The organism is Blautia sp. Marseille-P3087, from assembly GCF_900120195.1.
In the GTDB taxonomy this organism is placed as follows: domain Bacteria; phylum Bacillota; class Clostridia; order Lachnospirales; family Lachnospiraceae; genus Blautia_A.
Map to the genome: position 1 here is coordinate 1,546,289 of NZ_LT635539.1, position 57,671 is coordinate 1,603,959.

The 57,671-nt window shown below is 45.0% G+C and carries 54 protein-coding genes and 1 riboswitch (2 of these 55 running past the window's edge); of the genes, 2 read left to right on the forward strand and 52 right to left on the reverse strand.

Annotation, left to right across the window (positions count from 1 at the left end; translation table 11 throughout):
* From BQ7344_RS07370 to BQ7344_RS07480, 23 genes are all read right to left on the reverse strand, one after another.
* A protein-coding gene (locus BQ7344_RS07370; protein WP_072522063.1) for an ABC transporter permease subunit crosses the window boundary here: on the reverse strand, window positions 1–186 show its beginning. It extends 972 nt beyond the left edge of the window; the window shows 186 of its 1,158 coding nt (coding positions 1–186); the start codon lies at window positions 184–186; its stop codon lies off the left edge, out of view.
* 40 nt (window positions 187–226) lie between these two features.
* Window positions 227–1,768 (reverse strand): sugar ABC transporter ATP-binding protein, encoded by a 1,542-nt coding sequence (locus tag BQ7344_RS07375; protein WP_072522064.1) that lies wholly within the window; start codon window positions 1,766–1,768, stop codon window positions 227–229.
* 97 nt (window positions 1,769–1,865) lie between these two features.
* Window positions 1,866–2,996 carry a substrate-binding domain-containing protein gene (locus tag BQ7344_RS07380; RefSeq protein ID WP_072522065.1) on the reverse strand — a complete coding sequence of 377 codons (1,131 nt, stop codon included), beginning with the start codon at window positions 2,994–2,996 and terminating at the stop codon, window positions 1,866–1,868.
* Window positions 2,997–3,250: 254 nt separating this feature from the next.
* A complete protein-coding gene (locus tag BQ7344_RS07385) occupies window positions 3,251–4,039 on the reverse strand; it encodes a shikimate kinase (protein WP_072522066.1) in 789 nt (262 codons plus the stop codon).
* A gap of 101 nt (window positions 4,040–4,140) precedes the next feature.
* Window positions 4,141–6,456, reverse strand: coding sequence for an ABC transporter permease (locus tag BQ7344_RS07390; RefSeq protein WP_072522067.1), 2,316 nt, complete (start codon window positions 6,454–6,456; stop codon window positions 4,141–4,143).
* Window positions 6,457–6,468: 12 nt separating this feature from the next.
* A complete protein-coding gene (locus tag BQ7344_RS07395) occupies window positions 6,469–7,167 on the reverse strand; it encodes an ABC transporter ATP-binding protein (protein WP_072522068.1) in 699 nt (232 codons plus the stop codon).
* A gap of 221 nt (window positions 7,168–7,388) precedes the next feature.
* On the reverse strand, window positions 7,389–7,709 hold the full coding sequence (locus BQ7344_RS07400) for an AzlD domain-containing protein (protein WP_072522069.1): 321 nt from the start codon (window positions 7,707–7,709) through the stop codon (window positions 7,389–7,391).
* A gap of 1 nt (window position 7,710) precedes the next feature.
* Entirely contained in the window at window positions 7,711–8,421 is a 711-nt protein-coding gene (locus tag BQ7344_RS07405; protein WP_072522070.1) for an AzlC family ABC transporter permease, read from the reverse strand.
* A 7-nt stretch (window positions 8,422–8,428) separates the two neighbouring features.
* Entirely contained in the window at window positions 8,429–8,848 is a 420-nt protein-coding gene (locus BQ7344_RS07410; RefSeq protein ID WP_015541915.1) for an ACT domain-containing protein, read from the reverse strand.
* 219 nt (window positions 8,849–9,067) lie between these two features.
* The gene (locus BQ7344_RS07415) at window positions 9,068–11,443 is read right to left on the reverse strand and encodes a ribonucleoside triphosphate reductase (protein ID WP_072522071.1); all 2,376 of its coding nucleotides are present in this window, start codon (window positions 11,441–11,443) and stop codon (window positions 9,068–9,070) included.
* Between the two features lie 196 nt (window positions 11,444–11,639).
* The gene (hflX, locus tag BQ7344_RS07420) at window positions 11,640–12,893 is read right to left on the reverse strand and encodes a GTPase HflX (protein WP_072522072.1); all 1,254 of its coding nucleotides are present in this window, start codon (window positions 12,891–12,893) and stop codon (window positions 11,640–11,642) included.
* Window positions 12,894–12,895: 2 nt separating this feature from the next.
* Window positions 12,896–13,951, reverse strand: coding sequence for a tetratricopeptide repeat protein (locus BQ7344_RS07425; protein WP_072522073.1), 1,056 nt, complete (start codon window positions 13,949–13,951; stop codon window positions 12,896–12,898).
* Window positions 13,952–13,960: 9 nt separating this feature from the next.
* Entirely contained in the window at window positions 13,961–15,307 is a 1,347-nt protein-coding gene (gene glmM, locus BQ7344_RS07430) for a phosphoglucosamine mutase (protein ID WP_072522074.1), read from the reverse strand.
* 42 nt (window positions 15,308–15,349) lie between these two features.
* Entirely contained in the window at window positions 15,350–16,267 is a 918-nt protein-coding gene (locus BQ7344_RS07435) for a nucleotidyltransferase family protein (protein ID WP_072522075.1), read from the reverse strand.
* 68 nt (window positions 16,268–16,335) lie between these two features.
* Window positions 16,336–17,412 (reverse strand): peptide chain release factor 1, encoded by a 1,077-nt coding sequence (gene prfA / locus BQ7344_RS07440; RefSeq protein WP_072522076.1) that lies wholly within the window; start codon window positions 17,410–17,412, stop codon window positions 16,336–16,338.
* A 16-nt stretch (window positions 17,413–17,428) separates the two neighbouring features.
* The gene (prmC, locus tag BQ7344_RS07445) at window positions 17,429–18,301 is read right to left on the reverse strand and encodes a peptide chain release factor N(5)-glutamine methyltransferase (RefSeq protein ID WP_072522077.1); all 873 of its coding nucleotides are present in this window, start codon (window positions 18,299–18,301) and stop codon (window positions 17,429–17,431) included.
* Window positions 18,288–19,286 carry a DUF1385 domain-containing protein gene (locus BQ7344_RS07450; protein WP_072522078.1) on the reverse strand — a complete coding sequence of 333 codons (999 nt, stop codon included), beginning with the start codon at window positions 19,284–19,286 and terminating at the stop codon, window positions 18,288–18,290. The genes prmC and BQ7344_RS07450 overlap by 14 nt, the downstream gene beginning before the upstream one ends.
* A 138-nt stretch (window positions 19,287–19,424) precedes the next feature.
* Complete coding sequence (gene rpmE, locus BQ7344_RS07455) at window positions 19,425–19,628, reverse strand: 50S ribosomal protein L31 (protein ID WP_015541906.1); 204 nt, start codon at window positions 19,626–19,628, stop codon at window positions 19,425–19,427.
* A 109-nt stretch (window positions 19,629–19,737) separates the two neighbouring features.
* Window positions 19,738–21,171 (reverse strand): transcription termination factor Rho, encoded by a 1,434-nt coding sequence (gene rho / locus BQ7344_RS07460; protein WP_072522079.1) that lies wholly within the window; start codon window positions 21,169–21,171, stop codon window positions 19,738–19,740.
* 259 nt (window positions 21,172–21,430) lie between these two features.
* Entirely contained in the window at window positions 21,431–21,931 is a 501-nt protein-coding gene (locus BQ7344_RS07465; protein ID WP_072522080.1) for a COG2426 family protein, read from the reverse strand.
* Window positions 21,919–22,995, reverse strand: a complete 1,077-nt coding sequence (gene hisC, locus BQ7344_RS07470; RefSeq protein ID WP_072522081.1) for a histidinol-phosphate transaminase — start codon at window positions 22,993–22,995, stop codon at window positions 21,919–21,921. The genes BQ7344_RS07465 and hisC overlap by 13 nt, the downstream gene beginning before the upstream one ends.
* 27 nt (window positions 22,996–23,022) lie before the next feature.
* Window positions 23,023–24,195 (reverse strand): NAD(P)-dependent malic enzyme, encoded by a 1,173-nt coding sequence (locus BQ7344_RS07475; RefSeq protein ID WP_072522082.1) that lies wholly within the window; start codon window positions 24,193–24,195, stop codon window positions 23,023–23,025.
* A 29-nt stretch (window positions 24,196–24,224) separates the two neighbouring features.
* Window positions 24,225–24,929, reverse strand: coding sequence for a FadR/GntR family transcriptional regulator (locus BQ7344_RS07480; RefSeq protein WP_072522083.1), 705 nt, complete (start codon window positions 24,927–24,929; stop codon window positions 24,225–24,227).
* 346 nt (window positions 24,930–25,275) lie between these two features.
* Between BQ7344_RS07480 and BQ7344_RS07485 the strand changes: the two genes are divergently transcribed.
* Window positions 25,276–25,833 carry a hypothetical protein gene (locus BQ7344_RS07485; protein ID WP_072522084.1) on the forward strand — a complete coding sequence of 186 codons (558 nt, stop codon included), beginning with the start codon at window positions 25,276–25,278 and terminating at the stop codon, window positions 25,831–25,833.
* Between the two features lie 27 nt (window positions 25,834–25,860).
* Here the strand turns inward: BQ7344_RS07485 and BQ7344_RS07490 are convergent, their stop codons facing one another.
* Window positions 25,861–27,264 (reverse strand): alanine/glycine:cation symporter family protein, encoded by a 1,404-nt coding sequence (locus BQ7344_RS07490; protein WP_072522085.1) that lies wholly within the window; start codon window positions 27,262–27,264, stop codon window positions 25,861–25,863.
* Between the two features lie 236 nt (window positions 27,265–27,500).
* Window positions 27,501–27,606, forward strand: a riboswitch (TPP riboswitch).
* 83 nt (window positions 27,607–27,689) lie between these two features.
* Between BQ7344_RS07490 and BQ7344_RS07495 the strand changes: the two genes are divergently transcribed.
* Window positions 27,690–28,364, forward strand: a complete 675-nt coding sequence (locus BQ7344_RS07495; RefSeq protein WP_072522086.1) for an energy-coupled thiamine transporter ThiT — start codon at window positions 27,690–27,692, stop codon at window positions 28,362–28,364.
* A 952-nt stretch (window positions 28,365–29,316) separates the two neighbouring features.
* Here BQ7344_RS07495 and BQ7344_RS07505 read toward each other — a convergent pair.
* The 28 genes from BQ7344_RS07505 to BQ7344_RS07640 form a co-directional block, all read right to left on the reverse strand.
* Window positions 29,317–30,144: an energy-coupling factor transporter transmembrane component T family protein gene (locus BQ7344_RS07505; protein WP_072522088.1), complete on the reverse strand. Its 828-nt coding sequence runs from the start codon at window positions 30,142–30,144 to the stop codon at window positions 29,317–29,319.
* Window positions 30,134–31,858, reverse strand: coding sequence for an ABC transporter ATP-binding protein (locus BQ7344_RS07510; protein ID WP_072522089.1), 1,725 nt, complete (start codon window positions 31,856–31,858; stop codon window positions 30,134–30,136). The genes BQ7344_RS07505 and BQ7344_RS07510 overlap by 11 nt, the downstream gene beginning before the upstream one ends.
* Window positions 31,859–31,969: 111 nt before the next feature.
* Entirely contained in the window at window positions 31,970–32,521 is a 552-nt protein-coding gene (locus tag BQ7344_RS07515; protein ID WP_015541895.1) for an ECF-type riboflavin transporter substrate-binding protein, read from the reverse strand.
* 80 nt (window positions 32,522–32,601) lie between these two features.
* Window positions 32,602–33,270 carry a ribonuclease H1 domain-containing protein gene (locus BQ7344_RS07520; RefSeq protein WP_072522090.1) on the reverse strand — a complete coding sequence of 223 codons (669 nt, stop codon included), beginning with the start codon at window positions 33,268–33,270 and terminating at the stop codon, window positions 32,602–32,604.
* 75 nt (window positions 33,271–33,345) lie between these two features.
* Window positions 33,346–33,720, reverse strand: coding sequence for a RidA family protein (locus BQ7344_RS07525; protein WP_072522091.1), 375 nt, complete (start codon window positions 33,718–33,720; stop codon window positions 33,346–33,348).
* Window positions 33,721–33,829: 109 nt separating this feature from the next.
* The gene (locus BQ7344_RS07530; protein ID WP_072522092.1) at window positions 33,830–35,044 is read right to left on the reverse strand and encodes a nitrogenase component 1; all 1,215 of its coding nucleotides are present in this window, start codon (window positions 35,042–35,044) and stop codon (window positions 33,830–33,832) included.
* Window positions 35,041–36,444, reverse strand: a complete 1,404-nt coding sequence (locus BQ7344_RS07535) for a nitrogenase component 1 (RefSeq protein ID WP_072522093.1) — start codon at window positions 36,442–36,444, stop codon at window positions 35,041–35,043. The genes BQ7344_RS07530 and BQ7344_RS07535 overlap by 4 nt, the downstream gene beginning before the upstream one ends.
* A complete protein-coding gene (locus BQ7344_RS07540) occupies window positions 36,438–37,205 on the reverse strand; it encodes a nitrogenase iron protein NifH (RefSeq protein WP_072522094.1) in 768 nt (255 codons plus the stop codon). The genes BQ7344_RS07535 and BQ7344_RS07540 overlap by 7 nt, the downstream gene beginning before the upstream one ends.
* Entirely contained in the window at window positions 37,198–37,470 is a 273-nt protein-coding gene (locus BQ7344_RS07545; protein ID WP_015541887.1) for a TM1266 family iron-only hydrogenase system putative regulator, read from the reverse strand. The genes BQ7344_RS07540 and BQ7344_RS07545 overlap by 8 nt, the downstream gene beginning before the upstream one ends.
* Before the next feature lie 596 nt (window positions 37,471–38,066).
* Window positions 38,067–39,083 (reverse strand): hydrogenase expression/formation protein HypE, encoded by a 1,017-nt coding sequence (gene hypE / locus BQ7344_RS07550; protein WP_072523386.1) that lies wholly within the window; start codon window positions 39,081–39,083, stop codon window positions 38,067–38,069.
* A 97-nt stretch (window positions 39,084–39,180) separates the two neighbouring features.
* Window positions 39,181–40,233 carry a hydrogenase formation protein HypD gene (gene hypD / locus BQ7344_RS07555; RefSeq protein WP_072522095.1) on the reverse strand — a complete coding sequence of 351 codons (1,053 nt, stop codon included), beginning with the start codon at window positions 40,231–40,233 and terminating at the stop codon, window positions 39,181–39,183.
* Window positions 40,233–40,442 (reverse strand): HypC/HybG/HupF family hydrogenase formation chaperone, encoded by a 210-nt coding sequence (locus BQ7344_RS07560; protein WP_072522096.1) that lies wholly within the window; start codon window positions 40,440–40,442, stop codon window positions 40,233–40,235. The genes hypD and BQ7344_RS07560 overlap by 1 nt, the downstream gene beginning before the upstream one ends.
* Window position 40,443: 1 nt before the next feature.
* Entirely contained in the window at window positions 40,444–42,894 is a 2,451-nt protein-coding gene (gene hypF, locus BQ7344_RS07565; RefSeq protein WP_072522097.1) for a carbamoyltransferase HypF, read from the reverse strand.
* A 79-nt stretch (window positions 42,895–42,973) separates the two neighbouring features.
* The gene (locus BQ7344_RS07570; protein WP_072522098.1) at window positions 42,974–44,017 is read right to left on the reverse strand and encodes a nitrogenase component 1; all 1,044 of its coding nucleotides are present in this window, start codon (window positions 44,015–44,017) and stop codon (window positions 42,974–42,976) included.
* Window positions 44,014–45,297 (reverse strand): nitrogenase component 1, encoded by a 1,284-nt coding sequence (locus BQ7344_RS07575; RefSeq protein WP_072522099.1) that lies wholly within the window; start codon window positions 45,295–45,297, stop codon window positions 44,014–44,016. Before BQ7344_RS07575 ends, BQ7344_RS07570 begins: the two co-directional genes overlap by 4 nt.
* Complete coding sequence (locus tag BQ7344_RS07580) at window positions 45,294–46,055, reverse strand: nucleotide-binding protein (protein ID WP_072522100.1); 762 nt, start codon at window positions 46,053–46,055, stop codon at window positions 45,294–45,296. The genes BQ7344_RS07575 and BQ7344_RS07580 overlap by 4 nt, the downstream gene beginning before the upstream one ends.
* Window positions 46,056–46,553: 498 nt before the next feature.
* Window positions 46,554–48,113 (reverse strand): cardiolipin synthase, encoded by a 1,560-nt coding sequence (gene cls / locus BQ7344_RS07585; RefSeq protein ID WP_072522101.1) that lies wholly within the window; start codon window positions 48,111–48,113, stop codon window positions 46,554–46,556.
* A 125-nt stretch (window positions 48,114–48,238) separates the two neighbouring features.
* Window positions 48,239–48,640, reverse strand: coding sequence for an ATP synthase F1 subunit epsilon (gene atpC / locus BQ7344_RS07590; RefSeq protein WP_015541878.1), 402 nt, complete (start codon window positions 48,638–48,640; stop codon window positions 48,239–48,241).
* A 12-nt stretch (window positions 48,641–48,652) separates the two neighbouring features.
* Window positions 48,653–50,047, reverse strand: a complete 1,395-nt coding sequence (gene atpD, locus BQ7344_RS07595; RefSeq protein WP_072522102.1) for a F0F1 ATP synthase subunit beta — start codon at window positions 50,045–50,047, stop codon at window positions 48,653–48,655.
* Between the two features lie 22 nt (window positions 50,048–50,069).
* Entirely contained in the window at window positions 50,070–50,927 is an 858-nt protein-coding gene (atpG, locus tag BQ7344_RS07600; RefSeq protein WP_072522103.1) for an ATP synthase F1 subunit gamma, read from the reverse strand.
* Between the two features lie 23 nt (window positions 50,928–50,950).
* A complete protein-coding gene (gene atpA, locus BQ7344_RS07605) occupies window positions 50,951–52,480 on the reverse strand; it encodes a F0F1 ATP synthase subunit alpha (protein ID WP_072522104.1) in 1,530 nt (509 codons plus the stop codon).
* A 65-nt stretch (window positions 52,481–52,545) separates the two neighbouring features.
* Window positions 52,546–53,085, reverse strand: coding sequence for an ATP synthase F1 subunit delta (gene atpH / locus BQ7344_RS07610; RefSeq protein WP_072522105.1), 540 nt, complete (start codon window positions 53,083–53,085; stop codon window positions 52,546–52,548).
* Window positions 53,082–53,585 (reverse strand): F0F1 ATP synthase subunit B, encoded by a 504-nt coding sequence (gene atpF / locus BQ7344_RS07615; RefSeq protein WP_015541873.1) that lies wholly within the window; start codon window positions 53,583–53,585, stop codon window positions 53,082–53,084. Before atpF ends, atpH begins: the two co-directional genes overlap by 4 nt.
* A 70-nt stretch (window positions 53,586–53,655) precedes the next feature.
* Window positions 53,656–53,934 carry an ATP synthase F0 subunit C gene (gene atpE / locus BQ7344_RS07620; protein WP_005428180.1) on the reverse strand — a complete coding sequence of 93 codons (279 nt, stop codon included), beginning with the start codon at window positions 53,932–53,934 and terminating at the stop codon, window positions 53,656–53,658.
* Between the two features lie 65 nt (window positions 53,935–53,999).
* The gene (locus BQ7344_RS07625; RefSeq protein ID WP_072522106.1) at window positions 54,000–54,761 is read right to left on the reverse strand and encodes a F0F1 ATP synthase subunit A; all 762 of its coding nucleotides are present in this window, start codon (window positions 54,759–54,761) and stop codon (window positions 54,000–54,002) included.
* 39 nt (window positions 54,762–54,800) lie between these two features.
* Window positions 54,801–55,220, reverse strand: a complete 420-nt coding sequence (locus BQ7344_RS07630; protein WP_072523387.1) for a hypothetical protein — start codon at window positions 55,218–55,220, stop codon at window positions 54,801–54,803.
* A 44-nt stretch (window positions 55,221–55,264) separates the two neighbouring features.
* Entirely contained in the window at window positions 55,265–55,528 is a 264-nt protein-coding gene (locus tag BQ7344_RS07635; protein WP_072522107.1) for an AtpZ/AtpI family protein, read from the reverse strand.
* A 274-nt stretch (window positions 55,529–55,802) separates the two neighbouring features.
* Window positions 55,803–57,671 carry the 3' portion of a beta-galactosidase gene (locus BQ7344_RS07640; RefSeq protein WP_072522108.1) on the reverse strand. Its footprint extends 132 nt past the window's final position, so the window shows 1,869 of its 2,001 coding nt (coding positions 133–2,001); its start codon lies beyond the right edge, outside the window; the stop codon is at window positions 55,803–55,805.

A 57,671-nucleotide genomic window follows, 5' to 3' on the forward strand; every position in this document is an offset into this window, starting at 1 on the left:
TGTCAGGATACATAATAACATACCACAGGCAAGAACGAGAACATAACCATTCTGAAGCATTAAGTTTGACATGTTCTGTGCATACAGGAGTCTTCCGTTTGTCAATCCACAGAACAGGATAAATACGATCACCAGTGCAATGACCATTGTATACTTTCTTAAGAAATCTTTTACATTAAATTTCATTTTTTTACCCCTTTCCCAGTAACTGTTCAGTCACTATTTCTTATTTTTTATTCTGTTCCTGCATGATCGAAGCCATAATACGTTCCTGAGTTGCCTCTTCCGCTGTAAATTCACCAGCCAGACGGCCTTCACTCATAACATAGATCCGGTCACACATACCGAGAAGTTCCGGCATTTCAGAAGAAATCATAATGACTGATTTTCCATCTTCTACCATCTTATTGATCAGGCAGTAGATATCATATTTTGCACCTACATCGATACCTCGTGTAGGTTCATCCAGAATCAGGATATCCGGTTCTGTAAACATCCACTTACCAAGCAGAGCTTTCTGCTGGTTACCACCGGAAAGGTTACCGATTTTCTGCTCATTGGAAGGAGTCTTGGTTCCCATTTCCTTTGTCATCTCATCTGCCAGATGAACTTCCATATCTGTATTGATGACACCTTTCTCGCAGACTTTGGAAAGTCGTGCAAGTGTTGTATTAAATCGAATCGATTCTCCGAGGATCAGTCCGTTCGTCTTACGGTCTTCTGTTACATATGCAAGACCATGGTGAATTGCATCATGCGGATTCTTGAGATTGACTTTTTCTCCTTTGATATAGAGATCACCGGAGATATTGCTTCCATAACTCTTACCAAATACGGACATTGCGAATTCAGTACGTCCTGCACCCTGCAGTCCAGAGAAACCAACAACTTCACCTTTATGTACTTTACAGGAGATCTTATCATCTACAATCTTCTCCGGGTAAAGCGGATGATGAACGGTCCAGTCTTTTACCTCCAGCATGACATCTTTGCTGACATTATGTTTTCTGGAAGGATAACGGTCATCCATAGAACGACCAACCATACCTTTGATGATACGGTCTTCACTTAAATCATCTACACCCTTGGTCAGTGTCTCGATCGTTGTACCATCTCGGATGATTGTACAGCGGTCTGCACAATAGATGATCTCATTCAGTTTATGTGTAATGATGATAGAGGTCAGTCCATTCTTCTTGAATTCCATCAGAAGATCCAGAAGCATCTTTGCATCTTCATCATTCAGAGATGAAGTAGGCTCATCCAGGATCAGAAGTTTAACCTTCTTGGAGAATGCCTTTGCGATCTCTACCAGCTGCTGTTTACCTGTTCCGATATCTTTGATCAATGTCTGTGCAGATTCATGGAGTCCAACCTGTGCCATGTGTTTTTCTGCTTCACTGTATGTTCTGTCCCAGTCAATGCTGCCGCTTTTATTCTTAATCTCGTTTCCGAGAAACATATTCTCGCCAATAGAAAGTAACGGAATCAGCGCAAGTTCCTGATGGATGATAACGATTCCTTTCGCTTCACTGTCGTTCAGGTTTTTAAACTTGCATTCCTCACCTTCATAGGTAACTGTACCTGTATAACTTCCATATGGATACTGACCACTTAAAACGTTCATCAGTGTGGATTTTCCCGCACCGTTTTCACCGATCAGCGCGTGAATCTCTCCTCGCTGGACTTCAAGATTTACATTGTCCAGAGCTTTGACACCGGGGAACTCTTTTGTAATGTGATCCATTACTAAAATATTGTCTGCCAAAATGGCGCCCCCTTTCAAAAAACCGGGCGGGGCTCTTCACCCCGCCCTAAAATTTCAAATTACATGTTTTATTGGTTACTTAAGCAATTTTTTCTGCTTACTGTGCCGGATGAAGATATCCGTCATCGTCCTGTGTATAGTATCCTGTGTCAACCAGTTCTTCTTTCATGTTGTCTTTTGTTACAACTGTAGGAACCAGAAGGAATGATGGGCATTTGTGACCTTCGGATGTTTCATAGGATTCTGTATCATATGCACAATCGAAATCCCATTTGGAGTTTGTGATCAGAGAATCATCAATTGTGTCACCTTTCAGCATTGCTTCTGCAAGGTCAAGAGTAACAACTGCTTCGTTTGCAACTGCTTTGTAAACTGTCATGGACTGTTTTCCATCTACGATGTTTGCAAGGTTAGCTTCGTCACCATCCTGTCCTGTGATCAGAACGTCGTTTTTGCCTGCATAGTCAGATTCGATAGCCTGTGTAACACCAAGTGCTGTAGAGTCATTGGAGCAAAGAGCTACATCAAGCTGTGTTCCGTCTGCATAGTAAGAAGCGAGGATGTTCTGCATTCTTTCCAGAGCTGTCTGTGTATCCCATGCTGCTGTTGCTACGGAATCGAAATCGGTCTGTCCGGAAACTACATTCAGTGTGCCTGCATCCAGATACGGTTTCAGAGTGTCATAAGCACCGTTGAAGAAGTATCCTGCATTGTTATCTGCCGGGTCACCTGCTGTGAACTCAATGTTATATGTTTTATCACCTGCATTGTCAAGATCCAGAGTATCGATTACGTACTGGCCCTGCAGAGTACCTACTGTATAGTTATCGAAGGAGATATAATAGGAAACTGCATCGGATTTGATCAGACGGTCATAAGCGATAACCGGGATTCCTGCATCTGCTGCTTCATCCATAACTGTATTAAGTGCTTCACCATCGATAGCTGCAACTACCAGGAGGTTAACTCCATCAGAGATCAGGTTCTGGATATCATTTACCTGACGGTCTGTTTCGTTATCGGAGTATGTCAGCTCCACATCATATCCAGCTGCTTTAAACTGTTCTTCCAGATAAGAACCATCTCTGTTCCAACGTTCCAGAGACTGTGTTGGCATTGAGATACCGATTTTTCCGCCTTCAGCTGCTGCATCATCTGCAAGTACCGGAACTGCACAAGATGTGATTGCCATTGTTGCTGCCATCGCTAAAACTAATTTTTTCTTCATAAAAGAAACCTCCCATTTTTGTTTTCGCTCTTTAGCTATTTCGTATAGCTTTTTGATGAAATTATAATACCATATGGATATATTAAACAAAATGGACTGTTTTTTGATGCACCATTCAATTTTTGCGTTCAAAAAAATCCAGGCGACACGCATCTGGATTTTTTTGGACATCTGCTTTTTATTAAATTAAATTTGTGCTATTGACACTTCTCAGGATATTCTCAACCAATACATCTCAGTATGTTACTTACTGGTCACTCCTGCGCATCCAGTGCGCGAAGTCTGTGTACAAGCTCCTCACAGATTTCGAGCTTGTCTTTACCATCTGTCTCGATAACGATATCAGCTGCTGCCTGATATTTCTCACGACGTTTTTCCATAAGGTCGCCGATGAAAGACACATTCTTATTTCCTTCGAGAAGTGGTCTGTCATGGTTGTCTTTGACACGGTTTAAGATTGTCTCCGGTTTTGCGGTAAGAAGAACGACACGGCCGTTTTTCTTCATCTCAACTACATTGCGCTCTCTCATCGGTACACCGCCGCCACAGGAGATGACCACATTGCTCTTGGACTGCATTTCAATAAGAAGTTCTGTCTCAAGATTACGGAAGTATTCTTCTCCGTAGGTCTCAAAAATATCGGAGATGGACATGCCTTCTCTCTCTGCGATGATCTGATCCATCTCTACAACTTCCATTGCAAAAACAGTTCTCAGGAAATCAGAGATCGTAGATTTGCCGGCTCCCATAAATCCGATCAGGACAATATTGTAATCAAACAGCTTACGTGCCTGAATCTTCTTACTGTTTCTTGTGATTTCTTCAAAAACAGCCATTACCTCATCTTTATGGCGTTTGCCTTCCATTCTGCGGTTCAGCCATTCTCTCTGCTTCGCTTCCTGCTCCGGCTGCAGGATCGGAATATCATTTGCTTCTTTGTAAACCATGATGTCTTCTACGATTCTGTTACGCATAAGAAGTGCATCCAGAAGAATCTCATCACACTGTCCGAGACTTTCTCTGAGTATATCCAATTGATTCATATGTATCGTTCCCTCTCTATATAAACAAATTTATCGTTATTATAACAGCTATTTAGCGCGTTAACAATATAAAGTGGGGATTTTTCTGAAAAAACTGAATTTTATTCTGCATTCTTGAGTGATTCACTCATCGGCACTTTACGTATCCTGCGATATTCCAGAAGTGCTACTACGGCATAAGTTACAAATCCAGCCCCAAACATCTTCACATAAATCATCGGATCGATCCACAGAGCAATCCATCCGGAAATACTCTGCAGCATCACTTCCCGGAACAATACTTTCATGACCTCTGCTTCTATCGGCAGACTGATCAGAAGACACAGGATTACTACGATTGAGGTTGACATGATATACAGCCTACTGATCTCACCGTTTGTATACCCAAGAATCTTTGTCATTGATATCGACTGTGCATTTTTTTCGATGATGATCTTGGACAACAGATAGATCAGGATCATGTAGATTGCGATTGCAAATCCATTGACCAGGCCCATCATACTTCCCATTGATACGTTGAGCTGTCTGGAAATCTTGGTCAGGGCATCCAGATCTATCACCGAACCGATATAACGGCTGTCTATATCCGTAATCTCGCTGTTGCTGAAATAACCACTGAAGTAATCATCTCCCAGATCAAATGTCTGGTTCAGATCCTCCTGCGGCATAAAGATACATAGTCCACCATTGTAATCATAGATCCCACCGATTTTAAACGTATACTCATCATCCTCATATTTTTCCTTAAGAATGATCGCATCCCCGATTTTCAGCAAAAACTTGTCCGCATATGCCTGCGAGATGTAAATACCATCTGAAAAATCTGCATCAATATACTTACTGTCATCATGAATGCCGTACAGAGTAACTTCTTCGCTCTTGTATTTGCCCGGAAGTGTATTCAATGAATACGCACTGAACTCCTCCGCATCTTCATTATCCGTCTCTGTATCAAGAGAAAAAAGCAACATATCAAGCATCCCTTCTAGCTTATTGCTGCCACCCATCACACTAACCGGAACAGAAAGCATATACTGATATTTTGCCAGCATATTATTCTGAATCTCCAGTTGATAGTGATCCAGTGCCGACGGAAGCAGAAGTCCGAACATCAGAAGCAGATTTGCAAAAACAATACCCACAAAGAGCACCAGATAATTACTGATGTTCTGGAAGATCACACGCAGACGGAATCTGTGGAATATTTTAAGTTTCGGACTTAAATAAAGAGCACGTTTCTGCTTTCTTGTTGAAAGATCCCTTCGCAGGAATTTAAGCGGTGAAAGTTTCAGTTTGTGATGCAGGATTGCATAATTAACTACAAACATGATCGCCACAGGCACCACTGTTGTCAGAACAAATGCTTCTGCATTCCAGATTGTCTTATAGGTCGGAAGGCTGTAACTTCCATAATACATGTCAGCGCATATATATTTAAAAACTGTATAACCCAGAATATTTCCGCCAAGTGCCCCTATAAGCGTTACGATAACCGGCAGTGTCATGTAATGACGGACCAGTTCTCCCCGCGTATAACCGGATGCACGGAGTGTTCCGATCACACCGGCTTCTTTTGCAATCGTATTGCTCGTCGTGATTCCAAATACAAATGCCATGATCACAATAATGATATAAAGAAGCATTGCAATCATTGCTTTGTCACTTCCCATGTCATCACCGGTAAAGATGATCGCCTGGTTCTGATACTGTGGCACAAAGCTTTCCAGTGTAACAACTTTGCCCATTGCTTTCATCAGATCCTCGGAAACATCTTTTTCCTCTGCTTCTGTCTCCGGTTTTTTATCATAGATCCACACATAATTATACTGCAGCTTATCCTGATCCAGCGTATCAAATTCTTCTTCTGTCACCAGACCGACACCGAATTTTACAGCATCAAACATCGTATCACTGTTATTCTGAAACAGACAGCTGTAATCAGACAAAGCAACCAGACCGGTGATTTTCCAACTCTTCTTGCCGTCATCGATCGTGTCTCCGACTTTCAGCTCATTATTGTCTGCATACATACGGTCAATCGCAATCTCACCTGTCTTTTCCGCAAGCTTGCCTTCCATCAGGCAGACTTTGTTGACATCTGTACGGTTCTTAAAGAAACGCATCGTACTGCCATTTGAAAGAGAATCTTCTATATAATAGTTCTCGTAGACTTTGACGCCTTCTTCTTCAATTGCCTCTTTCTGTCCACGATACAGACGCTCTCCGAGACGGAAATTGCCATCTTCAATGTTATATTTCTCAAAGCCTTCATTGTATGCATGAATCATACTTCCATCTGCAACCAGAAAACCGGAAACCAGTCCGATCGTTGCAACCATTAGGATAAAAACAACCAGATACTTTCCGATTTCTCCTTTGAATTCACGGGGAATCCTTTTTCTGAGAGGACTTTTCATATTATCGCCCCCTTACCAGTCAAGATCCATCGCAGGAATCTTATGTTCGTTCTGATAATTCTTACGGATAATACCATCTCGAAGCTTGACTACACGATCCGCCATATCTTTGATCGCATCATTATGAGTAACCATGACGACCGTATTTCCATATTTCTGATTAACGGTTTCGATCAGTTTCAGAATCTCCTTGGATGTATTGTAATCAAGCGCACCCGTCGGTTCATCACAGAGCAGGATATCCGGATTCTTTACGATAGCACGACCAATTGCTGTTCTCTGCTGCTGGCCTCCGGACAGCTGATTCGGAAGTTTTCTCTGATGTTCAAAAAGTCCCAGTGTATGCAGAAGTTCATCCACATCCAGTGGATGGTCACTTAAATATGCCCCGACCTCGATATTTTCACGCACAGTAAGATTTGGGATCAGGTTGTACATCTGGAAGATATAGCCCAGATGCTTTCTGCGGTACTGTGACAGCTTCTTTTCTTTCATGTCGGCAAGACGTTCTCCCTCAATGGAGATGCTTCCATCATCGGCACCCTCAATTCCCCCGATAATATTTAAAAGTGTGGATTTACCGGAACCGGATGGTCCCAGAAGGACACAGAACTCTCCCTTCGCAATATCCAGATCCAGACCGCGCAGCACATCGACTTTGCTGTCGCCTGAACCAAATGATTTCTTGATTTCTCTTATTTCCAAAAACATACGTTTCTCCTTTTCCCCTCGATTTTTGACTAATGAGTTTAAGTTAGTCGCATCTATACTTATGTTAGTTCAGGCTATCTTATTTGTCAAGAATATTTGTTGAAACTAACTATTTCCGAAAAAGGAGTCCATTTTTTCGTACATAAACATTACGGAGTAATTTCTTATAACGTAAAAATCCGGCTCTGCCAGAAGCAAAGCCGGAAGGCATTTCATATTATTTACATCAAAAATCCCATAATCCTCTCTACCACAAACACTGCTGCACACGCAAACAATGCAACCGTAAGAAGGCTCTTTTCGCGATAGGCTACGATTAGCGCCACGATCAGTCCTGCAGCACCGGAAATAATTCCCCCCGCCGTTGCGGTAAGGATCGCCGGAAATGTCATCGCCGCAAGACAGGCATACGGCACATAATATAAGAAAGATTTTACATAAGGACTGGTGATCTCTTTCTTAACAAGTACAAGCGGAAGCATACGTATCAGGTAAGTCACATCTGCCATCACCAGAATATAGATATATACATTCGGTTTCATATCAGTCTGCCTCCTCCTTTTCTTCGATCGGGCAGAAGTATGCTGCAATTCCTGCCACAAGTACGGTTGTGATAATAATCACAAAACCGGTTGATACTTTATTCAGTACAGGCACAGTCGCAAATAAAGTACTTACTGCCATAGCACCGATCACAACACCCAGCACGGCACGGTTCTTCTTTGCCGGCGGAATAATGACAGCAAGGAACATGCCATAGATTGCAACGCTCAGTGCACTGACCAGAAAATCCGGAAGCAGATTTCCCGATACGGCACCGGCAAGAGTTCCGAGTGTCCATCCTGGAATTGCCACACACATCACACCATAATTATACCATGGACTGATTCTTCCCTCCTGACTTGCACTGACGCCAAAGATCTCATCTGTCACACCAAACGCAACTGCCAGGCGATGGCCGTTTGACACACCCTTTTCCAGTTTCTGTGAAAGCGAAAAAGACATCAGACAATATCGAAGATTGATGACCAGCTGAGTCAGTGCCATCTCCCAGAGAGATCCGCCTGCTGCAATGATCCCGATACCTGCAAACTGACCTGCCGATGTCAGATTTGTCAGAGAGATCAATACAGCCTGCCATGCACTTAATCCCGCCTGTATTGCCATAATACCAAACGTAAAAGAGACTGCAAAATACCCGAGTCCGATCGGAATTCCGTCTTTCAGTCCCTTCTGAAAAGCGGATTTATTCATGATGGTTTCAGCCCTCCAGAGAATTTAATACACGGAATCCATTATTGCTCAGCACATTTTCGGTTACAAATACATCATCTGTCTGAAGAATCATGATCGGAAGACTGTTTCCTCTGTGATAGGATGTATAAATATAATCCAGATTTACATTACAGTTGCCAAGTACCTGCAGTACTGTGTTCAGTCCGCCGACTTCATCCTTGAGATCTACGGCGATAACTTCTGTCACACGGTTCATATATCCGTTCTCTGTGAGGATTTTTTCTGCTTCGTCTGCCTGGTTTGTCACCATACGAAAAAGCGCAAATTCCGGTGCATCAAAGCATGCAAATCCATAAATATCGATACCTGCTTCTGCCAGAAGACCGGTTACTTTCTGAAGACTTCCTGCTTTATTTTCAATAAATACTATGTTCTGTTTAATCATTATTCTCTCTCCTCGTCCCTCGCATAAAAATTAGTCTATATTGCATAATATACCAATGAATATCATTATACTCACGTTTTTTCTAAATGTAAACCTTTGCAGAAACATTACGGAGTAATTTCCTGTAACGTAAAAAGGTCCCCGTGAAGCACTCTTGCCCCACGAGGATTCATATTCTTTCATTAAGTATTATTTCCTTATGCTTATCCACACAGCGGATCAGGCATCCAGCTCTTCATCCACATATTTCTGGATATTGGATGCATTTACATATTTCTTAAGGTGTTCACCATCGGTAATAACCAGCGTCGGTGCCTGCATGATTCCAAACTGACGTGCCATATCAGGATTTTTCTCTGCATCGATGATCTCAAGGTCTTCACCCTCCAGCATCTTCTTTGCCATGCGGCAGTTCGGACAGGTACTTGTAGTAAACAAATATTTATGCGTTTCCAACGGTTCGATCTTTACATCATCGTCAGTCAGTGTCACCATACTTGTATGAACTTTCTTAAGTTTGGAATGAAGCACATCATATAATGTACGGTTCTTGTACTCCTGTGCCTTACCGTCGTTCCAGTTCTGTACCGGGCGGTAATATCCGGTGATACGGCTGTAAACTTCTGCTTTTTTACCGCATTTCGGGCAGGTAAAATGCTCACCGCTTAAATAGCCATGCTCCTTACATACAGAGTAGGTCGGAGAAATCGTATAATACGGAAGCTTGTAGTTCTCTGCGATCTTACGTACAAGAGATGCAGCAGCTTTCCAGTCCGGAAGTTTTTCACCGAGGAACGCATGGAATACAGTACCGGATGTATACAGAGTCTGAAGCTCATCCTGAATATCCAGTGCATCAAAGATATCGGAGCTGAATTCCACCGGAAGATGGGAACTGTTGGTGTAATACGGAGTATCACCCTTGCTTCCTGCGGTACGGATATCCGGCCAGCGTTTACGGTCATGTTTTGCCAGGCGGTATGCAGTGGACTCTGCCGGAGTTGCCTCCAGATTGAACAGTTCACCCGGATATTCTTCCTGGTAATCAGAAAGGCGGTTACGCATATGTGTCAGTACTTCTTTTGTGAATTTCTGCGTACGCTCATCGCTCATATCGCAGCCAAGCCATTTTGCATTCAGTCCTGCCTCGTTCATTCCGACCAGACCAATGGTGGAGAAATGATTATCGAAGCTTCCCAGATAACGTTTGGTGTACGGATACAGACCTTCATTCAGAAGTTTCGTGATGACCTCTCGTTTGATATGAAGAGATCTCGCTGAAATATCCATCAGACGATCCAGTCTGCGGTAAAACTCTTCCGGAGTCTTTGACTGATATGCGATACGCGGCATGTTGATCGTTACGACACCAACAGAACCGGTGCTCTCACCGGAACCGAAGAATCCGCCGCTCTTTTTACGCAGTTCACGAAGATCAAGACGGAGACGACAGCACATGCTGCGGATGTCGCTCGGTTTCATATCGCTGTTGATATAGTTGGAAAAATACGGGGTTCCGTATTTCGCAGTCATTTCAAATAACAGACGGTTGTTCTCTGTATCGGACCAGTCAAATTCCTTCGTGATGGAATAGGTCGGGATCGGATACTGGAAACCACGTCCGTTGGCATCGCCCTCGATCATGGTCTCAATAAATGCCTTATTGACCATATCCATCTCTTTCTTACAGTCTTTGTACTTAAAGTCCATTTCCCTGCCGCCAACGATTGCAGGAAGCTCTGCAAGGTCATCCGGAACAGTCCAGTCCAGAGTGATATTGGAAAATGGTGCCTGCGTACCCCAGCGGCTCGGTGTATTGACACCATAGATAAATGCTTCAATGCATTTTTTTACCTCATGATAGCTTAAGTTATCCACCTTGACAAATGGTGCAAGGTAAGTATCAAAAGAAGAAAACGCCTGTGCACCGGCCCATTCATTCTGCATGATGCCGAGGAAATTAACCATCTGATTGCACAGTACACTCAAATGCTTCGCCGGTGCGGAAGTAATCTTGCCCTCGATTCCGCCAAGACCTTCCTGAATCAGCTGTTTCAGGGACCATCCTGCACAGTAGCCGGTCAGCATGGACAGGTCATGAATGTGAATGTCTGCATTTCTGTGCGCCTCTGCGATCTCATTGTCATAGATCTCGGAAAGCCAGTAATTTGCGGTTACAGCACCGGAGTTGCTTAAGATCAGCCCTCCGACAGAATAAGTTACGGTGGAGTTTTCTTTTACCCGCCAGTCTTCAACCTTTACGTAACTGTCTACGATTTCCTTGTAATCGAGGATTGTGGATTTCATGTTACGGATCTTTTCTCTCTGCTTGCGGTAAAGGATATAAGCCTTTGCCACATCACTGTAACCGGCCTGGATCAGAACATTCTCTACACTGTCCTGAATATCTTCCACTGTTACTTTGCCGTCTGTAATCTTATTCTGAAAATCTGCGGTCACACGGAGTGCCATCAGATCGATCATATCCTTGCTGTAAACTTTTTCTTTGGCATCGAATGCTTTATCAATCGCTGCAGTGATTTTTGACATCTGAAATTCCGCGATCTCACCATCACGCTTAACTACCTGAAACATACCTAAATCAAACCTCCCTCTACTGCTGCATCTGTATCTATTTACGACCACATGTTCCCATATGATTTATGCGCTGTAGACCTATTGTAGCAAACTCTCTTCGTTTCGTCAATACACAAAAAACACCATATATTGTGTCATTTCATCATTTTCACAACTATATGGTGTTACCCAAAAAACTTTTTTATTTGTATTTTCAGTGACTTTCAGGGAGCACGGAAACGAAGATTTCCGCAGGAACACGGGCTTTTACGGCTATTCCGTCGGCTGTATATTCCTCTGAAAGAAGGCTTCCATATTCACGTATCAGCTGAATTTTTCCTGCCTCTTTGTAAGAAAATAATTCTTCCAGATAAATCTGGCTCTCAGCAAGAATTTTTGCAAGAACGTCTTTAAACTCTTCCAGACCTTCCCCTGTACGTGCAGAACACTTTACAGTATAATCTGCCTGAAGATCCCGGATCTGGATATCTTTTACCTGATCCTGCTTGTTCAGAAGAGTGATGATCTTTTTTCCGGTTGCACCGAGTTCACGAAGTGTCTCGTATACTGTGTGCATCTGAAGCTCTGCCTGCGGATTTGACGCGTCTACGACATGAATGATATAGTCGGCATACTTTGCCTCCTCCAGCGTGCTTTTAAAGGCTTCTACAAGGTGATGCGGCAGCTTCCGTATAAACCCTACAGTGTCGGTCAGAAGGATCTGCTGCCCGTCTTTTAATTCCAGTACTCTTGTCGTCGGATCAAGTGTCGCAAATAACTTGTCCTCTGCCAGGATTCCTGCTCCGGTCAGCGTATTTAAAAGAGTAGATTTACCGGCATTCGTGTAGCCGACAATCGCTGCAGTCTTTAAATTGCCGCGACTTCTTTTACCGCGGATCAGTTCTCTGTGCTTCTCAACCTGAAATAACTCGGCTTTCAGTGCTGAAATTCTGGTTCGGATCAGACGTCGGTCTGTTTCCAGTTTTTTTTCACCGGGTCCTCGCGTACCGATTCCACCACCGAGTCTGGACAGAGATTCACGTAAGCCGACAAGACGCGCCGCGCGATAGCGGAGCTGTGCCAGCTCGACCTGGATTTTTCCCTCACTGCTTACTGCACGCGCCGCAAATATATCAAGAATCAGAAGTGTACGATCCATTACTTTGCAGTCCAGTTCACGCTCAAGATTATTGAGCTGCGCCGGCGAAAGTTCATCATCACAGATCACACCGTTTGCGTCATATGCCTGAATAAGTGCCGCAACTTCTTCGATCTTACCCTTGCCGATATAGGTACCCGGGTGGACTGCCTCACGATTCTGTATCACCTTTGCCACAGTCACTGCACCGGCAGTCTCTGCCAGTTCTTCCAGCTCGTCAAGAGATACGGCGACATCCTCGTCTTCGCTTGTCTGCACGCCGATCAGAACGACCCGTTCTTCTATATCTTTAAACTCGTAAAACTGCATACTCAGCCTCCGTTTCTCGACTGAAGGAAAATAAGCTCTTTGGATGCATTTTCATCATCCGGGAACATCTTGAGATACTCCTGTATCTTACTCAATGCTGTGGCAAAATCCAGTTTTTTCTCATAAACCACAACTTCATTATACAGAAGATCCTGCATTTCCTCTGTAGAAGCGTCTGCAAGACCATTTGTGATATCTGTCAGTGCATTATCGTAATTGCCGTCATCAATATCACAGAGTGCAAGACCATTGTAACCTTTTGCCGGAGAGCTTCCCTCCGTCTCAATATACTGCTGGTACATGGCGCGTGCATTGGCTGTATCACCCTGTGCTTTATAAACCATACCGAGAAGCAGGATTCCCTCTGTGCTCTTTTTGTTGACCGCTTCTGTCAGTTCTTTCTTTGCATTGCTGTAATCCTGCATATAGTAATAAGCTTTTCCCCGGTCGCAGTAATCGTCTGCAGTTTTGGCTTCTGTCTGTAATGCAGTCTCCAGATAACGTGTACCGTCTGCCTCCATGTCTTTTTCGAGATATGCCTCATAGATCTCGATCGCCATCTCATAGGACGCATCAGCATCATACGCATCAGTAAAATTAGTGGATGCCTCATCATAAGAATCCATGGCAAGTGCCACACAGCCAGTCAGATAATACGTGTCTGCATCCATCGCGTAATCTTCGGCGATGGTCTGGCAGTCTGCCATTGCAGCATCAAAAAGCTCTGATTTCATCTCTGCAGTCGCACGATAAGCAAGCATGTCCTTTTTCAATGTTTTGCCTGCTTTTTCATCATTCAGTCCACTGGTGAGATAGTCGATCGCATCCTGGTAATTGCCGAGATGAAGGCTTGCTATACCTGCCCCACGATACGACTGCGCACTTTTATATCCGGCAGTGATCGAAGACTTGTAACCTTCCAGCGCATAGTCATAACTTCCCTGCTCAAGATCTGTTACAGCCTGGTCGTAAGTCTTCTTATTCTGCCCCCCGCAGCCGGTCAGCATGAGCATACAGAGACCGGCTGTTCCCATTTTTATAATATTTTTTTTATTCATCAATATCCTTTATTCTACAATAAGTCCTTCTTCTTCCATGACACGTACTACATTATTTACGTGCTCTGCACAGATTTCCTCTGTTCCGGCTTCTACCATGACACGGATCAGCGGCTCTGTACCACTTTCCCTTACAAGAATACGTCCTTCTGTACTCAGTGCTCTTGCAGCTGCTTCTACTGCTTCGACAACCTTCGGGTTCTCTCTTGCAGTTTTCTTATCGGCTACACGCACATTGCGCAGGATCTGCGGATATACTTTCATCTCTTTTGCAAGATCACAGAGAGTTGCTTTCTGCTCTACGCAGGCTTCCATGATCATAAGAGAAGTCAGGATTCCGTCACCGGTAGCTGCATAACGGCTGAAAATCACGTGTCCGGACTGCTCGCCACCAATACTGTAATTGTTTTCGAGCATATTTTCTGCTACGTATTTGTCACCTACGGCAGTCTGCTCATAGTTGATGTCTTCACTTTCAAATGCTTTATAAAGTCCCATGTTGGACATAACGGTCGTAACAACAGTATTGCCGTTTAATTTGCCCTGTGATTTCAGGAATTTACCACATACATACAAAATCTTGTCACCATCAATGATATTTCCCTTATGGTCTACCGCAATACAGCGGTCTGCATCTCCGTCATAGGCAAAACCGACATCCAGCCCATTCTCAACCACATATTTCTGCAGTACTTCGATATGCGTGGAACCACAGCCACGATTGATGTTGGTTCCGTCCGGATCATTGTTGATCACATAAGTCTTTGCACGAAGTGCGTCAAATACACTTTTTGCGATTGCAGAAGAACTTCCGTTGGAACAATCCAGTCCGACTTTAATGTTTTTGAAGTCACGGCACGGAATAGAAATCAGATAACCGATATAACGGTTACGTCCGGAAGCATAATCCACGGTACGTCCGATATCTTCGCGTGTTGCATATGGAAGATCTTCGATCTTGCCATCCAGATATGCTTCGATTCTTGCCTCTACTTCTGCTTCAATCTTCTGTCCGTTACCGTTCAGAAGCTTGATTCCATTATCGTAAAATGGATTATGACTTGCAGAGATCATAATTCCGCAGTCAAAATTCTCTGTGCGAACCGCGTATGAAACACTCGGTGTTGTCGTTACATGAAGCAGATATGCATCTGCTCCGGAAGCCGTCAGTCCGGCAACCAGTGCATACTCAAACATATAGCTGCTGCGTCTGGTATCCTTGCCGATTACGATCTTGGCCTTATGTTCACGGCCATAGTACCAGCCGACATATCTGCCGACTTTGAAAGCATGATCTACTGTTAACTGTATATTTGCTTCCCCACGAAAACCATCTGTTCCAAAATATTTGCCCATTATTTTCCTCCTTATCCGCGCATATCTAATGCGTTGTCCTGCTTATTTGTAAAGATCAGCCGGATAAACTCCTTTTTTGACCAGCTCAGCAAAAGCCTCTGTCACAGAAGCCTTGTCTTCCTGATAAGTTACACCAAACCAGGTGTCCCTGCTCTCCAGTACATCAACAGTTGCCTCTCCCTTCTGGATCAGCTCATCGATCATAACCGGAAGAAGGTATTCTTTCTTAATATCTTCTGGTTTCAGATCCTCAAGAAATTCAACAAAACCTTTTTCCAGTGTATCCATAAATGCCGGAGTAAGTCCCCACATATTCATGGAAACCAGGCTCTTAACATCCAGTTTTTCTACTGTACCGTCATCGCTGCGTGTTTCAGCACCTTCAGCAGTCTTAAAGATATTATGTGTCTCTGTAACACCTGTCAGTGCACCATTTTCGATGTGGCACACACCACGTGTAACACTTCCGTTATCACTCAGTGTATTTCCAAGACGGAATCCTGCCATACAGATATGAATTTTATCATCCTGCGGCTGTTCCTGTACCAGATATTCATGTACTTTTACATATGCTTCCTTTCCATAGTAATCGTCTGCATTGATTACAACAAAAGGCTCATCCAGCACTTCCCGTGCGGCAAGGACTGCCTGGCCGGTTCCCCATGGTTTGGTACGGTCTGCCGGTTTGCTGAATCCATCCGGAAGATTCTCAAGTGACTGGAATGCATATTCTACTTCTGTGATCTTTTCGATTCTTTCTCCGATGACACGGCGGAATTCTTCTTCCAGATCCTTACGGATAATAAAGACAACTTTATTAAATCCTGCCTCCAACGCGTCATGAATGGAATAATCCATAATGATCTCACCATTCGGTCCTACCGGTGCAAGCTGCTTGATGCCCTTTCCGAAGCGACTTCCGATTCCTGCTGCCATGATTACCAATGCTGTTTTTTTCATGTAAATTTCCTCCCATTATACACTTTACATATTTTTCTGTATTATTTACGCATATATTTTACATGCATTTACTGTTCTTCATTTAAAGAACTGAGTTTTGCTGCCTGGTCAGCTGCAATCAGGCTGTCAAGAATTTCATCCAGATCTCCTCCGAGGATTCCATCCAGACGGTGCAGTGTCAGTTTGATACGGTGATCTGTCACACGTCCCTGTGGGAAATTGTAGGTACGGATCTTCTCGGAACGGTCTCCGGTACCGATCTGGCTTCTTCTTGCCTCAGCCTCTGCATCATGCTGCTTTGCAAGTTCCATCTCATACAGACGGGAACGCAGAACTTTCAGTGCCTTGTCTTTATTCTTAAGCTGTGATTTCTCATCCTGACAGGAAATCACGATTCCGGTTGGGATATGGGTCAGACGTACTGCAGAGTCTGTAGTGTTGACACACTGTCCACCGTTTCCGGATGCACGGAACACATCAAATTTACAGTCATTCATATCCAGATGGAAGTCAATCTCCTCTGCCTCCGGCATGATTGCAACGGTGCAGGTGGATGTATGGATACGTCCGCCTGATTCTGTCTCCGGAACTCGCTGTACACGGTGTACACCACTCTCATATTTCAGTCTGGAATATGCCCCCTGTCCCTGGATCATAAATGTAACTTCCTTAAATCCGCCGATTCCGTTCTCATTGAGACTCATCATCTCCGTCTTCCAGCGGCGTGATTCTGCGTATTTCACATACATACGGTAAATCTCTGCTGCAAACAGTGCCGCCTCATCTCCGCCGGCGCCGGCACGGATCTCAACGATAACATTCTTGCTGTCATTCGGGTCTTTCGGAAGAAGAAGAATCTTCAGTTCTTTTTCCAGTTCTTCCACACGCTTCTTTGCATCAGACAACTCTTCCTTCAGCATCTCGCGCATTTCTTCATCCTTTTCTTCTTCCAGCATCGATAAGCTGTCCTGAATGGTTTCTTTATTTTCTTTGTATTCTTTGTAGGTGTCTACAATAGGCTGCAGTTCACTCTGTTCTTTCATAAGCTTCTGGAAACGTTCCTGATTATCTGTTACACCCGGTTCTCCGAGTTCATTCAGAACTTCCTCGAAGCGAACAAGCAGGTCCTCTAATTTATCAAACATCCTGTTCCTCCTGTATTTACTTTTTCTGTCCGATCACGACTCTGTCAAGTCCTGACAGATCCTGTATTACTTCTACATTAACAAAATCATTTGCTTTCATGATCTCCGGGACGGACTCTCCCTGATCACAGCCGATCTCATACATCAGCCATCCGCCCGCCCGCAGATATTTCCCTGCCTGCGCGGTGATCTCTCTGTAAAAAAACAGTCCGTCTTCTTTCCCATCCAGCGCAAGCACCGGATCATGGGAACGCACTTCCTCCATAAGCCCCGGAATGTCTCCCGATGGGATATAGGGCGGATTCGAGATAAGCATATCATATTCCACAGCTGTATTTCCACTGTTTTTCTCAAAATAGTCACCGGAAAACAGATCACTCTGCACAAATTCCGCACGATTTTCAAGCTGCAGATGCATTCTGTTCTGCTTTGCGACAGTAAGTGCCCCCTCCGATACATCCACACCGGTTCCTGACGCATCCTGCCTCTCCATAAGAAGACTGAGCAAAATGCAGCCGGAACCGGTACACATATCAAGGATTTTCGGTGAACGGCTGTCCTTTAAATGTGTGAGTGCTGTTTCGACCAGTACTTCCGTATCCTGACGCGGCACCAGCACACGCTCATCTACACAGAATTCATATCCCATAAAATAAGCCCTGCCGGTAATATGCTGCAATGGAATATGCTGTGCACGTTTGGCACACATCTCCAGATAACGTGATTCTGTCTTTTTATCCAGAATTTCATCCATATGTGCATAATACCAGGCACGATTGATATCTGCCGCATACTCCAGAAGAAGCCAGGCATCCAACCCGGCTTCTTCAATCGCGGCCGCATCCAGAAGATGAATTCCATCTTCCAGTACTTCTTTATATGTCCGCATGTTCTTCTCCATTATTTTCTTCCGGGTCAACCCAGTCGAATTCTCTTTTCAGGTAATCTTTCCAGTCAAAAACTGCTTCTACCGCTTTGATTGCTACTTCAACCATATCTGCAGTCGGTTCTTTCGTTGTCAGCTTCTGCATTGCAAGTCCCGGTTTGCTCATCATATCTGCAAATTTGGTATCTGTTCTGCCTGCCCACTGAATGATTTCAAAGGAAATACCGGATACAACCGGCACCATCAGAAGACGACCGAAAAGGCGTACCCAGTAAACAGGAACAAGTACAAATGCAAAATGAAGACAGATACTTACCAGCATGACCAGAAACAGGAAGCTCGTACCGCAGCGCTTGTGCTGTCTGGAACTGGCCATAACGTTCTCAACCGTAAGCGGAAGTCCGTGTTCCACACAGTTGATACATTTATGCTCTGCACCGTGGTACATAAATGTTCTCTGAATATCTTTCATTCTGGAAATCAGAAACATATATCCCAGGAAAAGCGCGAGCTTCACGAATGCTTCGGCTACTGTTACGCCAAACTCTGAGGCTCCAACCTTCCGAAGCAGACTGGCCAGTGCATACGGTAACAACATAAATGCAGCCACAGAAAATATGATTGAAATTGCCACAGTTATGTAAAGAAGCCACTGGAACTGCTTCGCTTCTTTGGCTTTCTTTGCGGAAAGTTCTTCTTCGGAAAGTGCAGCGTTTTTGGCTGCTTCTTTTTCGTCTTCTTCATCTCCTGCAATCTCTGCAGAATACATCAGACATTTCGTGCCAACAACCAGACCATCCACAAAACTTACCACACCGCGGATGATCGGCCATTTCAGAAATCCGGCTCTACCGAAGGTACATTTATAGTCTTCTACTTTTATTTCTATTTCTTTATCAGGACGTCGCACTGCAACAGCATATTTATCCTTATGCCGCATCATAATGCCTTCCATTACCGCCTGACCGCCGATATTCGATGGTTTCATATATCACTCCATAAAAAATATATTCTCTTACAAAGAACCTGCCACCGGCAGCTTCTCCTGCATATTTTGGCAGAAAAGCAAAAACAGGCTGAGATTTCCCCAACCTCAACCTGTCTCTTGTTTCGTTATCTTGTCTGATTATTTGTTTAAGCCGTATTTCTTGTTGAACTTATCAATACGTCCGCGAGCCTGAGCTGCTTTCTGCTGTCCTGTATAGAATGGATGACATTTGGAGCAGATTTCTACATGGATATCTTTCTTAGTAGATCCTGTTACAAATGTGTTTCCGCAGTTGCAGGTTACAGTTGCCTGATAGTAGTTTGGATGGATTCCTTCACGCATGATTTTCACCTCTCTATAATTCTTCTATTTTCTATTCGTATTAATTTGACGAATTTACTATTTCGCAGCTTTCTGATTATAACACACTCAATATGCAAATGCAAGCTGTTTATAAAAATTTCTGTTTTTTTGCAGTCTGTATAAATTCGGCATTGTTTTTGGTACGTGAAAACATGTTCAGAATCTGTTCTACCGCGTCTTCTGCCTTGAGGCTGTTGAGTGCACGGCGCATGTTATACACGGCTTCCTGCTCGTCCTTCGTCAGAAGCAGGTCCTCACGTCTCGTTCCGGATTTCTGAATGTCGATTGCCGGGAAAACTCTCTTTTCCTGTAATTTACGGTCAAGTACAAGTTCCATGTTACCGGTTCCCTTGAATTCCTCGTAAATAACATCGTCCATCTTGCTTCCGGTATCGACGAGTGCTGTTGCAAGGATCGTCAGACTTCCGCCTTCTCTCATATTACGGGCTGCACCAAAAAACCTCTTCGGCATGTGAAGCGCTGCCGGATCAAGACCGCCGGACAGTGTCCTTCCGCTCGGTGTCACGCAGAGATTGTATGCTCTGGCAAGTCTTGTGATGGAATCAAGAAGGATCGTGACTTCCTGCTTATGCTCTACCAGACGGCGCGCACGCTCAACCACCATCTCAGAAACGCGTCTGTGGTGCTCCGGAAGCTCGTCAAATGTAGAATAAATAACTTCAACGTTATCGCCTTTGATTTCTTCTTTGATATCGGTAACTTCCTCCGGACGCTCATCGATCAGAAGAATGATCAGATGCATGGACGGATTATTCTTAAGAATAGACTTTGCAACATCCTTTAAAAGTGTCGTCTTACCTGCTTTCGGAGGAGAAACGATCATGCCTCGCTGTCCCTTACCGATCGGACTTAACAGATCCATGATACGCATTGCGACTGTACCGCCCGGACGCTCCATACGCAGACGCTCATTCGGGAAGATCGGGGTCATATCTTCAAAATTATATCTTCTCTGTCCTTCGCTCGGCGGGAAACCATTGATGGAATTTACATAGAGAAGCGCACTGAACTTCTCCCCCTGTGTCTTGATGCGGATGCTTCCCTGCACGATATCTCCTGTCTTTAAGTTAAAACGTCTGATCTGGGACGGAGATACATAAATGTCATTCTCACCCGGCAGATAATTGGCACAGCGAATAAATCCATATCCATCCGGAAGTACTTCCAGAATGCCATTTGCTTTCTCGCCGCTGTCAAGCTGGGCTGTCTCCGCCGGATTCTTGTAGGTGTACTCTGTACGTTCCTGATAATTTTTTCTCTCTGATGTATCATAAGAAGCACGTGGTTCCCGAACACGGTTTTCTTCTCTGGCGGACTCTTCCTGTCTGTGTTCAGTATTCTTAGATTCCGCACTGCCTGCAGACGCCTTTTCCTTTTCGTCTTCTTCGAGCATGCGCTCTATCAGTTCCGGCTTTCTCAAAGTAGAAATCCCCTTCAATCCTCTTGCCTTTGCAAGGTCTTTTAATGTAGCAAGGGACAATGATTCATATTTTTCTCTCATATAAAAATCCTCTCAGTCTTTTCAAGGCCTATTTATTTGATACCAGTTATTCAGGAATATCTGTCTGACTCGACATGAATTTCAGAATGCCAAAAGAAAACTCTGAAAGAGTTTTCTTTTGGATACTTGAAGATATTTTATCACAACTTGAAACTTCTGTCCAGCAGATAGAACAGAAGTTTAGATGTTACTGTTCACAGGTAGTATTCCGCGAGGTGTTTTGCCATGAATAATGGCAAAATCCCGATCACAGTAATTTTTAGTGGATCAGGTTGCCTACGATTCCGTAAGAAACCACATACATGATCACAGTTGCCATGATCAGTCCACACAAAATTGCAATAGATGATTTCTTGATGTCGACTTCCAGAAGTGAAGCAATCAGAGAACCCGTCCATGCACCGGTTCCCGGAAGCGGTACTCCCACAAACAAAAGTAGTCCGAGGAATTCATATCGTTTAATCTGGTCGCTCTTTCCCATGGCACGATTTTCCAGTCTTTCGATCAGTCCGCGGAAAACCTTTGTTTTTTTCATCAGTTTAAAAATCTGACGGATAAAGAGCAGAATAAACGGAATCGGAATAATATTTCCCATAATACAGATTGGGATGGCTTTTGCTGCTGATACTTTCAGAAGTGATGCAGCCAGAAGCCCTCCTCGAAGCTCCAGGATCGGGATCATGGAAATGATAAATATGATCAATTCCTTTGAAATATGCTGTGACAGGTTATCCGTAAACCACTGAACTAAAACTTCCATAAATTCTCCTTTTTGAAATACTCTTTTACGAAATCAAGGAAAGTCTGCATTTCTTTTCTTGTTCCGATTGTAATGCGCAGGTGATTATCTGTTCTTCCACCCGGAAAATAACGTACATAAACGTGCTGTTCCCGCAGTGCCTGAAACAGCTGTTTTGCCGGACAGTTCACATGGGACGCAAAAATGAAGTTGGCTTTTGAGTCTTCAAAAGTAAAGCCAAGGTTTCTCAGTTCCTGCTTTGTCCATTCTCTTGTCTCTATGATTTTATCGCAGGTCTCACGAAAATATGCCTGATCTTTGATCGCAGCCACGCCTGCTTCAATCGATGTGCGGTTCATCGTATAAGAGTTGAACGAATATTTCACATCATTCAGATAAGCGATCAGTTTCGGGCTTCCCATTGCAAATCCGATACGCATACCTGCCATGGATCTTGATTTGGAAAATGTCTGAACGACCAGCAGATTCTCGTATTTATCGATCAGGGAAAGTGCTGATTCTGTACCAAAATCTACATATGCTTCATCTACGATCACAATCACATCCTGATTATGTAAGATAATTTCTTCTATCTCATCAAGCGGCAGAGACACACCGGTCGGTGCATTTGGATTTGGAAAAATAATGCCGCCGTTTTCACGGAAATAATCTTCTTTCTTTATATGGAAGTGTTCGTCCAGTTCCGGACGCTCGTACGGAATCTGAAACAGATCTGCCCATACATCGTAGAAAGAATACGTAATATCTGGAAAGAGGATCGGTTTTTCACTGTTAAAAAATGTCAGAAAGCTCATTGCAAGCACATCATCTGAACCGACGCCTACAAACACCTGTTCATCCAAAATGCCATATTCAGCCGCGATCGCATGAACCAGATCCTTTGCGGCAGGATCCGGATAAAGTCTCAGTGCATCTGTCTCTGTATTTTTAAGCACCTCTGCTACACCCGGTGCCGGAGGATATGGATTTTCGTTTGTATTTAATTTGATCATATCCGGCTGGTTCGGCTGCTCACCCGGTGTATACGGAACTACCTTGCGGATATTTTTTTCCCAGTTGTTCATTCTAAAGTCTGTCCCTTCTTTATTAAATCAGATGCGTGCAACACCTGTTCTTCCGGCAGCCTCTGCAACAGCTTTAGCTACTGCCGGTCCGACACGCTTGTCAAAAGCCTTCGGAATGATGTTGTCCGCACTCAGCTCTTCATCACTGATCAGTGCCGCAATTGCTTTTGATGCGGCAATCTTCATCTCTTCATTGATATCACTTGCCCGCACATCAAATGCACCACGGAATACACCCGGAAATACCAGTACGTTATTGATCTGGTTCGGGAAATCAGAACGTCCGGTTGCCACAACCTTCGCGCCGCCTTTTTTTGCTTCATCCGGCATGATTTCCGGTGTCGGGTTTGCCATTGCAAATACGATTGCATCATCTGCCATCGTGCTTACCATCTCCGAAGTTACAATATTCGGTGCAGATACACCGACAAAAATATCTCTGCCTTTCATGGCAGTCTTCAAATCGCCGTGCAGACGCTCTTTGTTTGTGATCTCTGCCATTTCTTTCTGTGCCGGATTCATCCATTCTTCACCCGGTGCAAGAATACCATTACGGTCAACAAGAACCACATCACCTATTCCAAGTTCAAGAAGCAGACGACAGATAGAAATACCGGCGGAACCTGCTCCGTTGATCACAACTTTTGCCTCGGAAAACTCTTTGTGTACATAACGAAGTGCATTAGTAAGACCGGCAGCCACGACGATTGCAGTTCCATGCTGGTCATCATGGAATACCGGAATGTCACATTTTTCTTTCAGTTTCTTTTCGATTTCAAAACATCTCGGAGCAGAAATATCTTCAAGGTTGATTCCTCCAAAAGATCCGGAGATCAGATAGATCGTATTGACAATCTCATCAACATCGTTGCTCTTGATGCACAGCGGAAATGCATCTACATCACCAAATGCTTTAAAGAGTGCACATTTGCCCTCCATAACCGGCATTCCGGCTTCCGGTCCGATGTTGCCAAGTCCGAGGATTGCGGAGCCATCTGTAACGACCAGACACATGTTCCATCTTCTGGTAAGTTCATAAGATTTATTAATATCCTTCTGGATTTCCAGACATGGCTGTGCTACGCCCGGTGTATAGGCCAAAGAAAGGTCTTCTTTATTTTCTGCCGGTACACGTGTAACGACTTCAATCTTGCCCTTCCATTCTTTGTGCAGTCTCAGTGATTCTTTGGCATAATCCATCTTATTTTCCTCCTGTATATCTCTGCGGTTTATTTTTGCTGCATTTCATCTATGCATTTTTCAATCGTATCCATATGTTCTGACATGCAGAGTTCTGCCTGTCTGTCATCGTTATTTATTATCGCCTCTACAAGCCGACGATGCTGCTCATCGATCTGCACTTCCGAGTGATCTTTCTGCATAATATAATCCCGGATTCCGGAAATTGTATTCTCTGTAAGCTGATCTGCCGCCGTAAGCACGCTGAAGATCATCGGATTGTTGGCAATCTTTGCAATCTTTGTGTGTAATTCTTTATCAATCTCTCCGCGGCTCTTCTCATCCTCTGCCATATCCATCCGAGCCAGAATACGCAGAAGTTCTGCAGCATCCAGTGGTGTACATTTCCTTGCTGCAAGGATCGCCGATTCTCTTTCGAGTGCTGCACGAAGCTGCTGGTTCTGTCTGATATAACCATTGTTCAATTTAAAAAGAATCGATAACGGCCCGATGAGCCAGCTATCAAGATCATCTGCTATATAATTACCGCCGCCCGGTACCGGTTTGATGATTCCAAGAAATTCCAGCGCTCTGAGCGCCTCACGTACTGCCGGTCGGGACACTCCCATTGTCTCTGCCATCGTTCGTTCTGCCGGAAGCGCATCCCCCGCTTTCAGACGTCCTCTCTGGATATTATCCGTGATCTGGTTCAATATTCCATTAAACGTCCGCTCGTCTCCGATTTCTTTAAACATATCCCTACCTCCTGCATTCTCTACTAATATATCATTTCCGACAGTTGTCGGCAAGTCTTCCCTCGTGTTCCAACTGGATTCTTTTATGATTACTGTTCACTCCGTTCACAGTAACCTGGTCAAAATGCGTTTCAAATCACCTTCGGTGATGGCATTTTGCCCTGTATGTCTCGGGATTTTGCCATATTCATGGCAAAACACCTCGCGGAATATTACCTGCTAACAATAACCTCTTATGTACATTTTGTGTTTTATTTCTAAACTTTTTCCATATTATATTGACAAGTTGAAAAAAGAACGCATAATGGGAGGTATATATTATTTATTAAGTAAGGGAGATTATCTTATGAAAAAAAGAAACATTTTGCTTTTTTCAGCAATCGCTGCCGCATCGATCACCATGGCGGGCTGTGGTTTTTCCGCAGAAGATCCTGCTGACAGCCAGGCTGTATCCATAACACCAGAAGCAGAAGTCACCGCTACACCGGCTCCTACAGCCACTCCTGCTCCTACCGCTACACCAGCTCCAACCGTAACTCCGGCAGCAGGCGCTTCCGGCACAGACGCTGCAGGCACTGCAGCAGCAGATGGAACCACAACAGATGGAACTGCTTCTGACGGATCAACTTCTGCAGACAGTACTTCCTCTGATGCATCTGCCGGTACTGACTCAGGCTCTGATACAGGCGCTTCCAGTACAAGTACTTCTTCAGGAGATGCTTCTTCCTCTGTAGGAAATTCTTTCACTTCCTTCATGGATGCATACGGTACACCAATTGAGTATGAGCCTGCATATGATGCAAACGGCAACGAAGTAGGCGGTGTTTATTCCTACAACGACTTCTCCGTTACAACAGACTTCACTTCCGGAAGCGAAGTTGTGACAGCAGTTGATTATTATTGATTTTAACCTCAAAAAATCCCTCACTCATCACTGAGTGGGGGATTCTTTTTTCTTCGTTCTTTCGTATTCTTTCAGTTCTTTCAGAGCTTTCTCGCCCTGCGGATACAAGATGATAATATTAAAGACCGTCATCAGTCCGATTCCGACATCACCCAGATCCCACACAAATGTGTAAGCTGCAAGGCCGCCGATGAACAGCATCACAAGCGCCAGCACTTTGTACGCAGTCTGTGAAGCCCAGTTATCGCCAAAAAGGTATGCAACATTGCTTCTCGCATAAAACAGGATGCCAAGGAATGTTGAAAAACTGAATAAAAACAGCGTTGCCGCAATAAAGATCACGCCAAACCGCCCAAGATGATGTTCCATAGCCGTCTGCAGAAGACCCATTCCGGAAAGTCCGACAACTTTCTCTTCCGGTGCGAGCAGCATAATAAATGCTGTACAGCTGCAGATCACGATCGTATCGACAAATACACCGAGCGCCTGAACCAGTCCGGCTTTGACCGGCTGATCACATTCCGCTGCTGCTGCCGCACACGGAGCAGACCCGGAACCTGCTTCATTCGAAAACAATCCACGTTTGATTCCATTCATAAGAACTGCGCCAAAACCACCTGCTGCAGCCTGTCGGAATCCAAATGCTTCCGCAAAAATTCTTGCAAAAACACCTGGCAGACTTCCAATATTCATCACAATGATCAGAATCGTGATTGCAAAATAGCATACCGCCATGACCGGCACTACCATATCCAGAATCTTAACTGTCGCATCTTTACGAAGCACGATCACAGCAGCCACAGCAACGAGTACTACCGTCGTATAGATCGGCGGAATTGAAAATGCATTTTTAAAAGAGGAAACAACGGAATTACTGATTACCTGACTGATACCGCACCAGCATATCAGACCGGAGATTGCAAACAACACAGAAATTACCACTTTGTTTCTCTTTTTCTTCTGTTTTTCTTCTACATATGCATGAATATAATACGCCGGACCGCCACGGTAACCACCGTACAGCGGATCTTTTTCTTTATAAAGCTGTGCCAGTGTCGCTTCAATAAAAGCTGTTGACGAACCGATAATTGCCGTCACCCACATCCAGAAAACCGCACCGGCGCCGCCTGCTGAAATCGCCGCGACAACACCGACCAGATTTCCCATACCGACACGGGTTGCCGTCGAAACGATCAGTGTCTGAAATGAAGACAAACTGTTTTTATCTTGTTTCTTCTCGACCAGTGCCTGCACCATATCCGGAAATAACCGGATCGGCAGAAAACGCGTCCGAACCGTAAAATAAATTCCTGTAGGAATCAGTAATATAATCAGAAGCGAAATCCCCAGAGTGCTGCCGCCCGGCAGTGGAATCTGCACCAGATCTCCCCACAGAAAACTATATACTTTCTCAATCAGAGTAACTATCATACTTTAAACCCTCTTCCATTTCTCACATACCCGAAAAAACTCCGGGCAGATACTATCTCAGTATAGCCCATATTAACCCTTAAGCGCAAGCACTTTTGGGGTTTAAAGTCAAAAACTTTAAATAATCTAAGATTCATTGTCACACCCTCCCGCAGTACTTGACGGTTAGATTATATTTGTTTATAATGGATTTGTCTGATGAATACTGTTTATTCAGACATTTCTAATTACATACAGATTGATGACAGGGGAGCTTGTACAACAGGCTGAGAGGAAGTTTGTAACTTCGACCCATAACCTGATTTGGATAATGCCAGCGTAGGGATGCGTTAGACGATTTGAAGTGCATTTGACCCGATTACGGGGAGGCGTGACATTTTATGATCTCTTTTGTTTTCAGTCGAAGACGAGGGAGGTCTTATTTTATGTTCAGCTTTATGGTAACAAGCGAAGGCGGACTGACAACAGCCGGATATGCCATCGCGATCATCGCAGGAATCGTTCTGTTCCTCGCCGCGATCTACTTTGCAGGCAAAAATTCAGAAAAGAAAAAACTCACAACAAGACAGCTTGTTTTCTGTGCTGTAGCAATGGCGCTTGCCTTTGTTACTTCTTATCTTAAAATCTTCACCCTTCCATGGGGCGGAAGCGTCACACTCTGCAGTATGCTTTTCATCGTACTGGTTGCTAACTGGTATGGCGTAGGCACCGGCATCACCGTTGGTCTTGCTTACGGAATCCTGCAGTTCATTCAGGAACCATATGTACTTTCCTTTTTCCAGGTATGCTGTGATTACATCCTTGCATTCGCCGCTCTTGGTATTGCCGGCTTCTTTGCAAAACAGAGCCATGGCCTTCTGAAAGGTTACATCGCAGCTGTGATCGCACGAGGATTTTTCCACGCACTCGGCGGATACCTGTACTGGATGAGCTACATGCCGGATAATTTCCCGAAATCACTCACAGCTATCTACCCGATCGTATATAACTACAGCTACCTGCTCGCAGAAGGAATCATCACTGTGATCGTGATCTCTATTCCTGCCGTGTCCAAAGCACTGACTCAGGTAAAGAAGGCAGCACTGGGTACTTCCCTGTAACCCGCAAGTTCACACTTGCAAGTGTAAAGAAAAACCGCAAAGGGACTTGCCAGTCCCCTTGCAACCCCTGGGCGAAATGTAAGACGGAGACTTTGTCTTATGTAGCACCCTTAGAAAAATTCTCCTGGTGTTTCAGATCAGCAATTTCTCGTATAAATGATATTGCTGTATATAAAAATAGCGGGATTCTTCTCTGCCTTATGGAGAAGATGTCCTGCTGTTTTTTCATTCTGCTGGTTACTATGTCAGTAATTAGTCGGCATTGTTCTGATATTTATTCTGCTGCTACTCTGCTAATATTCTGCTGTTATTTTCCTGGTCTCCTGCTCTTCTCCACAAATTTGGTTGACCTGGAACTCCGCTCCCACAAACCGAGTCATCTTCCAGCTCCTGCTTCAATGACTTTCAAGCAAGTTTCCGTAGTCTAAGTCATCCCTTTTCATGTATTCCGTTGACCTTTGTCAGACTTACTCTTCTCCAGATCATCCATTTTCATGCGCCCCGTTGACTCTTGTCAGATTTATTCTTCTCTAAGTCATCCATTTTTCCTAGATTCCATTGACTCCCTGACACCTTATCAATCCACAGGGCAATTCATCCTCTCAATTTCGTTGATCCCCTAACAGCTTTCCGTTCCACGGGTCAATTCATCCTCTCAATTTCATTGATCCCCTGACGCCTTTCCCATCCACGGGGCAATTCATCTTCCCAAATTCCGTTGACTCCTCCACTACTTACTTCTCTCTCAGTCACCTCACACCCATAGAATGAAAAAATACCAGAATTCCCTTCCCCATACGGAGACCAGGGATTCTGGCATTTCTCATATTCCTGCATACTTATACACCCTCGGAGGCTTAAAAAGCCCAGGGTGTGCAGAGGGGAACGGCGAGTTCCTCTTTGCGGTCTTCTTTACATGTCAATGTAAATTGACGGGTTCCAGGGCAGTCCCCTAGAAAGGATTGTAGAATCGTCCAAACTTAATGGTTACTATAAGGCTCACCACCACCAGCACCACACCGATCCCAAGTGCCACAAAATCCCGTACAGCAAATGGTCTTCTGGTGTACCATGTACGTTTCTTATTCTTTCCGAATCCACGAAGCTCCATGGCATTGGAAATAGTATCGATCCGGTTCAGGCTTGTCAGGATCAGCGGAAGCAGGATATTGACCGAGTTTTTCAATCGTGAGAAGAAATGCTCATTCTTTCCGAGCTCCACGCCTCTCGCCTGCTGCGCCTGACTGATACTGTGATAATCTCTCTGGATATCCGGAATATAGCGAAGTGCGATTGCCACAGAATATCCTACTTTATAGGAGATTCCGATACTGTTCAGGCTCGCCGCAAATTCACTTGGATTCGTCGCCGAGATAAACAAGATTGCTACCGGCAGCGCCACAAAATATTTCAGTGAAATATTCAGCATATAAAACAGCTGTTCCGCCGTCACATCGTATCTCCAGAAAAGATGACAGAGCACATGTCTCGTTCCATACAGATTCGTTCCCTGATTCGGATCAAATAAGAAAATGAACAAATTATTCAGGAGCAGAAAAACAAGCATAAAGATCATCATAAAACGGACTTCCCGGTATTTGATCTTGCTGAGTTTAAATGCAACAAGACTTACTGCGAACAGTCCTAGCAGCACCCATGTGTTGTATGTGATCATACTTGCGAACGTGAACAACAGGAAAAAGGCCAGCTTTGTGGTTCCCGTCATCTTATGTACAACGCTGTCGCGATCCAGATAATTCAAAACAGTCTTAGCGGCCATTGCTGCGCACCTCCCTGTCTTCTCCGATAAATCTTTCTACAAATGCTTCCGGCGGTGTGATCTCACACTGCTTTGCCAGCGTAAACAGACTGGTTTCTTTCAACGCTGCTCTCTCGATCAGTTCCGGATCACACAGAACTTCCGAAGCTCTGCGATCCGCAATCAGCTGTCCATCTGAGAATACCAGTGCACGCGGTGTGTACTCCAGCATCAGGTGCATATCATGCGTAATCATCACAACCGTCACGCCACGTTCATTCAGCTTACGCAAAAACTCCATGATTTCTGTATAATGTTTGAAATCCTGTCCTGCCGTCGGTTCATCCAGAATGATCAGTTCCGGATCCTGCACCAGCACACTTGCGATCGTCACACGCTTTTTCTGTCCAAAACTAAGCGCCGATACCGGCCAGTTACGAAACGGATAAAGTCCACAGATTTTCAGTGTATCTTCTACCTTCTGACGAACCTCCGACTCAGGCATCCCAGCCTTTTGAAGACTCAGCGCCACCTCATCGAAAATCATTGTTTTTGAAATCATCTGATTCGGATTCTGCATGACATATCCGATATATTTTGCACGGTGACGGATATTTTCTTTCAAAAGATCTTTACCGCGGAAGGTAATTTCCCCGGAATCCGGATCTTCAAATCCACAGATCAGCTTGGAAAATGTCGATTTGCCGGCACCGTTTCGCCCCACAATACTGACCATTTCGCCCTTGTCGATCGACAGACTGACGTTTCGAAGCGTCTGCTGCCCCTTCGTATATCCGAAGTTTAAATGCTTCACTTCCAGAAGCTTTTCACGCTCTCCGGTATCTTTCGGAAGTGGCTGTGCCTCAAACCATTCCTTAAGTTTCTTACGATCCGTCCCATCCAGTACAACAGAATCTACATGTGCCGGTTTCTTTTCCTTCGTAATTTCAATCCCTGCGTAACGCATTGCTGTCACATAAAGCGGCTCACGGATACCATTGTCACTGAGCAGGCTCGTAGAAAGAAGCTCGTCCGGTGTCAGATCCGCAAGAATCGTTCCGTCATTGACCAGCACGATACGGTCCACGTTTCGCCAGAGTACATCCTCAAGGCGATGTTCAATGATCAGAACCGTCGTGCCTGTTTTTTTCTGAATTTCATCAATCAGCTCGATTGCCTGCTTGCCGGCTGCCGGATCAAGGTTTGCCAGTGGCTCATCAAACAGAAGAATTTTGACCTGATCAACCATAACACCCGCAAGGCTGACCCTCTGCTTCTGTCCGCCGGACAGCTCGTGCGGTGCATAATCCAGATGGTTTTCAATTCCGACAAGCTCTGCGGCATGACGGGTGATCGCATGCATTTCATCCTGAGGTGTGCAACTGTTTTCCAGGGCAAAAGCAATGTCTTCACCTACTGTCAGTCCGATAAACTGTCCGTCCGGATCCTGCAAAACCGTTCCCACGTGGGCAGACAGGTCAAAAATACTGCTGTGCGGTGCATCCACACCATCCACGGTCAGCGTACCTTTACATTCTCCCGGATTGGAAAAAGGATTCAGACCATTAATGCATCCTGCAAGCGTACTCTTGCCACTGCCGGACGGTCCTGCGATCAGCACCTTTTCACCCGGATAAATATCCAGATTGATTCCCGTCAGTGTGGGCTTCTTCTGCGCCCGGTACTGGAATGAAAAATCTTTGAATGAAATAACAGGGGATTTTTTTTCAGTCATTTAAACACCTCAAAATTATATTATTACAATAAAATAATCCAAAAATAACAGCATAGAAAAAGCCTTTTCACAAGCCATAAAAGCTACATGAGAAGGCTTTGTCATCATATCTTATTCCTGATCAAGGGAACCTTTCTTTGCAATGGTCTTTGTGTATGCCAGAATCAGAAGTCCGCCTACAATCACACCTGTAACTGTGTTGGAAACTGCGGCAAATACACCCTGAGCAAATACCTTGTTTGCAGGCTCTGCATAAATAAGGATGTCAAGTACCGGAGCTACAACTACCCAGCCGATCACATGTGCGATCACGTTGGAAACTACGAATACAGCAACTTTGCCTTTACCGAATTCGCCTTCCTGAACGTTCAGTTTCTTGGCAAACAGGCCGATAACCACACCAACGAATGCGGAAGTGATTACCCAGCTCCACCACGGGCTTCCGCCCCATGACAGGTCGATCAGTGCATGACCGATGAAGCCGATCAGACCACCTGCTACCGGGCCGTACATTGCAGCCAGAAGTGCAAGTACTGCATACTGAAGGCTGATGTTTGTGTTCGGTACCGGGCTTGGTATTGCAACAAAACGTCCCAGTACAAAGAACAGTGCTGCGCCGATTCCGACGGCAACAACGGTTTTGATACTGCTGTTGTTTTTCATGATTTTATCCTCCTCAAAAAGTACATGTTCTCCGGTCATACCGGAGACAGTGATAGTATAAGTCTTTTAAGCGGATTTTGTCAATGGATTCCAAGTGCTTCTTTTGCAAGTTCATCAACCATATCGTTGTATTTGTCGTTGGAATGACCTTTGACCTTCCGAAATTCGATGTGTACCTTTTCTTTTGCCTTCTGATAAAAATCACGATATGCGATTGTCCCCGGTTTGTTGGCTTTCCAGTCCCCGTTACACCAGCTCGCGATTCCCTGATAATCATGATATATAATAATAGAAGGAATTCTGTGATCCAGTGCATACTGCATCGCGGCTTCGCTTCCTTTGATCTCACCTGCTACATTTCGCATCTGTGCAAGCTCCGGGTCTGTCATCTTCTGAGAAAATTTTTCCTCTTTTCCGTCGATCAGAACAACCATTCCGTAAGAAAATTCTTTCGTGCCAACATGGTAGCTTCCGTCAACGTAGATCTCAACCGCGTCTGAATTTGTTTTTTCCATTTGGACACTTCCGGTCGTCACCGTTTTTTCCACACCAGCTTCATTTTCTCCGGCACCTTGTTCACATTTATCGCAGCCGCTGATTCCCAGATACTCCTTCGCCTCTGCTTCCGTTCCGAAGCTCTTGTATATTGCTCCGGGATACCCCATCACCTGCTTCTTACATTCATCCCAGGTAAGGAACATCCCGGTCTTTCTGCCCTGTCTAACTGCATAAAATTTCTTTTTTGCCATGCTGCCTCCGATACAAAAGAAGACCACTCCGTCTCTGAAATGGTCCTCTCTTCGTTACATTATTTAATATGAAAATTATTCAGCAACTGCGATTGCTTCTACTTCACACAGAACGTTCTTCGGAAGCTGTTTAACAGCAACGCAGGAACGAGCAGGTTTGCTTGTGAAGTATTTTTCATAAACTGCGTTGAATGCTGCGAAATCAGCCATATCAGCAAGGAAACATGTTGTCTTTACAACGTTGTCAAATGTAAGGCCAGCTTCTTCGAGGATAGCGCCTACATTCTTGCAGGACTGCTCGGCCTGAGTTTCAATCTTGTCGCCTGCAACTTCGCCTGTTGCCGGATCAACCGGGATCTGTCCTGATGCAAATACAAAGTTTCCTACCATTTTAGCCTGAGAATATGGTCCGATTGCTGCCGGAGCCTTTTTAGTTTCAAGAGTTTTCATGATTAATCCTCCATTTTTCATTTTTCTCATCTTAGCACCGAACGAAAAATGCGTCAATGCCAATCACGTTTTTCATGGTTTTTTCGTGATTTCACAGTTACTGTTCACACTATATTTCTGACAGATATTTTCCTTCTTTTATATCGCGCAAAAAAATTCTTCCCGAGAAAGCAATATGCGGAAGTTCATAAAAACTGCTGCTCTTCGGACAGATTGGTCTGTACAGTGGATCCGCAATGATAATCCTTGCATCTTTTAAAAGTTCCTGTACTTCTTCCTCCCCTTTTGCGACGCGGTCATTCAGAGCGAGAAGTCCTGCATTTGTCTCCAGCGGACATATCACACGGACAGCTTTATGGTATTTCTTTTCGATTGCAGCTGCCAGTGATCCCATCGTTACTGCCTCTCCGATCAGCGTGATTTCCTGTGGTTCGGACAGACGATTCTGAAGATATGGAATCTCCGGTTTGTCCTGACCGTCTGGTGCGGATTCTTCCTCAGATGATTTTTTCTTTTTATCTGTATTTTTCGTCACCTGTTCCAGCACCATTACAAGATCTTCTGTAAAATCACCAACCGGTGTGCCGATAACATATGGTGTACCGAATTTTTCTTTTAATATTTTTGCAGTCTCCAGTCCCACAGATGATACGACAAGATTGACTTCTGCTTCTGCCGCATGACTTAAGTTTTCCAGCGAATCTCCCATTGCCCAGGTCGATATTACCTGCCATCCGTGCTTTGCGAGATTTTGTTTCATGCAGTCTGCGTTTTGCTGCGGGCCGAAGTCAAGAGGTGTAACTCCGAGAAGGTTGAGTGTATGAGGAATTGTAGTTATCGATGTTACATCAGCATCCGCATTTTTTGTTTCCTTCAATGGCTGTACAAAACGTTCTGCGATTTTCGCAAAAGCAAGTCCCGCACCGTACGTATAATCATGCATCCCGTTTGTCGGGATTGCAAATGCCGGGATTCCTGTCTCTGTCTCAATTACCTGTGCCAGTGCAGGAAAATCCGTGCCATTCATAAACGGAATCGGCGAGCCTGCCAACGCAATAAATTTCGGATGCAGTTCTTTTGCCGTCTCCTCAATGTCACGGATAAATTTTGCATCGTTCCCCATCACAGCATCGATCTCAGTCAGTCCGGAAATGTAGATCAGGCTGTCCTGTTCGTACCAGCGGATCTCATCGTGGGTATTGTAAGTAGAATTACATCCGGACGGATCGTGCATGACTACCATGCCGCCAAGCTCGTAGAGTGCGGAACACACTCCGGAAACATCCGCTGTATAAACCGGTATGATTCGATATGACTGTCTCATATGCAGCTTTCACACCCCCATCCTTTACGTACGACCAGGTCCTCCGTATCTTTTTCTTCAAGAAACGCTTCTGTCATCATTTCCGCTGTCCTGCGGATTCCGTCAAATCCCCAGAGACCGCCGCCCTGCACCATATTGACAAAATTTCTGCTCCCCGTAAACCACGCTGCTTTCTGTCCAATGGCAAGGATTTTTCCCTCATTTTCTCTCGGGAGAACACGCATCTTCGGATGAATCGTAGCGCGTAATTCGAGATTCGGACAGTTCACCTTCAGCCAGTCAAAAGCTTCTTTTTCCTCCGCACTGATACTGTCAAGATAGATCGTAGTCACGTTAAAATCATGTGTAAGAAGAAGTTTTGCCAGTCCGAGCGGTCTCGGATGATAAAGATAATCCAGAGCGACCGGGGTGTCGCCGATGATGGATTTTGCGTGTTTAAGGGCATCTTCGCAAAGAACAATCTCCTGTTGGAAAAATACTTCAAGATCTTCAAAACTCATACTGTTTTCTGTATTCCGCAGGATCGCTCCTTTGTCATTTTTTTCTACATTACTGACTGAATTTTTCACTGCCTCTGCAAATGTCCGAATCTCTTCTTTAATTTCTTCATAATCAAAACTTCCCGGCAGATACAGATGTGTACGCTGTAATCGTTCTGCCAGCATCTCTGCGCCGTACTTTGCCGGAGGATAGCAAGAAATCAACATTTTTCCACTGCCAAGTTCCTGATACTCTTCCCAGTTTGTACAGGCCGTAAGTTCTTTTAATGTATATCCGCCGGATCTCAGCAGACGTTTGATATCGCAGGTTTCATCCAGTGCAAAATCATCTCCGACAAGGGTGACGACTTTTTCATCCGATGACCTTTTTTCCAGCGGATCATATAATGCTTTTCGCAGTTTCTGATCCGGTGTCAGCCCATGTTTCTGCATGATCGGGTCCATAAAACAACGTACAAATATAATCTCCGGAAAACGGTTTTCCAGTTCTTCGTATACCCTGTCCAGATCACATCCGAGAAAATGATGGAGACAGACTGTAAAAAGTAATACCACTTTCGGTTTTTTTTCTGTTTTATTTAAAACATCAGTCACGCCCTCAATCGTGACATCTTCGAGGTTTCCGTTCAGAAGATTTTCTTCTTCTACAATTACAAAAGAAAAACGGTCTGCTGCGTTCATTTCCGCCGCTGTAAGCACAACTCCGCGCATACAGTTGTCTGCACAGACATAGATCTGTATGGCCTCGGGCATCAGCATCCCGGTGTGTACGATATTCCAGTTACCATGTACCGGAGAATTAAATTCCAGACCAGGCGGAAACGGCACAGGAAATTCAGCCTCACCAATCGTCGTGACTGCACCTTCCGGATTTATTTCTCCGCCAACTCGTTTCAACATAGCCCGTCCTCCCTGCAGATTTTCAGAATATTTTCTGTCAGTGTACGGTACTCCTCTGCCATCTCACTGTCCGGATAGCATTCCATCAGGGTTTTTCCCTGCTCTTCCGCATCCGTGACCAGTTCGCTTCTGTTAAGTTTTCCGACAACAGTTGTCTCAAAATCATCTGCCAGTTCCTGCACTTTTTCTTCTTCCCGTTTGACATTCCGCCGGTTCAGAATAATGCCGCCAAGAGATGCATAGCCGCGATTTTTGAAATTCTGCACCGCCATGGCGATGTTTGCTCCGGCATGAATCGCCATATTTTCTCCGGAAGTGATGATAAAGACTTTGTCTGCATAGCCTTTTCGCATCGGCATGGAAAAACCGCCACAGACAACATCACCAAGAACATCATAGAGGACAATATCCGGTTTATAGATCTCGTAAGCGCCTGTTTCTTTCAGTTTTTCGAGAGCTGTGATGATACCTCGTCCTGCACAGCCAAGTCCCGGTGTCGGGCCGCCTGCTTCCACGCAGATCACTCCCTGATACCCGGTTGTGGTCATGTCTTCTAATTTCAAGTCCTGTTTTTTTTCATTGTACAGATCAAGTACAGTGTGCATTTCTCTGCCATGACGCAGCTGAATCGTAGAATCTGCCTTTGGATCGCACCCGATCTGCATTACGGCGAGACCTTTTTCGGCAAGGGCTGCTGCCACGTTGGAAACAGTGGTAGATTTGCCGATTCCGCCTTTTCCGTATACTGCAATTTTAATCATGTTTTTCCTCCGTATGTGTGATCACATTGGAATATGCGGTCTTGGTGGATACGCCTTTCAGACGTCCGATTTTTCCGGAAAGAGCACTGATGATATCCTGTGAGGCATCAATGGCGATGCTGATGATGCTGATTCCTTTTTCGCGGTACGGGATGCCCATGCGGCCAATGATGTGGTCGCGGGCATCGTAAAGAAGCTGGTTGAGGGTTTCGATGGAATCACTGTTCTCTACGATAATGGAGATTACTGCAACTCGTGTATCCATATGTTATCTCTCCTTAAAATTTATATCTTGTATGTCTTCACGCCCGGACAGGACAGTCTTCCTGACACACTGCAATTTCTGTTCGTCCCGTGCGCCTGTTTGCTGTCATTCGCACAAACTCGGCTGCGCCTCAGACAGTGTGCTCGGTGACAGCAGCTGGCACGGTCCTCTTGACGAAATTTCCGTTTGCCGTCAGTCAAACTGTCCTGTCCGGGCGTTTCGAAGTCTGTTTAAATTTGATAGAATATAACAATTCAGCAGGTATTTTGCCTCACAACTATGAGAGTACTGAACAGTCACGAGAGAATACTTGAACTGACAGTTCTGCTTCTGTTGATAGATTTTTATCTGCCGCAAACATATATTTCACGATATAGCGCCCTGAACAGAAAAACAGGATTCTCCTGACGGTAAACGGAGATTTCGTCGTGAATTACGTGTTAGCTGCTGTCACCGAACGCACTGTTTGAGGCACAGCCGAGTTCGCGTGAATGGCAGCAAATAAGCGCACGTAATGAACAGAAATCGCAGTGTGTCAGGGAGCCTGTTTTCTGTCTCAGGGCAGATATTCTATAAATATATCTTTTTCCCCTAACTCAACAAATTCTCGGTAACAGTTCTCCTCCCGGCTGTGGGAGCAGTGCCTGAGTTCCAATTTCAGTAGTCATGACTACTTTGCCCGGCAAATCGGCAGTGACTTCACCGATAATAGCAGCATCTTTGGAGTACGGACACTGGCGGAGTGCTTCGACGATTTTTTCTGCTTCAGCTTTTGGTGCCATGATCACCATACGGCCTTCGCAGGCAAGATAAAGCGGTTCCAGTCCGAGCATTCCACAGACACCTTTTACCTCCGGTGCTACAGGTACAGCCGCTGCATCCAGTCGGATTCCGACATTGCTCTGTCCTGCAATCTCATAAAGAACCGTGCCGACCCCGCCACGTGTCGCATCACGAATCACATGCAGATCATGTGTCGTATTCATTACCGCTTCAACTGTCTTCCAGAGTGGTGCACAGTCACTTGTTACATCCGCTTCGATACCGAAATCCTCTCTTGCAAGAAGAATCGTGCATCCATGTCTTCCCACATCGCCGGTTACGATAATCGCGTCTCCCGGCTGTGCAAGCGTTCCGCCTACTTTCACACCATCTTCAATCTGCCCCATTCCGGTCGTTGTAATAAATACACCGTCCACCTGTCCTTTACCTGCAACCTTTGTGTCGCCGGATACGATATGTACACCAGCCTCTGAGGCTGTTTTTTCCATGGCAGCTGCAATTTCTTCCAGTTTTTCCATTGGAAAGCCCTCTTCAATAACAAATGCGCAGGTCAGATACAATGGTTTTGCCCCCATACATGCGAGGTCATTTACTGTTCCGCAGACAGAAAGTTTGCCGATGTTTCCACCCGGAAAAAATGCCGGTGAAACAATAAATCCATCTGTAGAAACAGCCATTTTCCCAGCCGGAGGTATCAAAACCGCCGCATCATCTGCAGTCAGATCCGGATTCGCAAAATGCGCTGCAAAAATCTTGTCGATCAGTTCGGAGGTCTGACGGCCACCGGCTCCATGTGCCATCGTTACTGTTTTATCTTTTAAACTGCTCATAGGATTATCCTCTTTTCTTGTAATATTGTCATATCTGCAGAGTGCTTCATTACTTCGTAATTCCCGCAATCTTACAAACATTCGGAATCCGCTGATATTATTTATTATCACCATATGCGTAATACGCTGCGCATGCACCTTCATTTGAAACCATGCATGCACCTACCGGATGCTGCGGGGCACAGACCTTGCCGAATACTTTGCAGTCCGAAGGTTTACATTTTCCCTGCAGGACATCTCCACACCGACAGGCCGGATTTGCCTTGCCCTGAATCGGTGGAATATCATATTTCTTTCTCGCGTCAAATGCACTCCACTCTTTTTTCAGACGAACACCGGATTCTGGAATCACTCCCAGTCCTCGCCATTCGCTGTCACAGGCTTCAGTCATTTCGTCGGTAAGCTGCTGTGCCTCCCGACTTCCTTCTGCTTTTACCACTCTCGGATAACAGTTTACAAAAAACGGTTTTCCCTCCTGAAATTTCACCAGTGCAACCGCCAGCGCAGTAAGAAGTTCCTTAGCTGTAAATCCGGCAACTACACCGCTGACACCTTCTTCTGTCAGTTTCTCACAGAGCTTCGTCCCTGTGATTGCATTCACATGTCCCGGATAAAGGAAGATATCCGCACTTCCTTTTAATGCTTCATATGCCTGTGGCATGGTCTTGTTTGCCATCAATAGTGAATAGTTCATAAGACCGTCTTTCTTCGCCTTTTTTACAGAAAGACACTCTGCCGGAGTGGTTGTTTCAAAGCCCACCGAAAGAAAAACCACCTGCTCCCCCGGATGTTCTGACGCATATTTTTCTGCGTCTGCCGGAGAATATACGATACGGATTTTTGCTCCTTTTTCCCTTGCTCCCGCAAGGCTCATCTTCGTTCCCGGTACACGCACCAGATCGCCAAACGTACAGATCGTTACGCCTTTTTCCAGTGCAAGCCAGATTGCTTCATCAATAAATCCGACCGGTGTTACACAGACGGGACATCCCGGTCCGGAGATCAGTTCGACCTGCGGTGGCAGAAGTTTACGGATTCCAAGTCGGAAAATTTCGTGTGTATGTGTCCCGCACACTTCCATGATCCGTACTTTCGGGCCATCATAATTTTCTATGATCTCCCGCGCTGTTTTCTTTTTTTCTTCTTCCATTACAGCATATCCTCCATAAGCTGATCAGTCTCGTCATCATCTTCTTCTGTGATTTTTGCGATTGCCACGCCGGCATGAACCATTACATAATCACCCGGTTCCAGATCTTCGAGAAGCTGTGCAGAAACTTCTCTTTTTGCTCCGCCTGCATCTATTACTGCTGTTCCGTCACTTATTTTTACAACTTTTGCTGATAATCCAACACACATGTTAAAGCCTCCCTTTGTTTTTCTCCAAATATTCCATCGCATACACCGCCTGTCCGAGTGCGATTCCGCCGTCATTTGGCGGCACAAGCTGATGTTTCAGCACCGCAAATCCCTGATCTTTAAGTCCATGATCTGTCAGCTCCAGAAGCAGCCGGTTCTGAAAAACACCGCCGCTCAATGCCACTTTATTGCATCCACTCTGCTGCCTGATCTGTACGCATGCATCAATGATCTGATAAGCAAGTTCCCGATGAAAAAAATATGCCAGTCTGTCCGGATTTTCATCATTCAGACAGCGAGTCATGAGTTCTTTTATTAAGGATTCTGTATTGAGCAGCAGCCGGTCACTTTCCACAATTCGTCGCTCATCGTTAAGAATCGTTCTGTCCCCAGTCTGTTTTCGATACATTTCATCTGCTATATCCGGCTGATTTTTATTTTCAACGAGAACACCTGTATTCTTTTTATGATAACTATATTTTTCAGTTTCCAAAATTTGCTGCGTACTCTTTTCAAGTAATGTTTTCTGGTACTCTTCCGCTGCAAATTCCAGTGCCATCGAAGCTTCTCCTTCGAATGTGGATTTCCTGCAGAGTCCAAGTATCGCACTCACTCCGTCAAATAACCGCCCGGCACTTGTTGACATCACAGCATTGATCTTACGGTCTGCCATGGTAAACTGTACGTTTGCTTCCTGCTTCGTACAAAGCGCTAACTTTTCTATTATTTCGGCAGCCTTTTCTCTGTCGCCGGTCATTCCGTAAATCAATGAAACCGCAATTCGCCATCCTTCCTTCGAGGATGCATCTCCTCCAATCTGCAAAAACGGCACCACACTTCCGACTCGCTTAAATTTATGCAGATCTGCCAGAAGAACCTCGCCGCCCCAGACAGTTCCGTCTGTTCCATAGCCTGTTCCGTCAAAAGATATCCCTATCACCTGCTCCGCACAGTCATTTTCCGCCATACATGAAAGAATGTGCGCATAATGGTGCTGCACTTTTACGACCGGAAGTCCAAGTTCTTCCGCCACCATCACGGAATTGTACTTCGGATGCATGTCACAGCAGACGATTTTCGGCTGTACTTCCAGAAGCGTTTCAAGTCTTCCAATCGTCTCCCGAAGTGCTTTGACTGTACGCAGATCTTCCAGATCTCCCACATATGGCGATGGATAAAAGCGGTTATCCACACCTATGCAGAAAGAATTCTTAAGCTCTCCACCGATGGCAAGCACCTGTCCCCGATATGGTGTGGAAACCATGAACGGAAGTGGTGCATATCCTCTGGAACGACGGATCATATATGGTTTATCCTCATAAAAATCCATCACGGAATCGTCCGCCCGGATGCGAATTTTTCGGTCATGAGATAACATGCAGTCACAGAAACCGGACAGTTCAGATTCTGCTTCCTGATCATCTCTGCAAATTGGTGCACCGGAAGTATTGCCACTTGTCATCACCAGAAATTCCGGCATTTCGATTCCGTCATCATATGTAAAAATCAGCAGCTGCACCGGTGCATACGGAAGCATCACACCCACTTTCGGGTTCCCCGGAGCCACCGACGGACAGAGAATTTCGGATGTTTTCTTTTTATCCAGAAGAAGGATTGGTTTTTGGTGTCCGTCCAGAATTTTCGCCTGCTCTTCTGATACTTCACATTCTTTTTTTACTGATTCCAGATTTTTTGCCATCACTGCAAAAGGCTTCATCGGACGACGTTTAAGCTCCCGCAGGTGACTGACTGCCACTTCATTTGAAGCATCGCAGCAGAGGTGAAAACCGCCGATTCCTTTGGTTGCCACAATGCCGCCTTCTGCAATTGTTTTTCTCGCAAAAGTGATTGCATCTCTGCCACGTTCTTTGCGTCCGATCAGGTAAACTTCCGGCCCACATTCATTGCAGCATACCGGCTGTGCATCATACCTTCTCGTTGCCGGATCATGGTACTCCGCCGCACATTCCGGACACATCGGAAACTCTTTCATACTGGTACGTTCCCTGTCATATGGCAATGAATCCAGAATGGTAAGGCGCGGCCCGCAGCAGGTACAGTTGATAAAAGGATGCAGATATCTGCGATTCTTTTTATCAAACATTTCTTCTTTACATTCGTCACAGATTGCAATATCCGGTGAAACAAAAATCTCTCCTTTTGTTTTCTCACTTTCGATAATATCAAACTGCGTATACTGCTCCGGCGCTTCTATATTTTCTACATTTATTTTCAAAATTGCAGCCCGTTTCGGCGGCCGGTTCTGTATATCTGAAATAAATTCTTCTACAGCTTCTTCGGGCCCCTGCGCATAGATTTCGACATAAGGCCCTTTGTTACAGACATTTCCACGGATTCCCCTCGCAGTCGCATGGCGGCTGACTGTCGGCCGGAATCCCACCCCCTGCACGATTCCATAGACACGGATCTGTCTGGTGATTTCCTGGTTCATATGCTCACTCCCACCCTCTGTTTTTAGTCCTTCCATTCAAATCATGATTCTGGTTTTCCAGACTACATCAGGCTTTCTTTTATTTCTCAATTAATTTCCCGGACACCGCAAAATGCCTTGTATTCACAAATGTTCCTTCAAATCCCGGTGTCATCCGTTCCATGCATCTATCTGCAAAAATAATATCAAACTCACCGTTTTGCACCAGTTCTATGTAGTCATCTTCATCACGAAGAATCACATCTCCATCTGTCTGAAATTCTTTTTTCATCATAAACCAGCACGCTGTCTGAACCGTTCCTGCGCTTCGTTTCAGCAGTTCTTTTCGGATAGAATCGGCAATCACCTGCTGGTGTACGACAAGTATTCTTTTACCCGTATAATCCATCTCCGGAATCAAATCTTCCACCAGCGGATAATAAATTTCATATGGTGTTCCGAATGTTTTTTCCAGATATTTTGCTGTCGCAAGTGCTGCCGGAGAAACTACAATATTTCGGCTCACGGAAGATGATTTTTTTACTTCTTGCAATCCATCTCCCATACAGTAACAGACTGCTTTCTGTCCGTATTTTTGTTGAAACAAATCCCTTATTTTATCTGTCGCATCAAGGTCGCTGACATCCTGCGGAGTCATTCCGAGAATGCCGATTCTTTGCTCATCTATCGGATATTTTTCCACTGCAAATGTCTTAAAAAGTTCCAGAAAGGCTTTTTCTTCACCCTTATCGTAAAGCTCCATTCCATCCGTATCCACAGTCAGAATCGGAAGATTTATTTTCTTTTCACTCATGCGTTTCAGAGCCAGATAATCCGTTGCAATCACTGCCGGAACCGGTGTCCCGATCACCGCCGCAAACGTCGCATCTACCTTCCGTGCCGCATCCGCAAGCTTCGCTACCAGCCGGTCATCTCTCCCCAAAATCGCATCCATATCTCGAAGTCCCGCACTGAAAATCGCACTTTTCTGCTCAAACCACCGTGGTTCATCAAAACCACAGACATTCCCGGTACAGCCTCCCGCGTCGCAGATCACCACAATGCCTCCCAATTCAAAAAGCACTGATACTGCACCTGACTGATCCGGTGCAAACGGTGTCAGATATTTCCGAAGTCCTCTCATTCTGCCACCTCCTTAAGTGCCCCAAACAGTCTTCTCACCCCGGCAAATCCAAACGGCTGCTCATCCTGATTCCACATCAGTCCCGGGCAATCCTGATGGTAATAAAGGGCATCTTTTCCTATGGTGATGTTTACGCCGCTCTCCTTTGGTTCATAATAGATCATGGTAGGTTCCATATTTGAAAATACTTTTGTTGTCGGACTTAAAAGAGCAAGCTGTTTCATATAAACAAAGTTTTCTACCGTGATCGTTCCATAGATCTCCGGTACTTTAAATCCATATTTCAAAAGGGCAAGTGCCAGTTCAAACGGATCACCGTTCATGCATTCACCAACTGCGAAAGAAGCATCCGGACAGACTTTTCGGAAGTTTTCTACCGCCTGTTCTGCCGCCTTTCGATACGCAGTTGTATCAAAAGTAACTCCCAGCACCGAACCAAATGCCTGATACTGATTCTCTATTTTATCTGTCTGATACAGGCGTCGAAGCTCAATAAACGGAATCTTCAAACGCTCATGAAAGTCCTCTGCCGCTGCTCTTGCTTCCTGGTGAAGTACCAGATTGAAGTTCGCTTCGGACATAGTTTTGTATTCATCAAAATCCCTGCATCTGGAGATTTCATGGATTGTTTTTATACCCGCACTGTGCAGAATATCATACAGCTCACAGTCATCTATAAGCGGCGAAAAAAATCCCAGAAGATTAACGACATTTCCCATTTTCTTTGCCGGTTCGAGAAGAGAATATAATGACTGCCGTACATGCACCATCGGCGGTTTTCGCCCTTCACGAGTCAGTGCATACATATAACACGGACGTACCGGAAGCCCTGCACGCTCCTCTGCTTTGCGGCAGACACGCTCCATATCCGTACCGAGAAGCGCATCCACACAGGTAATACAGATCATCACGACTGATGGTTTTTTCTCAAGACTTTCGCAGATTTCTTCGACCGCTTTCGGGATTTTTTTGAGATGGCGTCCGGTCACAATGTCAGTCTCATCCATCATCAGATAGAAAAATCGATTGTCATATTCACGCATGGAGCTGATCAGGGATGTATTTCGCCCACAGCAGCCAGGCGCCACGATCAGCATGATCGAATCCGGTATGGCAAGTCCTGCGCGTTTTACACCAAATCCCTCCGCGCCCGGCGAGTTAAACGCAAGCGTTGCCGGTGAACTGTAGATCAGATGCATATTGGACTTAAACTGATCCGGAATATTCTCTTTTCCAAGCTCATTTAATTCTTTTACTGTACAATAATATGCTCTGCTCATTCTTCTTCCTCTGCTTTCAGAAGCATTTCTGCCAGATCAAAAAATCTCCGGCTGATTTCAGAATTTTTGTCTCCCTCGATCACGGTCTTACCCTGATCCTCCCAGCGGATGATCTCGTCACTTCTCGGTATCTCACCTACGATCGGGATGTTGCTTTTCTGTGCAAATGCCTGTACTTTTTCTGTTTCATTTTCTACGTTTCGATGATTCAGAACAATACCGAAAACCCGCGCATAGCTCCGGTCTTCGAAGTTCCGTACTGCACTTGAAATGTTGTTCGCCGCATATAATGCCATCTTTTCTCCTGAGGTCACGATGAGAACTTTTTCTGCATATCCTTCACGGATCGGAGCTGCAAACCCGCCGCAGACAACATCACCGAGAACATCATAGAGCACGACATCCGACTGATATGTTTCAAACAATCTCAGGTCTTCCAGCAACTGAAAAGTTGCAATGATTCCTCTTCCGGCACACCCAAGTCCCGGTGTCGGTCCACCGGTTTCGATACAGAGTACCCCACCGAATCCTTCTTTCGAAATATCCTCCAGAGTCTCCGGTTCTTCGTCCTCCTCACGCATATAATTCATGACAGGACGAAGCGGTTCTCCGCCAAGCAGATTGATCGTTGAATCTGCCTTTGGATCACATCCGATCTGGATGACTTTCTTTCCCATGGATGCAAAAGCCGCTGCCAGATTGGAAGTCACGGTTGATTTTCCGATACCTCCCTTTCCATAAATCGCTACTTTCAGCATTTGTAAATACCCTCCTCATAAAAAACAGCTCTTACAGATTCCACCCGAAAAATCTTCTCCTGCATTCTTTGGTATACAAAAGGACTCCTCCACCGTCAGGGTAGAGAAGTCCTGTAAATGTCACTGTATGATTCACTCGCAGTAACCTGTAAATTTCACATCAACAACTATTCCCGCTCGGATGATTCCTTGCCGTCAGAGTCTGTTCTGTTTTCTTTCTTTTCTTTCTTATTTTACGTTTTTAACTGACTTTATTGTACTTTACAGAAGCGTAGTGAGTCAATGCTAACAGATATATATCCTGCTGTTTTACTATAATAAGTGTTACTGTTCACTCCGTTCACAGCAACTTGGTCAAAATCCATTCCAAATCACCTTCGGTGATGGGATTTTGACCCGTATGTCTCGGGATTTTGCCATATTCATGGCAAAACACCTCGCGGGATATTACCTGTGAACAGTAACTCATAAGTTTTCTATTTTCATACAAACCTGCAATTATAACAGTCCGGCAAACAACCTCATCAACAGCTGCCCCAGACGAAGATATGCGCTGCGCCCGGTGCGGTATTTTTCGGTAACATCACGGCACTCTCTCATCGTCTCCTGCAGGTCATCTCTGATATTCAGAACCACATCACAGTCTGCCATAAAACATCCGTTTTCAAAATGATGATACAGACTTCGATAATCCAGATTGATGGTTCCACAGGTTGCCATACAGTCATCTGCAACGCTCATTTTGGCATGACAGAAGCCAGGTGTCCATTCATAAATACGTACACCATCCTTTACCAGTTCATGATAAAAAGATCTGGTGACACTGTAGATCATTTTTTTGTCCGGAATTCCCGGAGTAATGATTCTGACATCCACGCCACGTTTGGCAGCAAGTGTCAGCGCGTGCGCCATTTCATCAGTAATGATCAGATATGGGGTCATAAACCAACAATATTTTTCCGCCTTATTCACCATGCTGATGTAAATTTCCTCTCCCACCTGCTCATTATCCAGCGGACTGTCTGCATATGGCTGAATAAATCCGGTCTGCTGTGCTTCATACGGATAATCTGTCAGAAACCTTGAAAACTCTGTATCATTTTCATCCCTGTCACTGATCGCATTCCACATCTCAAGGAAAGTCACCGTCAGAGAACGCACTGCGTCTCCTTCCAGACGGATACCGGTATCTTTCCACTGACCGTACGGATGTGTCAGGTTAAAGTACTCATTTGCAAGATTATATCCTCCGGTAAATCCGATTTTACCATCAATAACTGTAATCTTACGGTGGTCACGGTTGTTCAGAAACATATTCAGACCCGGCATGAATGGATTGAAAACACGGCATCGGATTCCGACCGCTTCCAGCTTCTTAATAAAATCTGTATTAATAAAGCCAATCGAGCCCATATCATCATAAAATACCCGAACTTCCACCCCGGCTCTTACCCGTTCTTCCAGCACATTCTGGATTCGATGCCAGGCTTCGGCATCTTCGATTGCATGGTATTCCATAAAAATAAAATGCTCTGCTTTAGCCAGTTCTTCAAGCTGTGCCTCCAGTCCCTTCAAAGCCTCGTCATAATAAGTTACATCTGTATTCTGATACACAGGGTAAAGGGCATTTCTCTGTATATATGAAGAAATATTTCCCGCTTTTGGGATTGTATGCTGTAATTTTTCCTGAATCTTATGATTCTCCGGAAGCAACGGTAAAAGCCGTTCATCAATATCTTTATAACGTTTCCGCATCTTACTCGTGCCGCCGTTCAGACCAACCATCAGATACAATGTAAGTCCCATGATCGGAAATACCATGATCAGGAAAATCCACGGCATCTTGATCGTCGAAGTAACCGGAGATGCATACATATTTAAAATGACAATCAATCCCAATATCCTCGTACACAGGTTGATTGCCTCTGCGTAACGATTCAGTCCGGTAAACAACAGTAAAACAAATATCACTTCCAGCAAAATGCACACAACCGAAAAAACAAGTCTTGTTACACCGTTTTTCGTTTTCGCCCTGCCCTCAAGCGTCGTATCCTTCATAAACTCCACTCCCTTTTCTCTGGCAATTCTTTTTATGATTGTGATACACATCATAGCACTTTACAAGCGAATCGTAAACATAGAAAACTTCAGGGAGAGCTGCGCCCTCCCTGAAAAAATTCATTTTATTCTTTTACACTCAGACGCACCAGTGCTCTCTGCAGTTTTGCAGATGCCATCTTATATTCCTGGTCGGTGAGACCGCCTTTGGCTATCATTTCTTCAGCGCGTTTTTTTGCTGCCTGCGCACGCTCTGCGTCGATATCTTCTTTCCATTCCCATGTGGTAGCAAGAAGGCGGCAGGTTCCGTTCATCACGGAGAGCATTCCACCGATGCAGGCCGCTGTTCGTCTGGTTCCGTCCTCCATGACCACGCTGGCTTCGCCCATACCAAGGGCAGTGCAGAAATTACAGTGTCTTGCAAGAATGGCAAGATCACCGCCTACACTTCTGCAGACCACGCGCTCCACATCTCCTTCAAAAAGAAGACCGTCCGGTGTTCCGATCCGTAAAGGGAAGGTACTCATAAGACACCTCCTTTACTGCTTCTTAGCTTTTTCAAATACTTCATCAATGGTGCCAGCAAACAGGAAACAGCTCTCCGGAATGTCGTCACATTCTCCGTCAAGGATCATCTTGAATCCTCTTAAAGTTTCTTTCAGCGGAACATATTTACCAGGCATACCGGTAAACTGCTCTGCTACAGAAAAGCTCTGAGACAAATATCTCTGTACCTTACGTGCACGGCTTACCGTACGTTTATCATCTTCAGAAAGCTCATCCATACCCATGATAGCGATGATATCCTGAAGTTCTTTGTAACGCTGAAGCACTCTCTGTACAGATCTTGCGATCTCATAATGCTCGGTTCCGACAATTTCCGGTGAAAGAATACGGCTTGTGGAATCCAGAGGATCTACTGCCGGGTAAATACCCTGACTGGAGATCTCACGGGAAAGTACAGTTGTCGCATCAAGATGTGAGAATGTCGTTGCCGGAGCAGGGTCTGTCAGGTCATCGGCAGGTACATAGACAGCCTGTACAGATGTGATGGAGCCTTTACGTGTAGAAGTGATTCGCTCCTGTAAATTGCCCATCTCTGTTGCCAGTGTCGGCTGATATCCTACTGCGGACGGCATACGTCCGAGAAGTGCAGACACCTCAGAACCAGCCTGTGTAAAACGGAAAATATTATCAATAAAAAGAAGCACATCCTGATTCTTCTCATCACGGAAATACTCCGCCATGGTAAGTCCTGAAAGTCCGACACGCATACGTGCTCCCGGCGGTTCATTCATCTGACCGTAAACCAGAGCTGTTTTGTCAATAACTCCGCTTTCTTTCATTTCATTATAAAGGTCATTACCCTCACGGGTACGCTCTCCAACACCGGTAAATACAGACAGACCACCGTGAGCAGTTGCTACGTTGTGGATTAATTCCATGATCAGGACTGTCTTACCTACACCGGCACCACCGAACAGACCGATTTTACCACCCTTTGCATAAGGGCAGATCAGGTCAACAACTTTGATGCCAGTCTCGAGGATCTCCGTTGCCGGCATCTGCTCTTCATAAGAAGGCGCCGGACGATGAATAGACCAGCGTTCCTTTGCTTCCGGAGCCGGCTGATTGTCTACAGGCTCTCCGAGAAGGTTAAATACTCGTCCCAGGCAGGCATCTCCTACCGGAACTGTGATCGGGCCGCCGGTATCCACTGCCTTCGTGCCCCGGACAAGACCGTCGGTAGAGTTCATGGCAATACATCTTACGACATCGTCGCCAATCTGCTGCGCTACCTCGGCTGTCAGCTTTGCGCCGTTTGATTCTATTTCTATGGCATTGAGAAGAGCCGGGAGTTCATCGTGCGCAAAGCGGATATCCAGAACCGGACCGATGACCTGTACTACTTCGCCAATGTGTTTTTCACTCATGTTTTAAGTCTCCTATGATATTTTAAAGCCCTTCCGCACCTGCAACAATCTCCGTGATCTCCTGCGTGATGCTGGCCTGTCGCGCCCTGTTGTAATACAGATTGAGCTTATCAATCATCTCTTCTGCATTGCTGGTCGCAGCGTCCATAGCCATACGTCTGGCTGCAAGTTCACTGGCTGTACTTTCGCAAACACCGCCATAAACCAGACCTGCCAGATATTCCGGAACGATGGCATCAAACACAACTTCTGCATTCGGCTCGTAGAGTATCAGGTTTTTTGTATCTACTTTGCCGCCGCTTTCTTCCCTGATATCAGTCATCGGAAGTATGGAAAACACCTCAGGCTGCTGGGAAAGCATTGATGTGAAAACTGTGTAACACAGTTCAATATGCCCAAACGTTCCTTTTCGGAATTCTTCACAAAGCAGATTCGCAATCTCAAAACAGTCTGCGACAGAAACACCTGCAATCTCTGCAAAACGGTCTGTCAGGCATTCAATGCCCCTCTGCCTGAAATACTCAACTGCCTTTTTGCCAACCGGCAGAACCATATAATCCTTACCTTCCGCTGCTGATTCCAGACATTTAAAAAGGTTTGCATTATATCCGCCTGCCAGACCTCTGTCACCGACAATCACCACATAACAGCAACGGGGATTGGATGACTCTCTGGCATATACGGAGGAAAAATCAATATTTTCTCTTGCAATGTCTTTTAGTGTCTCATGCAGCTCTGTAAAGTATGGACGGCAGGTTTCTGCACGTTCCTTTGCCTTACGCAGTTTGGAGGATGCTACAAGTTCCATGGCCTTGGTAATCTGCATCGTACTCTGTACGCTTTTGATACGCAGCTTTACCGCTTTCATATTTCCAGCCATATGATCATACCCTCCTAATCACATTATTTTTCAGGTCTTGTATTCAGGAAATTCTCTGTATATGCTTCCAGTACCTGACGCAGTTTTTCTTCAGTCTCCGGCTCAAGTTTGCCTGTGGAGCTGATCAGCTGCATTACTTCAAGTCCGGCAGCATCTGTATCAAGATACGTATACAGTCCTGTTTCATATGCATTGACATCCTCTACCTTTACTTTCTCAAGGATACCTTTGGTAACTGCATACAAGATTGCTACCTGCTTTTCTACCGGAACAGGTGCATTCTGGCTCTGTTTCAGAACTTCCACGATACGTGCACCCTGTTCCAGACGTGCCTTGGTATCAGCATCCAGATCAGAGCCGAACTGAGCAAAACTCTGCAGCTCACGATACTGGGAATAGATCAGTTTCAGAGTACCTGCAACTTTTTTCATTGCTTTGATCTGCGCATCTCCACCAACTCGTGATACGGAAATACCAGGGTTTACCGCCGGCATGATACCGGAATGGAAAAGCTCTGTTTCCAGGAAAATCTGTCCGTCTGTAATGGAAATTACATTTGTCGGAATATAGGCAGATACATCGCCTGCCTGTGTTTCAATGATCGGCAGCGCTGTAAGTGAACCGCCGCCATGTTCGTCGTCAAGTTTTGCTGCACGTTCCAGCAGTCTGGAATGCAGATAGAAAACATCCCCCGGGTATGCCTCACGTCCCGGTGGACGACGGATCAGAAGAGAAAGTGCACGGTAAGCAACCGCATGCTTACTTAAATCATCGTAAATGATCAGCACATCTTTTCCTTTATTCATAAAGTATTCACCCATCGCACATCCTGAGTACGGAGCAATATACTGCATCGGACTGGATTCAGAAGCCGTTGCCGCGACTACGATGGTATAGTCCATCGCACCGTTTCTGGTAAGATTTTCTACCAGTGAAGCAACTGTAGAACGTTTCTGTCCGATGGCTACGTAGATACAGATTACATCTTTGCCTTTCTGGTTGATGATCGTATCTGTCGCAATCGTTGTCTTACCGGTCTGACGGTCACCAATGATCAGCTCACGCTGTCCACGACCGATCGGAATCATGGAGTCGATTGCCTTGATACCGGTCTGGAGCGGCTGATATACGGAACGTCTTTCGCAGATTCCCGGTGCTTTCGTCTCTACCGGTCGAAATTCTTTTGTATCAACAGGTCCTGCACCGTCAATCGGCTGTCCCAGAGCATTTACTACTCGTCCGATCATTGCTTCACCAACCGGTACAGACACAACCTTGCCTGTACGCTTTACGGTCTGACCTTCACCAATATTTTCATCGGAGCCAAATATTACGATAGAAACACTGTTTTCTTCAAGGTTCTGTGCCATGCCAAAATTTCCGTCTTCGAATTCCAGCAGTTCACCCGCCATACAGTTTACGAGTCCACTGGCCCGGGCAATTCCGTCACCAACCATCAGGATCGTACCTGTCTCATTCTGCTGAATGGCGTTTTCATAATATTTTATCTGGCTTCGGATGACTTTGGATATTTCTTCAGGTTTTAATTGCATGTGTCCATTCCATCCTTTAACATTTTATAGCTTCATAGCCTGTTATCGTTTGCTATTACTTTTTACTACACCACTACTTCGTTCAATCGTTTTTCAATATCTGAAATACGTCCCTGCACCGTTCCGTCAAGCTGTCTGCCTTCCATCTCTACACGAAGACCGGCAAGTACGGTCGGGTCTGTTTTCTGTGTCAGATGTATCTTCTTACCGCTGACTTTTTCAAGTTTGGCGCTCAGCGCTTCCATCTGGTCGTCTTTTAATTTCACTGCGCCGGTGACTACCGCTTCCACAATTCCGTGGTCGGTATTATACCGCCGCGTAAATTCCTCGCAGCATCCGGCAAATTCTCTTAAGATTTTCTTTTCGCACAAAAGCTTCAGAAAATTCAAAAGATACAGTTCTACCTGTCCGCCAAATGCCTCGTCCAGCATCTTTATCCGCTCCTCCTGTGGAATTGCCGGCTCTCCCAGTAATTTCAGATATTCTGGATTTTCCCGAAAGATCTGTCTGATTTCATTCATCTGCTCCATGATCTGTCCAGCGAGCTTTTCCTCGGCAGCAAGATCATACAGACTGCCACCATAAACTTTGGCAGCTTGTGTCATGATGCCTCACCTACATTCTCAATAAAATCATTAATCAGTTTCGTGTGATCCTCTTCATTAATTTCGCGCTCGATTACCTTGCCGGCGATCTCAACAGCCATACCGCCAATCTCTCCCTTGATCTCATTGACAGCTTTACGTTTCTCCTGTGCAATGTCTTTCTCTGCCTTTTCTTTCATGGCTGTTACCTGACTGGAAGCTTCTTTGAGCATCTCTTCACTCTGAACAGCCGCTGTTTTCTGTGCTGTCATCACGATTTCATTTGCCCGTTCTTTTGCTTCCTGCATATTCTTTTCATACTCAGCTTTCATGGCCTGAGCTTCTTCTTTGGCCTTCACCGCATCCTGAATCTCGGCATCGGCTTTCGCCTTGCGTTTGTCCAGCATTTCGTTGATCGGCTTGAAAAGGAAACGTTTGATGAGATACACCTGAATAAAAAGGTTGCAGATCGTCGCTATAAAATTCCAAGGCACAATTCCTACTAATTCCTGTACCTGCATGTTTGTAACCTCCTATTGCTGCCGCCTGATCTGTCCGCTGCAGCCTTCTGCCTTTACCTTATATTCTCTATCATCCAAGGAAATTCATGAACATGCCCGGTGCTACGAAGATAAGAAGAAGACCGGTTACAAAACCATAAATACCGGTTGTCTCTGCGATTGCACAACCAAGAAGCATAGTAGATGTAACATCTCCTTTGCACTCCGGCTGACGTCCGATTGCTTCCAGAGCACTTGCAACAGCATTACCTTCACCAATACCAGGGCCGATACCTGCGATCAGCGCACATCCAGCTCCAATTGCACAACCTGCTAATGCGATACCTTTTGCCAATAACTGAAAATCCATAGTAAAATCCTCCTGTAATAAATTAATTATCCCTTGTTTCTGCGAGTGCCCCGCACTCAAAATCCCTAACCTTCTTCTGCAGCATTCGCAATGTACATAACTGTCAGCATACAGAAAATAAATGCCTGCATAATTCCTGAGAACCAGTCAAAATATACAGATAAAATTGCCGGCACACCTACATCAAGAACAGGTATCTGTGACAGAACATCACCCACAAGTCCCGGGATCAACCCCAGAAGTGCGGAACTTGCCACTGCCAGCGCCCCATAAATCAGGCCATTGATAACAACACCGGAAAGAATATTTCCGAAATGACGGCATGCCATGCTGACCGGTGTTGCCAGTTCGGAAAGAATATTAAATGGTGTCATAACCGGAATCGGCTGTGTAAATCCCTTTAAGTAACCGCCAAAACCGCTGGTCTTGATCTTCTGCGCAGTGATCATGATAAATACCACAACCGCCCACGCTGCTTCCGTAGACAGATCTGATGTCGGGCTTCGAAGTCCGACAAGGCTGATCAGGTTTGATACAACACTTGTTGCGAAAAGTGCTGCAACAAATGGAATCATGTATCTGAATTTCTCTCCCATGTTGCCTATAACGAATTTGTTCGCCTGTTCAACCAGAAGTTCTGCTACTGCCTGCCGTTTGGAAATATTTTCTTCTTTAAGATCATGTGTCAGCCAGATACACAAACCTGTGATCAGAAGCATAACAATCCAGCTTACGATCATGGTCTCGCTGATTTTTAACTGTCCCAGAACCGGCAGGTCAATGGGTAAAGTGAAAAATATCCTTGCCCCATTAATATCCAGTTCCATACGTTCACTCACCTCCCGTCTCTTTAAATTCGTCCCCTCCTAGTTTGCTTTATGAAATATCCCCACAAATTTCAGTCCCGTTCCCGGAAACAGAAGTGGAGCAATTCCCGCTACAAATTGAAAACACGGAGCAACGATTGCAACGATCACCCACAGAATCATCATCATAAAACGCTGCGAATAGCTGGCTTTGAGCTTCATCCTCGCTGTCCCCTCATCTGTGGCTGACGCAGCTTTCTGTACTGCAAGCCCCATCAGGAAGAAATTCAGGACTGCGATCACGCCGCCGCCGATGCCACCTAAAATTACCGTATAATCAAATGGTACTTTATCCGGCATTGTGAAATGAAGTATCGCAAACAGGATCCACATCAGGATCAGTCCTGCTCCTGTGATCATCACGACCCTCTTTGTTTCCTTCTTTACTGCCGGCTGCACATTTTCCAGTAAACCACTCATATTTTTTCCATTCCTTTCATTTATTCTGTCCTTCATTTAGATGTTTATGAATGTCTGTTAAAATATATTTTTTTACTTTTTGATTGTTTCTTGTTCTGTCTGTTTACAGAAAGATAAAATTTATATGCCACAGTAGCTGATCCGCCCATTCCGAAGAAAAATCCCGGAATGTAGATCCAGCCGCCCACACCTGTCTTTGAAATAATGAACCAGCAGAGAGCCAGACACAAAAGAAGCGGTGTAATAAACGACAGCCCCAGCTGAGACAGCATCGTGACATTACGCATGATTTCCGACCACTGTTTCAATACTATTCTCCCTTTTTACCAATATTTGTCTATTTTTCCCTTTGCGCATAGTCAAATTTTACCACAACGGCATTAAAAGCTCAATGCATTTGTACAATTTATTCAAATATTTTTGTCTCCCTCAAAATATTTTTGTCACAATTATAACATCTTCGTCTTTTGAATGTCAGGATTATAACATGAGTCTCCATCCACGGTCATGGTACAAAAAAGAGATTCTGTCCCAAAATGGAACAAAACCTCTCTTCTGTAACTCTGTTTTATTTTCTTATCATTAGCCGATTTTTATGATACAGACATCCCATGAGCCAAGAAAAACATCCCGGTGTTCCTCATCTGCTGTACCGAGTACTGTACTGAATTTCTCTGAAACTTTAATTATTTGCTCTTCCCATGCATAATTCAGGTAAAAGCGAATATTTTCACCTTTTTCATTTATGCCCTCGCGGACGATCACCGGAAACTGTTCCGGCGCTGCCGCATGGATTCCGTTCTCTCCCAGAATCCGGACAAACAACTGCTGCAGGTACTTTTCTTCAAACATACATCCGATATACCACGCTTCACCTTTGCCATATGCATGACGCGTAACCGCGACATATTTTTTCCAGTTTGGATGCTGATATGACAAAACAGTTTCCGCACCTTCCGACATCAGAAGCTCCATAAAATGTTCTGCCTCCGGCGCACCACTCTCAAATCCGGTCAGAGTCACATTTTTCGGAAATGTAAACTGTTGATAATATATGCCAAACACTTCGTTTAAAATATGTGGCTGTCTGTCCGGATATACTTTCACATTTTCATTGGCAAAGGCTGTCTTGAATGTAGCGATCAGTGTGCCTCCGTGCATTGTATAATCTTTCAGACACTTCAGGAGCTTTTCATCAGCCACGTACATTGCCGGCAGGATGACTGCCTTATATTTTTCGATATCCGTACTCTCTGAATAAATAATGTCACACTCAATATTCATTTTATAGAGGGCATCATAGATCCAGCGTACCACATCGTTATATCTTATTCCATCATTTCCGGCAGCGTCCGCTTCGATTCCGAACCATTTGAGCGCGGTCAGAGATTCATTATTCACCATAATTGCAACTTTATTATTTTTCTTAAGGCCAGACAGAATGGAAGATAATTTTTTAAACTCATTTCCTATAATACATGCCTCGCGGTAAACGGCATTTTCTTCCATATCATGGCTCAGAAGTCCCCGCCAGTACGTCTCAAAAGAATTATGAATGGAATGCCAGTGCCAGTACATGACGCCAAGTGCTCCTGCCGCCAGATGGCTGTATGCCTGCAGGCGGAGCTGCCCGTCATACGGAGTCCATCCCGGATATCCCTGTGCTTCCGTCTCCAGCACAAGGTAGTTATCGTTTTTCAGAGAGCGAATCAGATCCCCTCCAAAAGCGATTTCAGCACCTGTAAGTGCGTCCTGTGTCGGATGATAAATATCCACACCGGCAAGTGTCAGGTGCTTCGCACATTTAAAATGATCTACATCCGGCTGCACACCATAAGAATAGCCATGCCATTCAAAATCCAGATTGTGAGTGATAAACTGATCTTCTCTCTTATATTCTGAAACAATCTCTGCCTGCCAGCCAAGGAACTCCTCAACAAGGCTGCGCTGATATTTTTCAAACTCTGCGCCAAGGCTTCCATTGACCGTTCCACGCACATCCGGAAAATCTTCCCATGCATTGATCCGGTTGCTCCAGTAATCCAGCCCAAACTCATGATTCAGTGCATCAAGATCGTTGTTGAATTTTTCTCTGAGATATTTGACAAAGCCAAGCTGAACATTTTTGCCTGCAGTTCCGTAATATTTCGTTTCATTGTCAAGCTGGAATCCGATCACACATTTTCGGTGTGCCGAAACTTCCATCAGTTTACGGATCACGCGTTCCGCATAATAGCGATAGACCGGATGTGTGATATCCATAATCTGTCTTGCACCGTAAATGCCCCGTCCTTTGACAGTCTCTGCAAGCACATCCGGATAAGCTTTCACCATCCATGTCGGCACCGCATAAGTCGGAGTCCCAATGATGACGTTGATTCCCGCTTCTTCCATCGCATCCATCACACGGGTCACATGCGAAAAATCAAAGACACCCTCCTGCGGCTCGCA

Bases quoted from the DNA above. Each gene is read 5' to 3' on its own strand.
- rpmE (WP_015541906.1), bottom strand. From the start codon at position 19,628: ATGCGTGAAGGAATCCATCCAAACTACTATCAGGCAACTGTAACCTGC.
- cls (WP_072522101.1), bottom strand. From the start codon at position 48,113: ATGAAGGATACGACGCTTGAGGGCAGGGCGAAAACGAAAAACGGTGTA.
- hypF (WP_072522097.1), bottom strand. From the start codon at position 42,894: ATGAACCAGGAAATCACCAGACAGATCCGTGTCTATGGAATCGTGCAG.
- BQ7344_RS07525 (WP_072522091.1), bottom strand. From the start codon at position 33,720: ATGAAAACTCTTGAAACTAAAAAGGCTCCGGCAGCAATCGGACCATAT.
- hypE (WP_072523386.1), bottom strand. From the start codon at position 39,083: ATGAGCAGTTTAAAAGATAAAACAGTAACGATGGCACATGGAGCCGGT.
- BQ7344_RS07480 (WP_072522083.1), bottom strand. From the start codon at position 24,929: ATGTTTAAAGAAATCGGAGACGAGCGGACGTTTAATGGAATATTGAAC.
- glmM (WP_072522074.1), bottom strand. From the start codon at position 15,307: ATGGGCAAATATTTTGGAACAGATGGTTTTCGTGGGGAAGCAAATATA.
- BQ7344_RS07580 (WP_072522100.1), bottom strand. From the start codon at position 46,055: ATGCTGAAAGTAGCGATTTATGGAAAGGGAGGTATCGGAAAATCAACC.
- atpF (WP_015541873.1), bottom strand. From the start codon at position 53,585: ATGCAGGTACAGGAATTAGTAGGAATTGTGCCTTGGAATTTTATAGCG.
- BQ7344_RS07575 (WP_072522099.1), bottom strand. From the start codon at position 45,297: ATGAGCAGAGCATATTATTGTACAGTAAAAGAATTAAATGAGCTTGGA.
- BQ7344_RS07475 (WP_072522082.1), bottom strand. From the start codon at position 24,195: ATGGATTATGCCAAAGAATCACTGAGACTGCACAAAGAATGGAAGGGC.
- atpH (WP_072522105.1), bottom strand. From the start codon at position 53,085: ATGACACAAGCTGCCAAAGTTTATGGTGGCAGTCTGTATGATCTTGCT.
- BQ7344_RS07560 (WP_072522096.1), bottom strand. From the start codon at position 40,442: ATGTGTGTTGGATTATCAGCAAAAGTTGTAAAAATAAGTGACGGAACA.
- BQ7344_RS07625 (WP_072522106.1), bottom strand. From the start codon at position 54,761: ATGGAACTGGATATTAATGGGGCAAGGATATTTTTCACTTTACCCATT.
- BQ7344_RS07485 (WP_072522084.1), top strand. From the start codon at position 25,276: ATGAAAAAAAGAAACATTTTGCTTTTTTCAGCAATCGCTGCCGCATCG.
- BQ7344_RS07380 (WP_072522065.1), bottom strand. From the start codon at position 2,996: ATGAAGAAAAAATTAGTTTTAGCGATGGCAGCAACAATGGCAATCACA.
- hypD (WP_072522095.1), bottom strand. From the start codon at position 40,233: ATGGAAGAAGAAAAAAAGAAAACAGCGCGGGAGATCATAGAAAATTAT.
- hflX (WP_072522072.1), bottom strand. From the start codon at position 12,893: ATGCAGTTTTACGAGTTTAAAGATATAGAAGAACGGGTCGTTCTGATC.
- atpE (WP_005428180.1), bottom strand. From the start codon at position 53,934: ATGGATTTTCAGTTATTGGCAAAAGGTATCGCATTAGCAGGTTGTGCA.
- prmC (WP_072522077.1), bottom strand. From the start codon at position 18,301: ATGCGGACATATAAAGAAGTACTGGAAGATGGAATTCATCTTCTGGAT.
- atpD (WP_072522102.1), bottom strand. From the start codon at position 50,047: ATGAGTGAAAAACACATTGGCGAAGTAGTACAGGTCATCGGTCCGGTT.
- BQ7344_RS07535 (WP_072522093.1), bottom strand. From the start codon at position 36,444: ATGTTGAAACGAGTTGGCGGAGAAATAAATCCGGAAGGTGCAGTCACG.
- BQ7344_RS07425 (WP_072522073.1), bottom strand. From the start codon at position 13,951: ATGAATAAAAAAAATATTATAAAAATGGGAACAGCCGGTCTCTGTATG.
- BQ7344_RS07415 (WP_072522071.1), bottom strand. From the start codon at position 11,443: ATGTTTCAGGTAGTTAAGCGTGATGGTGAGATCGCGGAATTTCAGATG.
- BQ7344_RS07405 (WP_072522070.1), bottom strand. From the start codon at position 8,421: ATGAATAAATCCGCTTTTCAGAAGGGACTGAAAGACGGAATTCCGATC.
- BQ7344_RS07435 (WP_072522075.1), bottom strand. From the start codon at position 16,267: ATGAAAAAAACAGCATTGGTAATCATGGCAGCAGGAATCGGAAGTCGC.
- BQ7344_RS07385 (WP_072522066.1), bottom strand. From the start codon at position 4,039: ATGAATCAATTGGATATACTCAGAGAAAGTCTCGGACAGTGTGATGAG.
- BQ7344_RS07490 (WP_072522085.1), bottom strand. From the start codon at position 27,264: ATGATAGTTACTCTGATTGAGAAAGTATATAGTTTTCTGTGGGGAGAT.
- BQ7344_RS07390 (WP_072522067.1), bottom strand. From the start codon at position 6,456: ATGAAAAGTCCTCTCAGAAAAAGGATTCCCCGTGAATTCAAAGGAGAA.
- BQ7344_RS07505 (WP_072522088.1), bottom strand. From the start codon at position 30,144: ATGGCCGCTAAGACTGTTTTGAATTATCTGGATCGCGACAGCGTTGTA.
- BQ7344_RS07540 (WP_072522094.1), bottom strand. From the start codon at position 37,205: ATGATTAAAATTGCAGTATACGGAAAAGGCGGAATCGGCAAATCTACC.
- BQ7344_RS07410 (WP_015541915.1), bottom strand. From the start codon at position 8,848: ATGATTAAACAGAACATAGTATTTATTGAAAATAAAGCAGGAAGTCTT.
- hisC (WP_072522081.1), bottom strand. From the start codon at position 22,995: ATGAACAACTGGGAAAAAAATATCCGCAAGGTAGTTCCGTATACACCG.
- atpG (WP_072522103.1), bottom strand. From the start codon at position 50,927: ATGGCTGGAAATATGAAAGCGGTAAAGCTGCGTATCAAAAGCGTACAG.
- rho (WP_072522079.1), bottom strand. From the start codon at position 21,171: ATGAGAGAAAAATATGAATCATTGTCCCTTGCTACATTAAAAGACCTT.
- BQ7344_RS07395 (WP_072522068.1), bottom strand. From the start codon at position 7,167: ATGTTTTTGGAAATAAGAGAAATCAAGAAATCATTTGGTTCAGGCGAC.
- atpA (WP_072522104.1), bottom strand. From the start codon at position 52,480: ATGCAATTAAAACCTGAAGAAATATCCAAAGTCATCCGAAGCCAGATA.
- BQ7344_RS07520 (WP_072522090.1), bottom strand. From the start codon at position 33,270: ATGGCAAAAAAGAAATTTTATGCAGTTAGACAGGGCAGAAAGACCGGG.
- BQ7344_RS07495 (WP_072522086.1), top strand. From the start codon at position 27,690: ATGTTCAGCTTTATGGTAACAAGCGAAGGCGGACTGACAACAGCCGGA.
- prfA (WP_072522076.1), bottom strand. From the start codon at position 17,412: ATGTTTGATAAATTAGAGGACCTGCTTGTTCGCTTCGAGGAAGTTCTG.
- atpC (WP_015541878.1), bottom strand. From the start codon at position 48,640: ATGAGTACCTTCCCTTTACGGATCGGAACACCGGACGGTCTTCTTTTT.
- BQ7344_RS07510 (WP_072522089.1), bottom strand. From the start codon at position 31,858: ATGACTGAAAAAAAATCCCCTGTTATTTCATTCAAAGATTTTTCATTC.
- BQ7344_RS07530 (WP_072522092.1), bottom strand. From the start codon at position 35,044: ATGAGACAGTCATATCGAATCATACCGGTTTATACAGCGGATGTTTCC.
- BQ7344_RS07630 (WP_072523387.1), bottom strand. From the start codon at position 55,220: ATGAGTGGTTTACTGGAAAATGTGCAGCCGGCAGTAAAGAAGGAAACA.
- BQ7344_RS07570 (WP_072522098.1), bottom strand. From the start codon at position 44,017: ATGAGAGGACTTCGGAAATATCTGACACCGTTTGCACCGGATCAGTCA.
- BQ7344_RS07465 (WP_072522080.1), bottom strand. From the start codon at position 21,931: ATGGAAGTTTTAGTTCAGTGGTTTACGGATAACCTGTCACAGCATATT.
- BQ7344_RS07450 (WP_072522078.1), bottom strand. From the start codon at position 19,286: ATGAAACCATCGAATATCGGCGGTCAGGCGGTAATGGAAGGCATTATG.
- BQ7344_RS07545 (WP_015541887.1), bottom strand. From the start codon at position 37,470: ATGGATACACGAGTTGCAGTAATCTCCATTATCGTAGAGAACAGTGAT.
- BQ7344_RS07400 (WP_072522069.1), bottom strand. From the start codon at position 7,709: ATGAAACCGAATGTATATATCTATATTCTGGTGATGGCAGATGTGACT.
- BQ7344_RS07515 (WP_015541895.1), bottom strand. From the start codon at position 32,521: ATGAAAAACAACAGCAGTATCAAAACCGTTGTTGCCGTCGGAATCGGC.